This is a genomic window from Streptomyces sp. NPDC094143, assembly GCF_040303825.1.
In the GTDB taxonomy this organism is placed as follows: domain Bacteria; phylum Actinomycetota; class Actinomycetes; order Streptomycetales; family Streptomycetaceae; genus Streptomyces.
This window is the reverse complement of record NZ_JBEOTZ010000006.1, coordinates 53059-104266: the sequence shown is the minus strand read 5'-3', so window position 1 is coordinate 104266 and position 51208 is coordinate 53059. Positions and strand designations below refer to the sequence as shown.

General features: G+C 70.1%; 76 protein-coding genes and 1 tRNA gene (2 of these 77 running past the window's edge). 65 read left to right on the top strand and 12 right to left on the bottom strand.

Annotated features, from left to right (window positions below):
• Both ABTZ58_RS10345 and ABTZ58_RS10340 read left to right on the top strand, forming a co-directional pair.
• Nucleotides 1-1368 carry the 3' portion of an MFS transporter gene (locus tag ABTZ58_RS10345; protein ID WP_351353168.1) on the top strand. Its footprint begins 252 nt before the window's first position, so the window shows 1368 of its 1620 coding nt (coding positions 253-1620); its start codon lies beyond the left edge, outside the window; it ends in the stop codon at nt 1366-1368.
• Nucleotides 1369-1608: 240 nt separating this feature from the next.
• Nucleotides 1609-1920 carry a small hydrophobic protein gene (locus tag ABTZ58_RS10340; protein ID WP_351353165.1) on the top strand — a complete coding sequence of 104 codons (312 nt, stop codon included), beginning with the start codon at nt 1609-1611 and terminating at the stop codon, nt 1918-1920.
• 67 nt (nt 1921-1987) lie between these two features.
• Here ABTZ58_RS10340 and ABTZ58_RS10335 read toward each other — a convergent pair whose 3' ends face one another.
• Entirely contained in the window at nt 1988-2722 is a 735-nt protein-coding gene (locus ABTZ58_RS10335) for a potassium channel family protein (protein WP_351353162.1), read from the bottom strand.
• Between the two features lie 83 nt (nt 2723-2805).
• Nucleotides 2806-5553 carry a pyruvate dehydrogenase (acetyl-transferring), homodimeric type gene (aceE, locus tag ABTZ58_RS10330; protein WP_351353159.1) on the bottom strand — a complete coding sequence of 916 codons (2748 nt, stop codon included), beginning with the start codon at nt 5551-5553 and terminating at the stop codon, nt 2806-2808.
• Nucleotides 5554-5972: 419 nt separating this feature from the next.
• Here aceE and ABTZ58_RS10325 point away from each other — a divergent pair, with 419 nt between their 5' ends.
• The 6 genes from ABTZ58_RS10325 to ABTZ58_RS10300 all read left to right on the top strand — a co-directional run bounded on the left by ABTZ58_RS10325 (nt 5973) and on the right by ABTZ58_RS10300 (nt 10560).
• Nucleotides 5973-6410, top strand: coding sequence for a DUF3052 domain-containing protein (locus ABTZ58_RS10325; protein ID WP_010048512.1), 438 nt, complete (start codon nt 5973-5975; stop codon nt 6408-6410).
• A 110-nt stretch (nt 6411-6520) separates the two neighbouring features.
• Nucleotides 6521-6979 carry a peroxiredoxin gene (locus tag ABTZ58_RS10320; protein WP_351353155.1) on the top strand — a complete coding sequence of 153 codons (459 nt, stop codon included), beginning with the start codon at nt 6521-6523 and terminating at the stop codon, nt 6977-6979.
• A gap of 147 nt (nt 6980-7126) precedes the next feature.
• Nucleotides 7127-7702: a calcium homeostasis/redox stress adaptation protein gene (locus tag ABTZ58_RS10315; RefSeq protein ID WP_309094107.1), complete on the top strand. Its 576-nt coding sequence runs from the start codon at nt 7127-7129 to the stop codon at nt 7700-7702.
• Nucleotides 7703-7822: 120 nt separating this feature from the next.
• Nucleotides 7823-8398, top strand: coding sequence for a TerD family protein (locus ABTZ58_RS10310; protein ID WP_309094106.1), 576 nt, complete (start codon nt 7823-7825; stop codon nt 8396-8398).
• Between the two features lie 151 nt (nt 8399-8549).
• Entirely contained in the window at nt 8550-9695 is a 1146-nt protein-coding gene (locus ABTZ58_RS10305) for a DUF475 domain-containing protein (protein ID WP_351353151.1), read from the top strand.
• Nucleotides 9696-9825: 130 nt separating this feature from the next.
• A complete protein-coding gene (locus ABTZ58_RS10300) occupies nt 9826-10560 on the top strand; it encodes a TerD family protein (protein WP_351353148.1) in 735 nt (244 codons plus the stop codon).
• A 48-nt stretch (nt 10561-10608) separates the two neighbouring features.
• Here the strand turns inward: ABTZ58_RS10300 and ABTZ58_RS10295 are convergent, their stop codons facing one another.
• On the bottom strand, nt 10609-11508 hold the full coding sequence (locus ABTZ58_RS10295) for a TerD family protein (RefSeq protein ID WP_351353145.1): 900 nt from the start codon (nt 11506-11508) through the stop codon (nt 10609-10611).
• Between the two features lie 230 nt (nt 11509-11738).
• Here ABTZ58_RS10295 and ABTZ58_RS10290 point away from each other — a divergent pair, with 230 nt between their 5' ends.
• The 3 genes from ABTZ58_RS10290 to ABTZ58_RS10280 are packed head-to-tail and all read left to right on the top strand — an operon-like array spanning nt 11739 to nt 16316.
• A complete protein-coding gene (locus ABTZ58_RS10290; RefSeq protein WP_351353142.1) occupies nt 11739-12905 on the top strand; it encodes an HpcH/HpaI aldolase/citrate lyase family protein in 1167 nt (388 codons plus the stop codon).
• 43 nt (nt 12906-12948) lie between these two features.
• Nucleotides 12949-15507 carry a phosphoribosyltransferase gene (locus ABTZ58_RS10285; RefSeq protein ID WP_351353139.1) on the top strand — a complete coding sequence of 853 codons (2559 nt, stop codon included), beginning with the start codon at nt 12949-12951 and terminating at the stop codon, nt 15505-15507.
• Complete coding sequence (locus tag ABTZ58_RS10280) at nt 15507-16316, top strand: HAD family hydrolase (RefSeq protein WP_351353136.1); 810 nt, start codon at nt 15507-15509, stop codon at nt 16314-16316. The genes ABTZ58_RS10285 and ABTZ58_RS10280 overlap by 1 nt, the downstream gene beginning before the upstream one ends.
• Here the strand turns inward: ABTZ58_RS10280 and ABTZ58_RS10275 are convergent.
• From ABTZ58_RS10275 to ABTZ58_RS10260, 4 genes are all read right to left on the bottom strand, one after another.
• Nucleotides 16237-17004 (bottom strand): DedA family protein, encoded by a 768-nt coding sequence (locus ABTZ58_RS10275; RefSeq protein WP_351353133.1) that lies wholly within the window; start codon nt 17002-17004, stop codon nt 16237-16239. The two genes, ABTZ58_RS10280 and ABTZ58_RS10275, sit on opposite strands and share 80 nt — an antisense overlap.
• Before the next feature lie 79 nt (nt 17005-17083).
• A complete protein-coding gene (locus ABTZ58_RS10270) occupies nt 17084-17302 on the bottom strand; it encodes an FmdB family zinc ribbon protein (RefSeq protein ID WP_351353130.1) in 219 nt (72 codons plus the stop codon).
• A gap of 22 nt (nt 17303-17324) precedes the next feature.
• Nucleotides 17325-18728, bottom strand: coding sequence for a hypothetical protein (locus tag ABTZ58_RS10265; protein ID WP_351353127.1), 1404 nt, complete (start codon nt 18726-18728; stop codon nt 17325-17327).
• Nucleotides 18729-18802: 74 nt separating this feature from the next.
• A complete protein-coding gene (locus ABTZ58_RS10260; protein WP_351353124.1) occupies nt 18803-19714 on the bottom strand; it encodes a DUF4097 family beta strand repeat-containing protein in 912 nt (303 codons plus the stop codon).
• Between the two features lie 199 nt (nt 19715-19913).
• On the opposite strand from ABTZ58_RS10260, the gene ABTZ58_RS10255 reads away from it, so the two are divergent.
• Nucleotides 19914-19985 (top strand) — tRNA-Val (locus ABTZ58_RS10255).
• 85 nt (nt 19986-20070) lie between these two features.
• Here the strand turns inward: ABTZ58_RS10255 and ABTZ58_RS10250 are convergent.
• The 3 genes from ABTZ58_RS10250 to ABTZ58_RS10240 all read right to left on the bottom strand — a co-directional run bounded on the left by ABTZ58_RS10250 (nt 20071) and on the right by ABTZ58_RS10240 (nt 22462).
• Entirely contained in the window at nt 20071-21414 is a 1344-nt protein-coding gene (locus tag ABTZ58_RS10250; RefSeq protein ID WP_351353121.1) for a site-specific integrase, read from the bottom strand.
• A 19-nt stretch (nt 21415-21433) separates the two neighbouring features.
• Nucleotides 21434-21835 carry a hypothetical protein gene (locus ABTZ58_RS10245; protein WP_351353118.1) on the bottom strand — a complete coding sequence of 134 codons (402 nt, stop codon included), beginning with the start codon at nt 21833-21835 and terminating at the stop codon, nt 21434-21436.
• A gap of 108 nt (nt 21836-21943) precedes the next feature.
• Nucleotides 21944-22462 carry a helix-turn-helix domain-containing protein gene (locus ABTZ58_RS10240; RefSeq protein WP_351353115.1) on the bottom strand — a complete coding sequence of 173 codons (519 nt, stop codon included), beginning with the start codon at nt 22460-22462 and terminating at the stop codon, nt 21944-21946.
• Nucleotides 22463-22678: 216 nt separating this feature from the next.
• On the opposite strand from ABTZ58_RS10240, the gene ABTZ58_RS10235 reads away from it, so the two are divergent.
• The 32 genes from ABTZ58_RS10235 (at nt 22679) to ABTZ58_RS10080 (ending at nt 38465) form a co-directional block, all read left to right on the top strand.
• Nucleotides 22679-22897 (top strand): helix-turn-helix domain-containing protein, encoded by a 219-nt coding sequence (locus tag ABTZ58_RS10235; RefSeq protein ID WP_351353112.1) that lies wholly within the window; start codon nt 22679-22681, stop codon nt 22895-22897.
• Nucleotides 22894-23178, top strand: coding sequence for a hypothetical protein (locus ABTZ58_RS10230; protein ID WP_351353109.1), 285 nt, complete (start codon nt 22894-22896; stop codon nt 23176-23178). Before ABTZ58_RS10235 ends, ABTZ58_RS10230 begins: the two co-directional genes overlap by 4 nt.
• A gap of 138 nt (nt 23179-23316) precedes the next feature.
• On the top strand, nt 23317-23664 hold the full coding sequence (locus ABTZ58_RS10225; RefSeq protein WP_351353106.1) for a hypothetical protein: 348 nt from the start codon (nt 23317-23319) through the stop codon (nt 23662-23664).
• Nucleotides 23661-23930 carry a hypothetical protein gene (locus tag ABTZ58_RS10220; protein ID WP_351353104.1) on the top strand — a complete coding sequence of 90 codons (270 nt, stop codon included), beginning with the start codon at nt 23661-23663 and terminating at the stop codon, nt 23928-23930. Before ABTZ58_RS10225 ends, ABTZ58_RS10220 begins: the two co-directional genes overlap by 4 nt.
• On the top strand, nt 23927-24658 hold the full coding sequence (locus tag ABTZ58_RS10215) for a hypothetical protein (protein WP_351353101.1): 732 nt from the start codon (nt 23927-23929) through the stop codon (nt 24656-24658). The genes ABTZ58_RS10220 and ABTZ58_RS10215 overlap by 4 nt, the downstream gene beginning before the upstream one ends.
• A 130-nt stretch (nt 24659-24788) precedes the next feature.
• Entirely contained in the window at nt 24789-25031 is a 243-nt protein-coding gene (locus tag ABTZ58_RS10210; RefSeq protein ID WP_351353098.1) for a phiSA1p31-related protein, read from the top strand.
• Nucleotides 25028-25231 carry a hypothetical protein gene (locus ABTZ58_RS10205; protein ID WP_351353095.1) on the top strand — a complete coding sequence of 68 codons (204 nt, stop codon included), beginning with the start codon at nt 25028-25030 and terminating at the stop codon, nt 25229-25231. The genes ABTZ58_RS10210 and ABTZ58_RS10205 overlap by 4 nt, the downstream gene beginning before the upstream one ends.
• A gap of 3 nt (nt 25232-25234) precedes the next feature.
• Nucleotides 25235-25522: a hypothetical protein gene (locus ABTZ58_RS10200; protein WP_351353092.1), complete on the top strand. Its 288-nt coding sequence runs from the start codon at nt 25235-25237 to the stop codon at nt 25520-25522.
• A complete protein-coding gene (locus ABTZ58_RS10195; protein WP_351353090.1) occupies nt 25519-25959 on the top strand; it encodes a hypothetical protein in 441 nt (146 codons plus the stop codon). The genes ABTZ58_RS10200 and ABTZ58_RS10195 overlap by 4 nt, the downstream gene beginning before the upstream one ends.
• Nucleotides 25960-26085: 126 nt before the next feature.
• Nucleotides 26086-26364, top strand: a complete 279-nt coding sequence (locus ABTZ58_RS10190) for a hypothetical protein (protein WP_351353087.1) — start codon at nt 26086-26088, stop codon at nt 26362-26364.
• On the top strand, nt 26364-27254 hold the full coding sequence (locus ABTZ58_RS10185; protein WP_351353084.1) for a YqaJ viral recombinase family nuclease: 891 nt from the start codon (nt 26364-26366) through the stop codon (nt 27252-27254). Before ABTZ58_RS10190 ends, ABTZ58_RS10185 begins: the two co-directional genes overlap by 1 nt.
• Nucleotides 27254-27430 (top strand): hypothetical protein, encoded by a 177-nt coding sequence (locus tag ABTZ58_RS10180; protein ID WP_351353081.1) that lies wholly within the window; start codon nt 27254-27256, stop codon nt 27428-27430. The genes ABTZ58_RS10185 and ABTZ58_RS10180 overlap by 1 nt, the downstream gene beginning before the upstream one ends.
• Nucleotides 27427-28200 carry a recombinase RecT gene (locus ABTZ58_RS10175; RefSeq protein ID WP_351353078.1) on the top strand — a complete coding sequence of 258 codons (774 nt, stop codon included), beginning with the start codon at nt 27427-27429 and terminating at the stop codon, nt 28198-28200. The genes ABTZ58_RS10180 and ABTZ58_RS10175 overlap by 4 nt, the downstream gene beginning before the upstream one ends.
• A gap of 65 nt (nt 28201-28265) precedes the next feature.
• Nucleotides 28266-28637: a hypothetical protein gene (locus tag ABTZ58_RS10170; RefSeq protein WP_351353075.1), complete on the top strand. Its 372-nt coding sequence runs from the start codon at nt 28266-28268 to the stop codon at nt 28635-28637.
• On the top strand, nt 28634-28825 hold the full coding sequence (locus ABTZ58_RS10165; protein WP_351353072.1) for a hypothetical protein: 192 nt from the start codon (nt 28634-28636) through the stop codon (nt 28823-28825). Before ABTZ58_RS10170 ends, ABTZ58_RS10165 begins: the two co-directional genes overlap by 4 nt.
• Complete coding sequence (locus tag ABTZ58_RS10160) at nt 28822-29208, top strand: WhiB family transcriptional regulator (protein ID WP_351353069.1); 387 nt, start codon at nt 28822-28824, stop codon at nt 29206-29208. Before ABTZ58_RS10165 ends, ABTZ58_RS10160 begins: the two co-directional genes overlap by 4 nt.
• Nucleotides 29205-30911: a DNA cytosine methyltransferase gene (locus ABTZ58_RS10155; RefSeq protein WP_351353066.1), complete on the top strand. Its 1707-nt coding sequence runs from the start codon at nt 29205-29207 to the stop codon at nt 30909-30911. The genes ABTZ58_RS10160 and ABTZ58_RS10155 overlap by 4 nt, the downstream gene beginning before the upstream one ends.
• Before the next feature lie 86 nt (nt 30912-30997).
• A complete protein-coding gene (locus tag ABTZ58_RS10150; protein ID WP_351353063.1) occupies nt 30998-31843 on the top strand; it encodes a hypothetical protein in 846 nt (281 codons plus the stop codon).
• Nucleotide 31844: 1 nt separating this feature from the next.
• A complete protein-coding gene (locus tag ABTZ58_RS10145) occupies nt 31845-32555 on the top strand; it encodes an ATP-binding protein (RefSeq protein ID WP_351353060.1) in 711 nt (236 codons plus the stop codon).
• Entirely contained in the window at nt 32552-33937 is a 1386-nt protein-coding gene (locus tag ABTZ58_RS10140; protein WP_351353057.1) for a replicative DNA helicase, read from the top strand. The genes ABTZ58_RS10145 and ABTZ58_RS10140 overlap by 4 nt, the downstream gene beginning before the upstream one ends.
• Complete coding sequence (locus tag ABTZ58_RS10135) at nt 33934-34218, top strand: hypothetical protein (protein ID WP_351353054.1); 285 nt, start codon at nt 33934-33936, stop codon at nt 34216-34218. The genes ABTZ58_RS10140 and ABTZ58_RS10135 overlap by 4 nt, the downstream gene beginning before the upstream one ends.
• Before the next feature lie 19 nt (nt 34219-34237).
• Complete coding sequence (locus ABTZ58_RS10130; RefSeq protein WP_351353051.1) at nt 34238-34513, top strand: hypothetical protein; 276 nt, start codon at nt 34238-34240, stop codon at nt 34511-34513.
• A 50-nt stretch (nt 34514-34563) separates the two neighbouring features.
• A complete protein-coding gene (locus ABTZ58_RS10125; protein ID WP_351353048.1) occupies nt 34564-34869 on the top strand; it encodes a hypothetical protein in 306 nt (101 codons plus the stop codon).
• Between the two features lie 74 nt (nt 34870-34943).
• Nucleotides 34944-35162 carry a hypothetical protein gene (locus ABTZ58_RS10120; RefSeq protein WP_351353045.1) on the top strand — a complete coding sequence of 73 codons (219 nt, stop codon included), beginning with the start codon at nt 34944-34946 and terminating at the stop codon, nt 35160-35162.
• A gap of 53 nt (nt 35163-35215) precedes the next feature.
• Nucleotides 35216-35434: a hypothetical protein gene (locus ABTZ58_RS10115; RefSeq protein WP_351353042.1), complete on the top strand. Its 219-nt coding sequence runs from the start codon at nt 35216-35218 to the stop codon at nt 35432-35434.
• Nucleotides 35431-35670 (top strand): helix-turn-helix domain-containing protein, encoded by a 240-nt coding sequence (locus ABTZ58_RS10110; protein ID WP_351353039.1) that lies wholly within the window; start codon nt 35431-35433, stop codon nt 35668-35670. Before ABTZ58_RS10115 ends, ABTZ58_RS10110 begins: the two co-directional genes overlap by 4 nt.
• Nucleotides 35667-35888 (top strand): hypothetical protein, encoded by a 222-nt coding sequence (locus tag ABTZ58_RS10105; protein ID WP_351353036.1) that lies wholly within the window; start codon nt 35667-35669, stop codon nt 35886-35888. The genes ABTZ58_RS10110 and ABTZ58_RS10105 overlap by 4 nt, the downstream gene beginning before the upstream one ends.
• Nucleotides 35885-36430, top strand: a complete 546-nt coding sequence (locus ABTZ58_RS10100; RefSeq protein ID WP_351353034.1) for a hypothetical protein — start codon at nt 35885-35887, stop codon at nt 36428-36430. Before ABTZ58_RS10105 ends, ABTZ58_RS10100 begins: the two co-directional genes overlap by 4 nt.
• Before the next feature lie 49 nt (nt 36431-36479).
• A complete protein-coding gene (locus ABTZ58_RS10095) occupies nt 36480-36605 on the top strand; it encodes a hypothetical protein (RefSeq protein ID WP_351353031.1) in 126 nt (41 codons plus the stop codon).
• Nucleotides 36602-37003 carry a hypothetical protein gene (locus ABTZ58_RS10090; protein ID WP_351353028.1) on the top strand — a complete coding sequence of 134 codons (402 nt, stop codon included), beginning with the start codon at nt 36602-36604 and terminating at the stop codon, nt 37001-37003. The genes ABTZ58_RS10095 and ABTZ58_RS10090 overlap by 4 nt, the downstream gene beginning before the upstream one ends.
• Before the next feature lie 55 nt (nt 37004-37058).
• Nucleotides 37059-37691: a hypothetical protein gene (locus ABTZ58_RS10085; RefSeq protein ID WP_351353025.1), complete on the top strand. Its 633-nt coding sequence runs from the start codon at nt 37059-37061 to the stop codon at nt 37689-37691.
• Between the two features lie 210 nt (nt 37692-37901).
• Nucleotides 37902-38465: an HNH endonuclease signature motif containing protein gene (locus tag ABTZ58_RS10080; protein WP_351353022.1), complete on the top strand. Its 564-nt coding sequence runs from the start codon at nt 37902-37904 to the stop codon at nt 38463-38465.
• Nucleotides 38466-38527: 62 nt separating this feature from the next.
• On the opposite strand, the gene ABTZ58_RS10075 is transcribed toward ABTZ58_RS10080, so the two are convergent.
• Both ABTZ58_RS10075 and ABTZ58_RS10070 read right to left on the bottom strand, forming a co-directional pair.
• Nucleotides 38528-39289: a helix-turn-helix domain-containing protein gene (locus ABTZ58_RS10075; RefSeq protein WP_351353019.1), complete on the bottom strand. Its 762-nt coding sequence runs from the start codon at nt 39287-39289 to the stop codon at nt 38528-38530.
• A gap of 90 nt (nt 39290-39379) precedes the next feature.
• The gene (locus ABTZ58_RS10070) at nt 39380-39550 is read right to left on the bottom strand and encodes a hypothetical protein (protein ID WP_351353017.1); all 171 of its coding nucleotides are present in this window, start codon (nt 39548-39550) and stop codon (nt 39380-39382) included.
• 249 nt (nt 39551-39799) lie between these two features.
• Here ABTZ58_RS10070 and ABTZ58_RS10065 point away from each other — a divergent pair, with 249 nt between their 5' ends.
• The 21 genes from ABTZ58_RS10065 to ABTZ58_RS09965 form a co-directional block, all read left to right on the top strand.
• Nucleotides 39800-40276 (top strand): DUF6907 domain-containing protein, encoded by a 477-nt coding sequence (locus tag ABTZ58_RS10065; protein WP_351353014.1) that lies wholly within the window; start codon nt 39800-39802, stop codon nt 40274-40276.
• Entirely contained in the window at nt 40273-40533 is a 261-nt protein-coding gene (locus tag ABTZ58_RS10060; protein ID WP_351353011.1) for a hypothetical protein, read from the top strand. Before ABTZ58_RS10065 ends, ABTZ58_RS10060 begins: the two co-directional genes overlap by 4 nt.
• Nucleotides 40530-40694: a DUF8839 family protein gene (locus ABTZ58_RS10055; RefSeq protein ID WP_351353008.1), complete on the top strand. Its 165-nt coding sequence runs from the start codon at nt 40530-40532 to the stop codon at nt 40692-40694. The genes ABTZ58_RS10060 and ABTZ58_RS10055 overlap by 4 nt, the downstream gene beginning before the upstream one ends.
• Before the next feature lie 220 nt (nt 40695-40914).
• Entirely contained in the window at nt 40915-41145 is a 231-nt protein-coding gene (locus ABTZ58_RS10050; protein ID WP_351353005.1) for a hypothetical protein, read from the top strand.
• 34 nt (nt 41146-41179) lie between these two features.
• Nucleotides 41180-41692, top strand: coding sequence for a hypothetical protein (locus ABTZ58_RS10045; RefSeq protein ID WP_351353002.1), 513 nt, complete (start codon nt 41180-41182; stop codon nt 41690-41692).
• A gap of 94 nt (nt 41693-41786) precedes the next feature.
• Nucleotides 41787-41963, top strand: coding sequence for a hypothetical protein (locus ABTZ58_RS10040; protein ID WP_351352999.1), 177 nt, complete (start codon nt 41787-41789; stop codon nt 41961-41963).
• On the top strand, nt 41963-42151 hold the full coding sequence (locus tag ABTZ58_RS10035) for a hypothetical protein (protein WP_351352996.1): 189 nt from the start codon (nt 41963-41965) through the stop codon (nt 42149-42151). The genes ABTZ58_RS10040 and ABTZ58_RS10035 overlap by 1 nt, the downstream gene beginning before the upstream one ends.
• A gap of 138 nt (nt 42152-42289) precedes the next feature.
• Entirely contained in the window at nt 42290-42469 is a 180-nt protein-coding gene (locus tag ABTZ58_RS10030; protein WP_351352993.1) for a hypothetical protein, read from the top strand.
• Nucleotides 42470-42554: 85 nt separating this feature from the next.
• Nucleotides 42555-42722 carry a hypothetical protein gene (locus tag ABTZ58_RS10025; protein WP_351352990.1) on the top strand — a complete coding sequence of 56 codons (168 nt, stop codon included), beginning with the start codon at nt 42555-42557 and terminating at the stop codon, nt 42720-42722.
• 93 nt (nt 42723-42815) lie between these two features.
• The gene (locus ABTZ58_RS10020; protein WP_351352987.1) at nt 42816-43016 is read left to right on the top strand and encodes a hypothetical protein; all 201 of its coding nucleotides are present in this window, start codon (nt 42816-42818) and stop codon (nt 43014-43016) included.
• A complete protein-coding gene (locus tag ABTZ58_RS10015) occupies nt 43016-43204 on the top strand; it encodes a hypothetical protein (protein ID WP_351352984.1) in 189 nt (62 codons plus the stop codon). The genes ABTZ58_RS10020 and ABTZ58_RS10015 overlap by 1 nt, the downstream gene beginning before the upstream one ends.
• A gap of 21 nt (nt 43205-43225) precedes the next feature.
• The gene (locus ABTZ58_RS10010; RefSeq protein ID WP_351352981.1) at nt 43226-44473 is read left to right on the top strand and encodes a hypothetical protein; all 1248 of its coding nucleotides are present in this window, start codon (nt 43226-43228) and stop codon (nt 44471-44473) included.
• Nucleotides 44470-46590, top strand: a complete 2121-nt coding sequence (locus ABTZ58_RS10005; protein ID WP_351352978.1) for an FtsK/SpoIIIE domain-containing protein — start codon at nt 44470-44472, stop codon at nt 46588-46590. Before ABTZ58_RS10010 ends, ABTZ58_RS10005 begins: the two co-directional genes overlap by 4 nt.
• 173 nt (nt 46591-46763) lie before the next feature.
• Entirely contained in the window at nt 46764-47429 is a 666-nt protein-coding gene (locus ABTZ58_RS10000; protein WP_351352975.1) for a GIY-YIG nuclease family protein, read from the top strand.
• A gap of 15 nt (nt 47430-47444) precedes the next feature.
• Nucleotides 47445-47927, top strand: coding sequence for a hypothetical protein (locus ABTZ58_RS09995; protein WP_351352972.1), 483 nt, complete (start codon nt 47445-47447; stop codon nt 47925-47927).
• Nucleotides 47928-47938: 11 nt separating this feature from the next.
• The gene (locus ABTZ58_RS09990; protein ID WP_351352969.1) at nt 47939-48127 is read left to right on the top strand and encodes a hypothetical protein; all 189 of its coding nucleotides are present in this window, start codon (nt 47939-47941) and stop codon (nt 48125-48127) included.
• 19 nt (nt 48128-48146) lie between these two features.
• Entirely contained in the window at nt 48147-48404 is a 258-nt protein-coding gene (locus ABTZ58_RS09985; protein ID WP_351352966.1) for a hypothetical protein, read from the top strand.
• 128 nt (nt 48405-48532) lie between these two features.
• Entirely contained in the window at nt 48533-48757 is a 225-nt protein-coding gene (locus ABTZ58_RS09980; protein ID WP_351352963.1) for a MerR family transcriptional regulator, read from the top strand.
• Between the two features lie 81 nt (nt 48758-48838).
• Complete coding sequence (locus tag ABTZ58_RS09975; RefSeq protein ID WP_351352960.1) at nt 48839-49219, top strand: phage tail fiber protein; 381 nt, start codon at nt 48839-48841, stop codon at nt 49217-49219.
• A 13-nt stretch (nt 49220-49232) separates the two neighbouring features.
• Nucleotides 49233-50348: a hypothetical protein gene (locus tag ABTZ58_RS09970; RefSeq protein ID WP_351352957.1), complete on the top strand. Its 1116-nt coding sequence runs from the start codon at nt 49233-49235 to the stop codon at nt 50346-50348.
• On the top strand, nt 50345-51208 hold the 5' portion of the coding sequence (locus tag ABTZ58_RS09965) for a hypothetical protein (protein WP_351352954.1). Its footprint extends 474 nt past the window's final position; only the first 864 of its 1338 coding nucleotides appear in the window; its start codon is at nt 50345-50347; its stop codon lies off the right edge, out of view. Before ABTZ58_RS09970 ends, ABTZ58_RS09965 begins: the two co-directional genes overlap by 4 nt.

Sequence of the window (51208 nt, the reverse complement as noted above, 5' to 3'; positions counted from 1 at the left end):
GTCTCCCTGATCACCGCGGGCAAGCTCGGTGACCGGTTCGGTCACCGCCAGACGTTCCTCATCGGCGTGGCGGGCTTCGCCGCCTCCTCGGCCGCCATCGGACTGTCCAAGGGCATCACCGCGGTCATCGTCTTCCGCGTCTTCCAGGGGCTCTTCGGCGCGTTGCTGATGCCGGCCGCGCTCGGCCTGCTGCGGGCCACCTTCCCGGCCGAGAAGCTGAACATGGCGATCGGCATCTGGGGCATGGTCATCGGCGCCTCCACGGCCGGCGGCCCGATCCTCGGCGGCGTGCTCGTCGAGCACGTCAACTGGCAGTCGGTGTTCTTCATCAACGTGCCGGTCGGTGTCCTCGCCGTCGTCCTCGGCGTCTGGATCCTGCTCGACCACCGCGCCGAGAACGCCCCGCGCTCCTTCGACCTGCTCGGCATCGTCCTGCTGTCGGCCGCGATGTTCTGCCTCGTCTGGGCTCTGATCAAGGCCCCGGAGTGGGGCTGGGGCGATCTGAAGACCTGGTCGTTCATCGTCGCGTCGGTCGTCGGCTTCGGGCTCTTCGCCCTGTGGGAGACGAAGGTGAAGGAGCCGCTGATCCCGCTGGCGCTGTTCCGTTCCGTCCCGCTGTCGGCGGGTGTCGTCCTCATGGTCCTGATGGCCATCGCGTTCATGGGGGGCCTGTTCTTCGTGACGTTCTACCTGCAGAACGTGCACGGGATGAGCCCGATCGACGCCGGTCTGCACCTGCTGCCGCTCACCGGCATGATGATCGTCGGCTCGCCGCTCGCCGGCGTGCTGATCACCAAGTTCGGACCGCGCATCCCGCTGGCCGGCGGCATGGCCTTCACCGCGATCGCCATGTACGGCATGTCCACGCTGGACGCGGAGACGGGCAGCGGTGTCATGTCCGTCTGGTTCGCCCTGCTCGGCCTCGGCCTCGCGCCCGTCATGGTCGGCGCCACGGAGGTCATCGTCGGCAACGCGCCGATGGAGCTCTCCGGTGTCGCCGGCGGTCTCCAGCAGGCCGCCATGCAGATCGGCGGCAGCCTGGGCACGGCCGTGCTGGGCGCGGTCATGGCCTCCAAGGTCGACAACGACCTGGCCGGCAACTGGGCGAAGGCGGGACTGCCCCCGCTCACCCCGGCCCAGACCGAACAGGCCGCGCTGGCCGTCCAGCAGGGCAGCGCCCCGGTGCCCCCGGGCACGCCCGAGCAGATCGCCGCGAAGATCGCCGATGTCGCGCACACCACGTTCATCGACGGCATGAGCCTGGCCTCGCTGACCGCTGCGGGCGTGGCCGCCGTCGCCGTGTTCGTCGCGTTCCTCACCAAGCGCGGGGAGAACGCCGAGGCCGGCGCGGGCGTCGGGCACATCTGACGGAGTGCCGCGGATCCCGGCCGAGTTCGCCTATCAGGGTGAACGAGGCCGTGATCCCTCCCCTCCCGCCCCCACCGCAGGTCACAGTGGGTCAAGTCCTCCGCAGGGCATGGGGGACGGACGCTGCGGCGCGCTGCCGGAGGGGGGTGGCGCGCAGGCAGCGGGATTGAAGGCCGCATCCGGGGTACTCGCCATGTCGTACCCGCATCGACCCAACCGACCGAGGGTTTACGGGAGTTGATGATGGCGAGCTTCGGGCACGGCACGCGCAGGCACCCCCGCTCACGTGGCCGGACGTGGTCACGTACCGGGCCGGATCGCGCGACGCTCGGAATCATCGGAGTCATCTGCGCGGTCGCCGGTTTCTTCGTGCTGGGGATCGTCCTCGGCCCCGTGGCGATGGTCTGCGGCTGGCTCGCGATGGGCCGTAGCCGGGCGGGCTCCCGGCCGGTCACGGCCGTGGTGGCCTTCGTCCTGGGCGCCATCGACACGCTCCTGGCCGTCATCTGGCTGGCCGGAGCGGCGACTCCGGGAAACGGCATGCTGTTCTGACCTGCCGTCCCCCGCGGGAAAGTGAGGGAAGGGCCTCCGGCGACAGCGCCGGAGGCCCTCCTTCCTGTCATTTCACCGGGGTCCCCTTCAGCGCCGCGAGTTCGTCGCGCAGCGCCCGGACCTCCTGCGTCAGCTCCCGTATCGCCTCGGTCTGCCGCCGCTCCTCCACGTCGTCCTTCTCGAACCGGGCGATGAACCAGGCGGCGATGTTCGCGGTCACCACACCCAGCAGGGCGATCCCGGACAGCATCAGCCCGACCGCGAGCATCCGCCCCAGCCCGGTCGTCGGGGCGTGGTCCCCGTAGCCCACGGTCGTCATCGTCGTGAAGGACCACCACACGGCGTCACCCAGCGTCCGGATGTTCCCGTCCGGCGAGTCCCGCTCCACGGACAGCACGGCCAGCGAGCCGAACATCAGCAGCCCGACCACCGAGCCGGCCACGTACGTGGTGAGCCGGATCTGCGAGGCCATCCGCGCCCGCTGCCCGACCAGCAGCAGCGTGGACACCAGGCGCAGCAGGCGCAGCGGCTGCAGCAGCGGCAGCAGCACCGCCGCGAGGTCGAGCCAGTGCGCCCGGACGAACGACAGCCGCCGCTCGGCCAGGGCGAGCCGGACGAGGTAGTCGAGGGCGAACGCCCCCCACACCACCCACTCCACCGCCGTGCAGACCTCCACCACCTCCCGGCCCGCGTCCGGCCGGACGATCGGCACGGCGTAGGCGACGGCGAAGGCCAGGGCCAGGCCGAACAGGGGGCGCTGTGTGTGCTGTTCCCAACGGAGCTGGGCCGGCTGCTGCTGCATGGCCGCATCGTAGGAAAGGTGAAGGGGTGGTGCGCCCACGGTGTACCCGTGAGACTCACCACCCCTTGACAGGGTCCGCTGTGCTATGCGTCGCCGCCCGCGGCTCCCGGGTCCGCCGCCGACACGTCGAGCAGCTGGTACCGGTCGATGGCCTGCTTCAGCACCGACCGGTCGACCTTGCCCGCACGGGCCAGCTCGGTGAGGACCGCGACCACGATCGACTGCGCGTCGATGTGGAAGAAGCGCCGCGCCGCACCGCGCGTGTCCGCGAAGCCGAAGCCGTCCGCGCCGAGCGACTGGTACGGCTGCGGCACCCAGCGCGAGATCTGGTCCGGGACCGCCCGCATCCAGTCGGACACCGCCACGACCGGGCCTTGCGCGTCCGCCAGCTTGCGCGTCACGTACGGCACCCGCTGCTCCTCCTCCGGGTGCAGCAGGTTGTGCTCCTCGCAGGCCACGGCGTCGCGCCGCAGTTCATTCCAGGAGGTCGCCGACCAGACGTCCGCCTTGACGTTCCAGTCGTCGGCCAGGATCTTCTGCGCCTCGATCGCCCAGGGCAGCGCGACACCGGACGCCAGGATCTGCGCCGGGGTCTGGCCGGCCGTGCCCTCGCTGAAGCGGTACAGGCCCTTGAGGATGCCCTCGACGTCCACGTTCTCGGGCTCGGCCGGGTGCTGGATGGGCTCGTTGTAGACGGTCAGGTAGTAGAAGACGTCCTCGCCGTGCGGGTGCTCCGGCGAGCTGCCGTACATCCTCCGCAGCCCGTCCTTGACGATGTGCGCGATCTCGAAGCCGAACGCCGGGTCGTACGCCACGCAGCCCGGGTTGGTCGAGGCCAGCAGCTGCGAGTGGCCGTCGGCGTGCTGGAGCCCCTCACCGGTCAGGGTCGTACGGCCCGCGGTCGCGCCCAGGACGAAACCGCGCGCCAGCTGGTCGGCCATCTGCCAGAACTGGTCGCCGGTGCGCTGGAAGCCGAACATCGAGTAGAAGACGTAGACCGGGATCAGCGGCTCGCCGTGCGTGGCGTAGGCCGAGCCCGCGGCGATCAGCGAGGCCGTGCACCCCGCCTCGGAGATGCCGTCGTGCAGCATCTGGCCGTTCGGCGACTCCTTGTAGGCGAGCAGCAGCTCACGGTCGACCGACTCGTACTGCTGGCCGAGCGGGTTGTAGATCTTCGCGCTCGGGAAGAACGAGTCCATGCCGAACGTGCGGTACTCGTCCGGCGCGATCAGCACGAACCGCCTGCCGATCTCCTTGTCCCGCATGAGGTCCTTGAGGAGCCGTACGAACGCCATCGTCGTCGCGATGGACTGGTGCCCCGAGCCCTTCTTCACGGTCGCGTACGTCTTGTCCTCGGGCAGCGGCAGCGGCTTGGAGCGGACGACGCGGGTGGGCACGTAACCGCCGAGCGACCTGCGGCGGTCGTGCATGTACTGGATCTCCTCCGAGTCCCGGCCCGGGTGGTAGTACGGCGGCACGCCGGACTCCAGCTCCTTGTCCGGGATCGGCAGGTGCAGCCGGTCGCGGAAGCGCTTGAGGTCGTCGACCGTCAGCTTCTTCATCTGGTGCGTGGCGTTGCGGCCCTCGAAGTTCGGGCCCAGCGTCCAGCCCTTGATCGTCTTGGCGAGGATGACCGTCGGCTGGCCCTTGTGCTCCACGGCCGCCTTGTACGCCGCGAAGATCTTGCGGTGGTCGTGACCGCCGCGCCCCAGGTGCAGGATCTGGTCGTCGGTCATGTTCTCGACCATCGCGCGCAGCCGGTGGTCGTCACCGAAGAAGTGGTCGCGGATGTACACGCCGGTCTCCGTGGCGTACGTCTGGAACTGCCCGTCCGGCGTGGTGTTCATCTTGTTGACCAGCACGCCGTCGCGGTCCTGGGCGAGCAGCGGGTCCCAGGTGCGGTCCCAGACCAGCTTGATCACGTTCCAGCCGGCGCCCCGGAAGATCGACTCCAGCTCCTGGATGATCTTGCCGTTGCCGCGCACCGGGCCGTCGAGGCGCTGCAGGTTGCAGTTGACGACGAACGTGAGGTTGTCCAGGCCCTCGCGGGCGGCGATGGACAGCTGGCCCAGCGACTCCGGCTCGTCCATCTCGCCGTCGCCCAGGAACGCCCAGACGTGCGACTTGGAGGTGTCGGCGATCCCGCGCGCCTCCATGTAGCGGTTCATGCGCGCCTGGTAGATCGCGCCGATCGGGCCGAGGCCCATCGACACCGTCGGGAACTCCCAGAAGTCCGGCATCGACCGCGGATGCGGGTACGACGACAGCGCGTACGGCGCCTTCGACTTCTCCTGGCGGAAGCCGTCCAGGTGCTGTTCGCTCAGCCGGTCCAGCAGGAAGGCGCGGGCGTAGATGCCGGGGGAGGCGTGGCCCTGGAAGAAGACCTGGTCGCCGCCGTCGCCCTCGTCCTTGCCGCGGAAGAAGTGGTTGAAGCCCACGTCGTAGAGGGACGCGGAGGAGGCGAACGTGGCGATGTGGCCGCCGACGCCGATGCCCGGGCGCTGGGCGCGGGAGACCATCACGGCCGCGTTCCAGCGGGTGGCGTTGAGGATCTTGCGCTCGATCTCCTCGTTGCCCGGGAAGAACGGCTCGCTCTTGGTGGGGATGGTGTTGACGTAGTCCGTGCTGCGCATCTCCGGCACGGCCACGCGCTTCTCGCGGGCCCGCTCGATCAGCCGCAGCATCAGGTAGCGGGCGCGTTCCCGGCCGCGCTCGTCGACGGCGGCGTCGAGGGAGTCGAGCCACTCCTGCGTCTCTTCGGGATCGAAGTCAGGAACCTGACTCGGAAGGCCGCCAATGATGATCGGGTTGCGATCGGATGCGGAAGCCACGCTGTTCCTTACCTGTCAGAGGGCCGTGCGAGGGCCGCTGTTTCGCTGTCGTCGCTGGGCGTCGTCGCTGGGGGCCGCGCCGCTCCCCATGGTCCACCCCGGGGCCGTGAAACGTCATCTCTACCGAGCGGTAACCCGTGCGTGAGATCGACTCCGTGACGTATGGGGCGAATACCTTCGAGTCTCGTACCCGCAGACGATTCCCAAACGCCCAAACGGGGCAGAAAGGTGTGGTGTGTGTCACCTGGGACCATGATGGTGTGCCTGGAGTTGCGGTGACACGGCCAGGATCGTCACCGTTTCGGCGGTCCGAACGGCCGGGTACTTGCGCGATCCGTCCCGCCCGTGTGGACTACGGCCAATGCTTCGCGCACGCGCGTGGCTGAGATATTTCCCAAAACATGATCAGGAGGCAACCCGTGAGCGCGACCGCGGACCACGCGGAGGAGCGGACGAACCCTGCCGCCAGGCTGGGGTTCCAGCCCGGGCAGGTGGTCCAGGAGATCGGCTACGACGACGACGTGGACCAGGAACTCCGCGAGGCCATCGAGGGCATCGTCGAGGGCGACCTGGTGGACGAGGACTACGACGACGTGGCCGACGCCGTTGTGCTGTGGTTCCGTGACGACGACGGCGACCTGACGGATGCGCTGGTCGATGCCACCACGTACATCGAAGAGGGCGGTGCCATCCTGCTCCTCACGCCGAAGACCGGCCGTTCGGGCTATGTGGAGCCGAGTGACATCTCGGAAGCCGCCACGACCGCCGGCCTGACGGCGTCCAAGAGCGTCAGCGTCGGCAAGGACTGGAGCGGGAGCCGCCTGGCGACGCCCAAAGCAGCCAAGTCCAAGCGCTAGCCCTACGCAGCGGGCGGGCCGGCGCCGCCGGCCCGCCCGCAGGCCTGTGCGGGTCCCTGCGTAGGGTGGTCGTCCCACCGGAACAGGCCCAGGAAGGGACACCCGCGGCGATGGCGATCCAGGTCGGTGAGAAGGCCCCCGGCTTCGAGCTCAGGGACAACCACGGCAGGACCGTGCGGCTGTCCGACTTCCGCGGCCGGCAGAACGTGGTGCTGCTCTTCTACCCCTTCGCCTTCACCGGTGTGTGCACCGGCGAGCTGGGCGAGCTGCGCGACAGCCTGCCCCGGTTCACCGACCGCGACACCGCGCTGCTCGCCGTCTCCAACGACTCCATCCACACCCTGCGCGTCTTCGCCGAGCAGGAGGGCCTGGAGTACCCGCTGCTGTCCGACTTCTGGCCGCACGGCAACGTCTCGCGGGCCTACGGCGTCTTCGACGAGGGCAAGGGCTGCGCGGTGCGCGGCACCTTCGTCATCGACAAGGAGGGCGTCGTGCGGTGGACCGTCGTCAACGGCCTGCCGGACGCGCGCGACCCGAACGACTACCTCAAGGCGCTCGACTCCCTGTGACGCCGGTCGGGCGTCATGCGCTCGACACCCGCTGATTTGTCGGCTCCAGGGCCTGCGAGGGGCGGGAACCCGTCACTAGGATCGACTCGTTGATCCGACATCCGAGCACAACGGGGCACCCCGCCCCCGGACACCAATGGAGGACTCGTGGGAGTCAGCCTCAGCAAGGGCGGCAACGTATCGCTGACCAAGGAGGCGCCGGGCCTGACCGCGGTCATCATCGGTCTGGGGTGGGACGTCCGCACCACGACCGGCACCGACTTCGACCTGGACGCCAGCGCGCTGCTGCTGAACAGCTCCGGCAAGGTCGCCAGCGACGCGCACTTCATCTTCTTCAACAACCTCAAGAGCCCGGACGGCTCCGTCGAGCACACCGGTGACAACACCACCGGTGAGGGCGAGGGCGACGACGAGCAGATCAAGGTCAACCTGGCCGGCGTCCCGGCCGACGTCGAGAAGATCGTCTTCCCGGTCTCCATCTACGACGCCGAGACCCGCCAGCAGTCCTTCGGCCAGGTGCGCAACGCGTTCATCCGCGTCGTCAACCAGGCCGGCGGTGCCGAGATCGCCCGGTACGACCTGTCGGAGGACGCCTCCACCGAGACCGCCATGGTCTTCGGCGAGCTCTACCGGCACGGCGCGGAGTGGAAGTTCCGCGCCATCGGCCAGGGCTACGCCTCCGGCCTGCGCGGCATCGCGCAGGACTTCGGCGTGAACGTCTGAGCCACCTGACGGGCCCCGGCGACGGGGCTTTCGGGTCTTTCTGTCCGGCGCCGCACGGTTTACGTGCGGCGCCGGACGTGCAAGACCACCTCAGTAACACCACCCGGGGAGGGACATCAGATGGGCGTCACGCTTGCCAAAGGGGGGAACGTCTCCCTGTCCAAGGCCGCACCGAATCTCACTCAGGTGCTGATCGGGCTCGGCTGGGACGCGCGCTCCACCACCGGAGCCCCGTTCGACCTCGACGCCAGCGCGCTGATGTGCAGCGGCGGGCGGGTGCTCGGGGACGAGTGGTTCGTCTTCTACAACCAGCTCAAGAGCCCCGACGGTTCGGTCGAGCACACGGGTGACAACCTCACCGGCGAGGGCGACGGCGACGACGAGTCGCTGCTGATCGACCTCTCCAAGGTGCCGCCGCAGTGCGACAAGATCGTGTTCCCCGTCTCCATCCACATGGCCGACGAACGCGGCCAGACCTTCGGCCAGGTCAGCAACGCGTTCATCCGCGTCGTGAACCAGGCCGACGGCCAGGAACTGGCCCGCTACGACCTCAGCGAGGACGCCTCCACGGAGACCGCGATGATCTTCGGTGAGGTCTACCGCTACCAGGGCGAGTGGAAGTTCAGGGCCGTGGGTCAGGGGTACGCGTCCGGTCTGCGGGGCATCGCCCTGGACTTCGGGGTCAACGTGTCATAACGCGATATGAGCAAAACGCGGGCCCCCCCGGGGCGCGGAGGGGGCCCGACTAGACTTCGGCTTCAAAAGTTCGTAAAGCCGGGTACGGCGGGGGGGAACCCCTCCCTCAGATTCCGTCTGGGGGGACCCCCAACACACGATTGGGTAGCCAGTGGTTCTGAAAACCTTCGGGTGGTCGTTCGCGGTCACCGCGCTCGGCCTGGTCGCAGCGGTCTTCTACGGAGGGTGGACCGCGTTCGGTGTCGTAGCGATCCTGTCCATCCTCGAGATCTCGCTGTCCTTCGACAACGCGGTGGTCAACGCCGGGATCCTGAAGAAGATGAATGCCTTCTGGCAGAAGATCTTCCTCACCATCGGCATTCTGATCGCCGTCTTCGGCATGCGACTGGTCTTCCCCGTCGTGATCGTCGCCGTCAGCGCCCAGCTGGGCCCGATCGAGGCCGTCGACCTCGCGCTCACCGACAAGGACCGCTACCAGGAGCTGGTGACCGACGCGCACCCGTCGATCGCGGCCTTCGGCGGTATGTTCCTGCTGATGATCTTCCTGGACTTCATCTTCGAGGACCGGGACATCAAGTGGCTCGGCTGGCTGGAGCGGCCGCTGGCCAAGCTCGGCAAGGTCGACATGCTGTCGGTCTGCATCGCCCTGATCGTGCTGCTGATCTCCGCGATCACCTTCGGCGCCCACGCCCACCAGCACGGCGGCACCCACGCCGACAAGGCGGAGACGGTCCTGCTCTCCGGCATCGCCGGTCTGATCACGTACATGATCGTCGGCGGTCTCTCCGGCTACTTCGAGGACAAGCTCGAAGAGGGGGAGGAGCGCGAGCACGAGGCCGAGGAACAGGCCGAACGCGAGGGCAAGCCCAAGTCCGCGGTGAGGCTGGCCGGCAAGGCCGCGTTCTTCATGTTCCTCTACCTGGAGGTCCTGGACGCGTCCTTCTCCTTCGACGGTGTCATCGGCGCCTTCGCCATCACCAACGACATCGTCCTGATGGCCCTCGGCCTGGGCATCGGTGCCATGTACGTCCGGTCGCTCACGGTGTACCTGGTCCGCCAGGGCACCCTCGACGACTACGTCTACCTGGAGCACGGCGCGCACTACGCCATCGGCGCGCTCGCCATGATCCTGCTCGTCACCATCCAGTACGAGATCAACGAGATCATCACCGGCCTCATCGGCGTCGTCCTCATCGGCGCCTCCTTCTGGTCCTCCGTCCGCCGCAACCGCGCCATCGCGGCGGCCGAGGGAAAGGCCGGCTCGGACGACAAGACTGAGGTCTCGTCCGGGGTGTGACACCCCTCCGGGTGAGGAACGCTCTCGACGGGGCGGCCACCGAGGCGACTCCTCGGCGGCCGCCCCGCCGGTCGTCAAGGGCCGCGGGCAGGGCGACGTCCCGCGGTCTCCAAGTGAACGTGGGGGCGGAATGGGCCTGTTCGACGGACTCAGGCGCGGCACCGTGCAGTTCGACTCGGGCGACGCGTCGACCAACGCGATCGAACTGACCAAGCGGCGCGCACAGATATCACTCACCAAGCAGGACGCGGCCACCGGCCACCTGCGGGTCAACCTCAGCTGGCGGATGCGCACCTCCGACATCGGCGGCTCCCGGCGCGAGAGCCTGCTGCGGCACCCCCTCCGGGCCCTGAAGCCACCGGAGGTCATCGGCCACAGCCAGAGCATGGTCAACGTCGACCTCGACCTGGGCTGCCTCTACGAGCTCCAGGACGGCACCAAGGGCGTCGTCCAGCCGCTCGGCGGCTACTTCGGCGACGTCAACGCCCCGCCGTACGTCAAGCTCAGCGGTGACGACCGCTTCGGCTCGGGGTCCGGCGAGACGATGTACATCAACCTCGACCACCGCGACAGCATCAAGCGGCTCCTGGTCTTCGTCTACATCTACGACCAGACGCCCGCCTTCGACCGTGCCCAGGCCATCGTGACGCTCTACCCGAGCAACGGCCCCCGCATCGAGATCCACCTCGACGAACGCCAGCCGCAGGCCCGCTCCTGCGCCGTCGTCATGATCGAGAAGGTCAAGAACGAGATCGTCGTCCGCCGCGAGGCCAAGTTCGTCTACGGCTTCCAGGCGGAACTGGACCGGCTGTACGGGTGGGGGCTGCAGTGGGGGCGGGGCTACAAGACGAAGGTCGGCCGCTGAGCCCGGCGAGGCCGCCGAAGGCGCTGGGCCCGCCGCGGCCGGGGCGCCTCAGCGGCCGATGAACTGCGGGCCCTGCGGGGGCAGCCGGAAGTCCGGGTCGGGGGCGGCGGTGACCGGCTGCGGGTAGCCGTAGCCGGACTGCGCGCCCGCCGTCGCCGGAGCCGGCGGGTAGCCGTACGCGGGCCGGCCGGCGGGCTGCGGGTAGCCGTACGCCGGCTGCGTCGCCGGGGGCTGCTGGGGCGGGTAACCGTACCCGGACTGCGCGGGCACCGCGGTCGGCTGCTCCGGCGGCAGGGGCCGGGACACCTCGGCGGAGGACTGCGACGAGGCCGCGGGCTGCTGCGGGGCGGAACCGGCCGTCGTGGGCGGCGCGGGCACGGTCGTGGTCGGCTCCTGTGCCGCCTCCGACTCGTCCACGGAGATGCCGAAGTCGGTCGCGAGCCCCTTCAGCCCGTTCGAATAGCCCTCGCCCAGCGCCCGGAACTTCCAGCCCTCGCCGCGCCGGTACAGCTCGCCGCAGATCAGCGCGGTCTCCTCGCCCGTCTCCGGCTTGACGTCGAAGTACGCCAGCGCCTCCGCGCCGGCGTCCGCCGCGTCGTACAGCAGGATGCGCAGCTCCCGCACGCGGTCGAAGGTCACGCCGTCCGCCGAAGCGACCAGCAGAATCCGGCCCACTTCCGGCTCGACACCGGTGAGCTCTGTCTGGATCGTGTCGGTCAGGCCCTCGGCGACCCGCTTCTTGCCGAGCCGCCACACCTTCCCGGACGGGTGCCGGGGCTGGTTGTAGAAGACGAAGTCCTCGTCGGAGCGCACACGTCCGTCGGGGCCGAGGAGCAGCGCGGAGGCGTCGACGTCCGGAACCCCCTGCCCGGGTGTCCAGCGCAGCACGGCCCGTACCGTGGTGGCTTCCAGCGGGACGTTCGACCCCTTCAGCATCGCGTGCGTCATGCGGTCATCCTGCCTTCTCGGTCCTGCTCACGACAACGCGGGGGGCCGGGTGCCACGAGCGGCGCGGACGGCCGCCTGGGACTACCGTCGTCATGGCCGGGTACTGGCTGTGATTGCCCGCGTTACCTGAAATTCATGCCCGACGGGAACCTCCGACATGGACTTCTACGTACTATTACCGGCCACCTTTCATCGATTCGCAGGTCGCATCGCCACCACGGGGGAGTTCCATGCGTCATTTCGGGCACATCGCCCCTGAGGTGCGGAAGCGTCTCTTCCACCGGGAGCCGTGCGTGTTCACCGCGGACTCCCCGGCCCGGCTGCTCTCGGCGGCCCTGGGCGCCACGCTCTACAGCCCGGCCACGCGGCCCCGGCTCGCCGACGACATCCTCAAGCAGGGCGGGCGCGGAGTGGTCTCGATGGTGCTCTGCCTGGAGGACTCCATCGACGACGCGGACGTGGGCCCCGGCGAGGAGAACCTGGTCCGTCAGTTCACCGCGCTCGCCGGCCTCCCGGACCCGGACCTGCCACTGCTGTTCATCCGCGTCCGCACCCCCGGGCAGATACCCGACCTGGTGCGGCGCCTCGGCCCCGCGGTGCGCCTGCTGTCGGGGTTCGTCCTGCCGAAGTTCACCGCGGAGCGCGGCATTCCGTTCCTGGAGGCCCTGGCGACCGCCGAGGCCGAAAGCGGCCGTCGCCTTTTCGCCATGCCGGTGCTGGAGTCCCCCGAGCTGCTCTACCGCGAGTCGCGGGTCGAGACCCTGGAGGGCATCTCCCGCGCGATCGACAAGTACCGCGACCGCGTCCTCGCCGTGCGCCTCGGCGTGACGGACTTCTGCTCCTCCTACGGGCTGCGCAGGGGCCCCGACGTGACCGCCTACGACGTCCAGATCGTCGCCTCCGTGATCGCCGACGTGGTGAACATGCTGGGCCGCGCCGACGGCACCGGCTTCACCGTGACCGGGCCGGTGTGGGAGTACTTCCGGGTCCAGGAGCGCATGTTCAAGCCGCTGCTGCGGCAGAGCCCCTTCCTGGAGGTGCAGGCCGCCGAGCTGCGCGAGAAGCTGATCGAACACGCCATGGACGGGCTGCTCAGGGAGATCACCCTGGACCAGGCCAACGGCCTGCTGGGCAAGACCTGCATCCACCCCTCCCACGTGCTGCCGGTGCACGCCCTGTCGGTCGTCAGCCACGAGGAGTTCTCGGACGCCCAGGACATCCTGCGCCCCGAGCGCGGCGGCGGGGGTGTGCTGAGATCGGCGTACACGAACAAGATGAACGAGGTGAAGCCGCACCGCGCCTGGGCCGAGCGGACGCTTCTGCGCGCCGAGGTTTTCGGTGTGGCCAACGAGGACATCGGCTTCGTGGAACTGCTCGCGGCGGGCTTGCCGAGCTGAGTCCTCGAACCAGGTACACCGGTGAACGCGACGCAGACAATCCATGGAGAAGGCAGTGAACGAGGGGCCGCACCACGAGGTGCGCGACGGGGTCTGGTCCGGCAGCTGGGTCGCCGAGCGGCTCGGCGTCGAACTCGCCGGTGACGACCGGCTGACCGATCTGCTGGGACTGGCGCTGCGCCGCAACCCCAAGCGGGCCCACCTGCTGGTGTCGAACGTGCTGGGCAAGCACGTGCCGCAGTCGCCGTCCGTGGTCTACGGACAGGGTGTGGCGCTCGGCCGCCGGGTGCGGGAGCTGCTGGGCGACGACGAGGCCCGCCGCGCGGTCGTCCTCGGCTACGCGGAGACCGCGACCGGCCTGGGGCACAGTGTCGCCGACGGCCTCGGCCTCGCTCCGTACCTGCACTCCACCCGCCGCCCGGTGGCCGGGCTGGCCCCGGCCGGCGGCTTCGAGGAGGCCCACTCGCACGCGACGTCGCACCTGCTGCTGCCCGAGGATCCCGCGCTGCTCGCCGGCGACGGGCCGCTGGTCCTGGTCGACGACGAGTTCTCCACCGGGAACACCGTGCTGAACACCGTCCGGGACCTGCACGAGCGGTATCCGCGGCGGCGGTACGTCGTGGTGGCGCTGGTCGACATGCGCTCGGCGGCGGACTCCGGCCGGCTGGAGGACTTCGCCCGCGAGATCGGCGCGCGCGTGGATCTCGTGGCAGCGGCCTCGGGGACGGTGCGGCTGCCCGAGGGGGTGCTGAAGAAGGGGCGCGAGCTGGTGGCGCGGTACGAGGAGAGTGCGGCGACGGGACGTGTGTCGTCCGCCGCGCCGGGGCCGGTCGCCCCAGGGGCGCGGGGCACCGCGCGACCGGCCCCCACCGGCCCGCACCCGGACCACGGAGGCACCGGCCCCCACGCCACCCGCGTGGACCTGCGCTGGCCCTCCGGCCTGCCGGACGGCGGGCGGCACGGGTTCACCCCCGCCCACCGGGAGCGCCTGGAGGCCGCCCTGCCCGCCATGGCGGCCCGGATCGCCGAGGCACTGCCCGCCGGGGCCCGGCGCGTGCACGTCCTCGGCTTCGAGGAGCTCATGTACGCCCCGCTGCGGCTCGCCGAATCCCTGGAGCGCATCACGGACGCCGAGGTGCGCTACTCCACCACCACCCGTTCGCCCGTCCTCGCCGTGGACGACCCCGGCTACGCGATACGCACCCGCCTGGCCTTCCCCGCCCACGACGACCCCGCCGACGGCCCCGGGGAGCGGTACGCCTACAACGTCGCCGGTGCCGGCTTCGACGCGGTCGTCGCCGTCGTCGACTCCGTAGCGGACACCCCCGCGCTGCACGCCCCCGACGGGCTGCTGGCCGGGCTCGCCGCGCACACCCCCCGGGTCCTCCTCGCCGTCGTACCGTCGTACGTCCCCGAGCCTCCGCGCGCCCCCGAAAGGCCCTCCATGCTGCCCGAGCCCCTCCGCGGCCCCGCCTTCTCCTCGTACGCGTTCGAGGAGGTCGGCTGGCTGCTCCAGGACCTCTCGGACGTGACGCTGGAGGCGCCGACCGAGGAGCGCGAGGAGGCGATCCAGAGCGGCGGCGCGCACTACGCCGAGTCGCTGCCCGTGGAGTACCAGCCGACCGAGCAGTACCAGGAGCTGTTCCACGCCGCGCTGCAGGAGTCGGCGGCCCGTATCGCCCGGGCGGTCGGTGTCGTCACCGAGACGGTCCTCGCCGAGCGGTCCCCGCGCCCGGTCCTGGTCTCCCTGGCCCGGGCGGGCACCCCCGTCGGCATCCTCATGCGCCGCTGGGCGCAGCACCGGCACGGCCTCGACCTGCCGCACTACGCCGTGTCGATCGTCCGCGGCCGCGGCATCGACGCCAACGCGCTGCGCTGGCTCGCCGCACACCACGACCCCCGGGACGTCGTCTTCGTCGACGGCTGGACCGGCAAGGGCGCCATCACCCGCGAACTCGCCCAGGCGCTGACGGAGTTCGAGACGTCCGACGGCATCACCGGCTTCGACCCGGAGATCGCCGTCCTGGCCGACCCCGGCTCCTGCGTACGGACCTACGGCACCCGCGAGGACTTCCTCATCCCCTCCGCCTGCCTCAACTCGACCGTCTCCGGCCTGATCTCACGGACCGTGCTGCGCGCGGACCTGGTCGGCCCGCACGACTTCCACGGCGCGAAGTTCTACCGCGAACTCGCCGCCACCGACGTCTCGGTGGCGTTCCTGGACGCCGTCTCCGCCCGCTTCCCCGAGGTCACGGACGCGGCCTGCGCCCAGGCCAAGGAACTGCTCGCCACCGACCGCACGCCCACCTGGGAGGGCTGGAGCGCGGTCGAGCGCATCAGTGAGGAGTACGGCATCCACGACGTCAACCTCGTCAAGCCCGGCGTCGGCGAGACCACCCGCGTGATGCTGCGCCGCGTGCCCTGGAAGGTACTGGCACGCGCCGGGGCGGGCAGCGACCTCGACCACGTCCGCCTGCTCGCCGAGCAGCGCGGCGTGCCCGTCGAGGAGGTGGCCGACCTGCCCTACACCTGCGTCGGCCTGATCCACCCCCAGTACACCCGGGGCGCGACCGGCGCCGACGGCAAGGCGGTGACGCTCTGATGTCCGTGATCGTCGCGAGCGACCTCGACCGCACCCTGATCTACTCGGCCGCGGCCCTGGCGCTGACCATGCCGGACGCGCGGGCACCCCGGCTGCTGTGCGTGGAGGTGCACGAGAGCAAGCCGCTGTCGTACATGACCGAGACGGCGGCGGAGCTGCTGGCCGGACTGGGCGACGCGGCCGTGTTCGTGCCGACGACGACCCGGACGCGCAAGCAGTACCAGCGCATCAACCTGCCCGGCCCCGCGCCCACGTACGCGATCTGCGCGAACGGCGGCCACCTCCTGGTCGACGGCGTGTCCGACCCCGACTGGCACGCGCAGGTGACCGCACGGCTGGCCGACCAGTGCGCGCCCCTGGACGAGGTGCAGGAGCACCTGCTCAGGACCGCCGACCCGGTGTGGGTACGCAAGCACCGCGTCGCCGACGACCTGTTCGCCTACCTCGTCGTCGAGCGCGAACTGCTGCACGAGGACTGGGTGAAGGAACTCGCGGTGTGGGCGGAGAACCGCGGCTGGACCGTGTCCCTCCAGGGCCGCAAGATCTACGCGGTGCCCAAGCCGCTCACCAAGAGCGCGGCCATGCGGGAGGTCGCCCGGCGGACCGGCGCTGGTCTCACGCTCGCCGCCGGGGACTCCCTGCTCGACACCGACCTGCTCCTCGCGGCGGACCACGGCTGGCGGCCCGGCCACGGGGAGCTGGCCGACACGGGCTTCACGGCTCCCTCGATCAGGGTGCTTCCCGAGCGTGGCGTGCTCGCCGGGGAGCGGATTCTGCGGGAGTTTCTGAGGGCGGTGCAGGGCGCCTGAGAACTCGGGTGTCCTGGTCGTCGTGCGGGTGCGGCGCCGTCGTGGCCGTTCGCGCAGTTCCCCGCGCCCCTTCGGGGCGCCGTCGCAGGCGTACCGCGACGAACACCACCACCGCCAGGACCACGACGGCCAGGACCACCTTGGAGTAGGTGGAGACGATGTCGGACACGGTGTGCCAGCTCGCGCCGAGGAAGTAGCCCGCGAGCACGAACACCGTGTTCCAGATCGCGCTGCCCAGGGTGGTCAGCCCCAGGAACACCGGCAGGCGCATGCGCTCCACACCCGCCGGCACGGAGATCAGACTGCGGAAGATCGGGATCATCCGGCCGAAGAACACGGCCTTGGTGCCGTGCTTGAGGAACCACGCCTCGGTCTTCTCGATGTCCGAGACCTTCACCAGCGGCAGCCGCTCCGCGATCGCCACCGTCCGGTCCCGGCCGAGCAGCGCGCCCACCCCGTACAGCGCGAGGGCGCCGATCACCGAGCCGGCCGTCGTCCACAGCAGCACGGCGAGCAGGCTCATCCGCCCGCTGCTGGCGGCGAACCCGGCCATGGGCAGGATCACCTCGCTGGGCAGCGGCGGAAACAGGTTCTCCAGGGCGATGGCGAGACCGGCACCCGGCGCGCCCAGCGCGTCCATGAGGTCGTTGACCCACTGCGGTCCGGCTTCCGCGGCGATGGCTGTCATGCCGCCACGCTAGGAAACCGGACCTGAAGGGAACCTGAGGAACCTGGAGCGACAGCGGGAAAGGGACCCCGGGGGATCGTCAGCCGCAGCAGCCGCCGCCGCAGCAACCGCCCCCGCCGCCCGCGCGGGGGGCCGGGGCCGGGGCGGCGGTGGAGCCGCCCACCGCGACGGTGGACAGGAGCTTCACCGTGTCGTCGTGTCCGGAGGGGCAGGCCGCTGGGGCGGAGGACTCCGCCATGGGACGGCTGAGTTCGAAGGTGTCGCCGCAGGTACGGCAGCGGTACTCGTAGCGAGGCATGGGCACAGGGTAACCGGCCCGGTCAGTGGCCCGCCGCTCCCCGTTCCTCGCGGATCAGGGCGACCACGTGGGCCACGGCCCGGCGTACCGCCTCCGTCTCCGTGAGGAAGTGCCAGTAGTCGGGGTGGCGGCCCTCCAGCGTGGCGACGGCGCGGTCCAGGCGGGCCACCGCGTCGTCCAGGGGGCGGGCGTGGCGCGGGTCGGGGGTGTTGCGGCCGGCCATCGCGAGGCGCTGGGCGTCGCGGATGGCGAAGCGGGTGCGCTCGATCTCCTGCTCGGGGTCCTTCTGCACGGCGTTCAGCCGGTGCAGGCGGTCGCCGGCGGCCGAGACGGCCTCGTCGGTGGTGTTCAGCAGGGCCCGTACGGTCGACAGGAGGGCGGTCGCGTCGGCCCAGCGCTGTTCGTCGCGGGCGGTGCGGGCCTCGGCGAGTTTCGTCTCGGCCCGGCGGACGTTCTCGGCGGCCGTGTCGGGGACGCTCTGCAGGTCCTGCCAGCAGGCGGCGGTGAAGCGGCGGCGCAGCTCGCTGAGGATCGGGTCGACCTGCTCGGAGCGGGTGGTGAGGGCCTGGGCGCGGGTGCGCAGGGAGACGAGCCGGTGGTCGATCTCGGCGGCGCGCTCCGGCAGCCGCTCGGCCTCGACCCGGACCGCCTCGGCCTCACGGGTGACCCGCTCGGCCCGCTCCAGGGTCTGCGGCACGCCGTGCCTCCCGGCGCCCTGGTTCAGCTTGGTGAGCTCGGGGGAGAGCGCGGCGAGACGGGCGGCGAGGTCGTCCGCCTTCAGGCCGGTGGCGCGCACCGAGTCGAGGGCGGTGGCGGCGGCGAGCAGGGCCTGGCGGGCGCGCTCGACCGCGGGGGCCAGGCGGGCCAGCTGCGTCTCGGCCTTGCCGAGCAGGGGGCCGAGGCCGTCGGCGAACCGGTCCAGCTCCTGCTTGACGCGGCCGAGCTCCTCCTTGGCCGCCGTCAGCTCGCCGCGGGCGCGGGCGGCGGCCGAGGCCTCCAGGTCGTCGCGGTCGAGGTCATGGGCGTCGACGGCCTCGATGTAGCGGTGGCTGGCCTCGTCGATGCGCCGGCCTAGGGCGTCGAAGTCGCCGACGGCGCGCCGGGCGGCCGGGGAGTCGTCGACGGCGGTGATCGTCTCGATGGAGATGCGCAGGTCGCGCTGGGCGGTGTCGAGTTCGTAGAAGGCGGCCGCGGCGGCGTCCTTCGCGGCCTGTGCCTCGGCCCGCTGGTTCTCGGCCCGGCCGCCGAACCAGCGGCGGGTGCCGCCGCCCGCGAAGGCGGCGGGCAGGACCAGCGCCGCCAGCAGCGGCAGGGTGACCAGGGCGAGCGTGTCGCCGAGCGGTCCGGGTCCGCGGGTGGGGCGGTGGCGCGGACGGCGTGCGCGCGACACCGACGGCGAGTACGGCTGCGCTGGTGTCGCCGTCACATCCCTCTCCCGTGCTGTCGTCCACCCTGCCCGGTGTCATTCTCCCACCGGTTAAGGACGAACACACGGGCCGGTTAGTTCGCCGTTCGGACCGTCACTTTGCCGTCGCCGGTGCGGGCGGACACCACATGCGCGCTGCTCTCGTCGCGGGGCACGGACACATCGACGCCGCCGTCACCGGTCTCGGTGGTCACGCGGTAGGTGGCGCGGGGCAGGTCGATGGTCACGGAGCCGTCCCCGCTGCGGGAGTCCACGCGGTCGGGCACGACGCCGAGTTCGAGGCGGACGGAGCCGTCGCCGGTGTGGGTGCGCACGTCGCGGGAGGAGACCTCCGCCCGGATGGAACCGTCGCCGGTGCGCATCCGCAGCGGGCCGGTGGCGCCGGAAACGCGGATCGACCCGTCGCCGGTGCGCAGCTCCACGGGGCCGGTGCTGTCGCTGACGCGGACGGAGCCGTCGCCCGTGCGGATGTCCAGCGGGTCGCGGAAGCCGCGGGCACGGACGCTGCCGTCGCCGTCCCGGACGTTCACGGTGATGCCGCGGGGCACCTCGATGCGGTGCCTGGCGGAACAGTCGGCGACGAAGCCGGAGCACTCCAGCCGCAGGACCAGCCGGTCGTCCTTCATGGTCCAGGTGACGTCGGGATCCTTGCCGAGGACGACCGAGCCCTGGAACCAGCGGGTGACCTCGATCTTCCCCCGCGGGTGGCCGTCCGCGGCGACGATCTCCAGGGCCGAGTCGTCGGAGTCGACGGTGAGGGTGCGGCCCTGGAGCGCGAAGGACTTGCGTTCGGGTTCCTTGTCGTCCCCGGCGGAGGCACCGCAGGCGCTGAGCCCGGCGACGAGGACGACGACGGCAGCGCCGAGGGTGGCTGTGCGGGCGAGGGGGGTGCGGCTGGTGCGGGTGGTGCGAGTGGCGCTGCTGGTGGTGGTGCCGGTGGTGCCGGTGGTGCCGGTGGTGCCGGTGGTACGTGTGGCGCGGGCCATGATGGTCTCCCCCTGGACGGACGACGGGCGCTCTCGGGCGCTCTACGACCGTATGGATCCAGGGCCCGCCGGGGGATCCGGGCGGCTCCCGGATCCGGGGTGGGGATAACCCCCGGCGGGACCCGCGACACGGGTTTGCGGGACCGTGCCCCGGGCCATGTAGGCTGTCGACTCGTCCTGGGCGCATGACCCGGGAGCCGGGTGCGTAGCTCAGGGGTAGAGCGCCTGCCTTACAAGCAGGATGTCGGCGGTTCGAAACCGTCCGCGCCCACGCAGGTCAGAGGCCCCTTACCCATCCGGTAAGGGGCCTCTCGTAGATCATTTAGGAGATTCTTAGGGGGCGGCCCCCGGCAGCGTCATCCGGAGTGCTTCGCGGCCACGCGCATCCCACGCTCCCACCGCGCCTCAAGCTGCCGCAGCCGATGCCTGCGCATCTCGGGCGTCACATGCTCGTAGGTCCCCTCAATGTCCTTCGGGACCCACCCCATCGTCAAGAACCGCAGCGCCCGATCCACCCCGTCGTCCTTCATCCACGTGTCGTGCGTGTGCCGGGCCCCACGCATCGTGAACCCCGGCAGGATCGGCGCCCACGCCTCCCGGCCGGCGAAGCCACGCTTCCTCTCGATCGCCGGCCGCCCGTCCGCCGCGGGCCGCAGCTGCGCGCGGGTGAAGTTCCCCCGCCGCCAGAACTGCCCGCCGGGCGTCGAGAACGGATGCTGGTGCGGCCAGGCCTCGATGTGCTCCGCGAGCAGCCGCACCAGGAACTCCGGCACATCCACCTCCCGCGCGCTGTACTTGTTCTTCGGCGGCCCCAGGTACAGCTTCACCACGTTCCTCGGCGGCTTGCGCCGGTTCGCCTTCCACCCCTTGGCCCGGTACTCCTCCAGGCGTGCATCCTCCGCGCGGTGCCACTCCTCAAGGCCCTCGGCGTCCAGCTCGAAGGTGTCCTCGTGCAGGGAGCCGACCTTGGCGTCGACACGGACGACGTGCCGCACGAACGGCTTGCCGTCGATGCGGTCCTCCCGCTTGAGCAGGCAGTTGTCCCGGTGCAGGCCGGCCAGCTCACCCCACCGCAGACCCAGGTAGCAGTCGGCCAGCGGCATCAGGGCGTGCACGCCGTCCAGCCGCCGGTGGATGCGGTAGATCTCGTCCGGCTGCGCCCACACCTCCTCTTCCTCCTCGTGGTGATCGGAGCCCACGATGATGCGCCGCCCGTACAGCTTGTTCGCCGGGATGTAGCCGGCGTCCTCCGCTCCGGACAGGATCGTGGAGAGCAGGCTGCGGGCCTGGGCGACGGTGTCCGGATCGTGCTTGCCGTGCGGCTTGGCGGCCCGGGTGGCCCAGGACTGCACCGCGAAGACGTTGTTCACCTCGCTGAGCGGGGTGTACTCCCACTCGGGCAGCAGCAGCTTGTCCAGCAGGTAGGCGCGGCTCGACTGGGTGCGGGGGCGCTTCTTGTTCGCCGTCTTCCAGATCTTGACCCACTCGCCGAACGGCGTCTGCAGCTTCTCCGGGGCGATCCACATGCCGGACCGGATCGCCGCCTCCTGCTGCTCGCCCCACTCCTCGGCCAGCTTCTTGGTCGGGAACCCCGGCTCACTGCCCCACGTGCCGTCGGGCTTCTTGTACCGGCAGCGCCACGTGAACTGCTTCGTCTGCTTGCCGTTTCTGACCTTGTAGACCTTCTCGGCGTAGGCCATCGCGTCCCCTCGTGCTCAGCTACTCGGCGTCTCGCTCGCCGTCGTGGTAGCCCTCGGGTACACGCTGCCAGTACGGAGATCGCTCCGTGTCGAGTCGGCTGAGATAGTCCGCGGCCCGCTGGCTGATCAGGTCGACGTGGCACTCGTAGATGATGCCGCGCGGGTTGTCCACGACACCGATGGCGAACCGGTCGAGTTGGTCAGCCGATCGCTTCCACAGGACGGGGATGACGGGACCGGGGGGTGATCCAGGCGGGCGGGGCGCCCAGCGCTGCGCCTGGTCAGTGAGGAGATCGGCCAGGTACTTCGGCCCGTCCTCGTGGATGTCACTCTCGTGCAGCCTAAACAGGCAGCCGCTGCCGTCTTCGAGATCGATGATCTCGGGTTCTATGTACTCACCCTCGACGCGCTCAACGTGCATGACCCACATACACACTTCCCCGATCCGAGCAGTGCCCCCCCTCGGTGACGGTGTGTCGATCGAAGCACACTTTTCAGTCACAGTCGACCATGTGAGGCCGAAACTGTGTCATGCCTCTTGCGGGGTGTCTGATTCGCCAGGGATTGCCTGGAGTTGGCGCCTCGTCTTGCGCCACTTGCTCCACAGGTCGTCCAGCTCATCCTCGCTCAGGCCATCTGCACCCTTCAGAACCACGATGATCCGCGTGTCGTCCTCCTCAGGTCCCAGGTGGACGACTGTGCTGTCGAGTGTGCGGCCGGAGCGCAACTCGTGGTCGATGGCCGGCGGGAGATCCGACTTCGGCAGCTGAGGTGCGCTCGCCGGATCGGGCACGGCTGTAGGTTCGCCGCCTTCGAGGATGGCGACGGGTGAAGTCTCGGTCCAGCCGACGAGGCGCGCGTAAGCGCGCATGGTCGCAGTCACCTTCGTGAAGGTGCTTCCACTCGGTAGGGCGCCCCGTTCGATGGCCTGGATCGTGGTGCGGCTGACCTCAAGCCGCTTGGCCACGTCTTCCTGTGTCAAGCCGCTGGCTTTGCGAGCCGCGGCGTAGAAGCCGCCGAGCTTTTCCCAGTCTCGCTCACGCGTCATGACCCTCATCATGCACTACTTGCAGTCAACCCCCTAGCCGACCGTCAGCCATTTGACCTGCAGTTGAGCTTTGAAACAGAGCTTTTGGGTTGCATGAGGCGCACAGGGCTTACCGGGCAGTACGGGGCGCACGCCCCGTTTCCGACGCTTGCGAGGCGAGCATTGGCGCGACACTGAGGCTTGCCTACCGCTCAACTAGCGGCTAGCTTCTAAAGCGTGAGACCGCACGCCTACGCCATAAGAGCGGCTCGCAAGGCATGCAATTTGAGCCTTGATCGAGTCCAAGAGCTGACCGGAATCGACAAGGGCCAGCTGTCCAAGGTCGAGAACGGCAAAGCCGGTCTGAGCGACCTCAACATCCACAAGCTCGCGGAGGTGTACGGCGTGCCCCACACCGCCATCACCCATGACGATCACCCCCAGGAGAAGCCGTGACCGCCCCCAGGGCCACCAAGACGCGGACCCCGAAGATCCGCGAGAACCTCCCCGCCCCGCAGACCGACGAGGGCCTCTACTTCCACTACACGCCCTACGAAGCGGCCCGCTGGGCACCGTTCTCGGGCCGCACCATCGCCGACATGATCGCCCGCCGCGAGATCGACTACGTCTTCAACGGCCGCGATAACTACCTCACCGGCGCCCAAATCCTCGCGCTCGTCGAGCGCTACACGGTCAAGCCGTTCGCCAAGACGGCCCGCGCGACCGTCGCCGCCTGAGCCGGCCCGCGCCGCCGCCTGAGCGGCAAAGAGGCCGCCCCCGAACGGCCAAGCACGGGGAACGGCCTTGATCCACCCCTGACGAACCTCACGAAACGAAAGGGGCTTCACGTGAAGCCATCATCCCAGACCCGAAGCGTGCAGCCCGACAGTGATGCTGCCGCCCTCCGCCGCTTCGCCAATCTCATGGATGAAGACGACGCCCGAACCAGCAGGGTGGGGATCCCCGTCTCCCACGGCCACTACCTGCTCAGCCAGGCTGTCAGCGGATCCAGCGACGAATGGGACGCCGAGTGGATTCGGCTCACGAAGACCGACTCCCGGCAGGCCGCGATCGAGTGGGCTCAGAGGGAGGAGTCGCAGCTTCAGCGGCTGATTCAGCTGGTCTACCCCGGCGGCGCGACGGCCTGCCCCAAGTCGGCTGCAGAGGTTCGCTCCATGGCCGACGCCATCGCAGAGGCCGCATCGACTGGCGGTGCGTCGTGAACGACCTGACCCCGTTCGACGCCATCACCGCGAAGCTCCCGCAGCTGTCCCCCTTCCAGGCCGCCTGGAACGAGGCGGAGGAGCTGCTCCGCGAGACGCACCCGGAGGGCTTCGAGGTCGAGGAGATCGGCCGTATCGCCTTCGACTGCCTGCCGGAGGAGGAGAAGCCGGCCGCACTGGACGCCCTCTTCTACTGCTGGTGGACCGCCCTGCAGTCCGACCGCGAGCGCCGCGCCGCCTTCGAGGCCATGGAGGGCCAGCGATGACCGACTACCCCGAGATCGCCCGCCACTTCGCCCGCGACTTCGCCGGGGCGACCCTCAAGACGCAGCGCGAGGACGGCCTCTTCCGGCACATCGAGTTCACCGCCCCGAAGTCGATGAACCGTCTCGTGCTGGTGACGTGGCCGTACAACCTGCTGGTGGCCGGCTCGCACGGCTCGTACCACTTCGAGCGGTACGGCCAGGACACCGAGGACATGTTCTGCTGGCTGCGCCGCCTGCGGGTCGACGCGGACTCGTGGGCGTCGAAGCTGGTCAACGGCCACGCCTCGGTGCGCGAGTACGACCGCGACCGGCTCGTGCGTCAGGTGAAGGAGCGTGTCGCTGAGGCCATCCGCGACGGATGGGCGCCGCGCGGCCTTCGCGCCGCCGTCCGCGAGGAGATCCTCGACAGCCACCTCCTCGACAACGAGGGCACCGCGCTGCAGCTGATCAGCGAGTTCGAGCACGGCGTGAAGTACCGCTCCGAATGCTCCTGCGGCAAGGGCGAGGACCACGACTCGTACAGCTCGGCCGTCTGTTGGAACGCCCTCACACACAAGGGCAAGGGCGACGCCCACAAGGTGAAGATCCGCCGAACCGAAGGCTTCGACTTCGACGACTTCACCGAGTGGTCCATCCACAAGCTCAGCTACCACTTCGTCTACCAGTGCCACGCCGCCGTCTGGGGCATCGCCCAGTACGACGCCGCCCGGAAGCAGGTGGCCGCGTGAGCGAGCAGCAGAAGAAGCAGCCCTCGGCTCCGACGGATCCGCGTGTGGGCCTGAACCCGACGGGCCGCCCGCGCCGGTCATCGGCCCGCAGCCGCAGGAAGCACGCCCGCCGCCAGGGAGGTTCCGCGTCGTGACCACGGACCTCAACGGCACGGTCATCGACCTGGACCGCGTGCAGGTCGCCCTGGACGGCTCCCGCTGGCTGTGGACCTGCGACATCTCCGACGCCGGCGACCCGCTCATGCAGCGCCTCAACGGGCCCATCTCCACCGTGCTGCCGCTGCCGACCGTGCTCGCCGCCCACGGGCCCGTGCTCGCCGAGCAGCAGCCGACTACCTCCGCCATGTACCGGCAAGTCCTGGAGGCGGCGTGACCGCCCCGGCGCACCTGTCGCCGACGGCCGGAATGTTCAACGCCCTGCTGCGCCTGTACATCCGCCGCGCCCGCCCGATCATCGCCGCCCAGCAAACGGCCGTCGACGAGGCGCGCAACCTCAACCACCGACTCACCACCGCCCGCGACTTCGCCGACACGGCAGCCGCCGGCTACATCGACCGCACCGGACTGGAGTAGACCGTGAGCACCTACCGGATCGAGTTCGGCCCGGCGTGGCCCGTCCCGCCGATCACCGTCGACTACAGCAACCGCAACCAGGCGGCTCGCACCGTTGCGGCCCACGCAATCCCGCACCTGAAGCCGAAGCTCACCGAGATGGGCCGTCCCGAGTTGGCGGACTGCTTCTTCCAGACCGACCGGGCTCTGACCGTCGGCCAGTTCATGTGGCTCAGCCTCGCGGGCGAGAAGGCCGCCGCATTCTGCCCGGCCCGCCTCACGCCGGTCACTGATGGCGGAGTCAAGTCGTGACCCTCAACGACCTGATACCCACCCTGAAGGGCCACGGCCGGCGCCGCGCCATCGACGAGGTGGAGCGGCTGCGGGAGCGCGAGCAGCAGCTGGAGACGGCGCTCGGCGCGGCGGGCGACGAGGTGGCGCTGCTGCGGTGGGACCTCACCGTCGCCCACCACCAGCTCGGTGAGGCGCAGGAGATCGTCGTCCAGCAGCAGGCCACCGTCGACTCCCTCACTGAGGAGCGCGACTACTGGCGCGACGAAGCCCTCGCCCTGAAGGCCCGCTTCGGCCCGCACCTCGCGGCCGAAGCCAACGCCAACCGGATCGACGTGCCGCCCATGATCCGCCCGATCGACGGGCCCGAAGACCAGGCCACCGGGCCCATCGACGTCCGGCCGCTCTGGGACGCCGTCGGTATCCGGCCCGTCACCGACCCCGGCCGCACCGCCTGAGCCACAACCGAAGACGGCCGCGTCGAGCAACCCCAGTGCTCCGCGGCAACCAGGGCCCGCCGCCAAGCGGCACCCCCCCTCCGCAGGCGGCGGGCCCATCCATCAGCACACCCTCAGGAGAGGCACATGAGCACAGAAACCACCACAATCCCGGCCGAGGTTGCCGCACACGTCCTGTCGCACTTCGGCCGCGGCGGCTACCCGGCCGGCGACTGGTCCGAATCCCTCATCACCCTCATCGACCGCGCCGACATGATCAACCGGGCCAAGCTCCTCGCCACGTTCCCCGACTACGGACGCGCCGTCCTGCTCGCCAAGTACGACGAGGAAGGCATCGCCACCCTCCAGCGGATCGCCCAGGGCGAGACGGTGGCCGTCGACTCCAACCCGAACGTCCCGTGGTGATGGCCACCGCGACCGCCCCCGAGGGCATCCTGCTCGGTTCCTTCACGCCCGGCACACCGGAGTGGAACGCGGCCCGTAAGGGTCTGTGCATCACGGCCACCGAGATCGCCGCCGTAGTCGGTCTATCGCCCTGGACGTCGAAGTTCACGCTGTGGCACAAGAAGGCCGGCCTGCCGTCCGCGCCGTTCGAACCGTCGCCGGAGATGAAGTGGGGCGTCCGCTTCGAGGACGACGTGGCCGAGGAGTTCGCCGAACGCCACCCCGAGCACCCGCTGCTGCACACCGGCACCTGGAAGCACCGGCAGCGTGAGTGGCAGCGCGCCACCCCGGACCGGCTGCACGGCGACAGCATCGTCGAGATCAAGACCGCCGCCTCCCCCGAGGGCTGGGGGCCGGACGGCAGCGACGAGTTCCCGGTGCACTACCGCTGCCAGGTGTTGTGGCAGCAGGACACGCTCGGGCTTCATCGGCCGGCTCGACTCGCCGTCCTGATCCTCCCCTACGACTACCGCGAGTACGTCGTCGAGTACGACGAGGCCGAGGCGAAGATCCTCCGCGACGCGGCCGAGCGGTTCCTCGACGACGTCCGCCGCGGTAACCGGCCGCCGATCGACGGCGCCACCGACACCTACCAGACGATCCGCGTCCAGCCGGACGGGATCGAGGACCGCGACGTCGAGATCCCCGCCGAGCTCGTCGCCCGCTGGGACCACGCCTACAGCGCGCTGGCCGCCGCCTCCGCCGACCTCACCCAGGTCCGCGGCGAAGTCCTCGACCTTATCGGCAACGGCCGACGGGCCGTCTGCGGCGACCGTCGCATCGCCTACCGCACCGTCCGCGACGGCGCGACCTACTCCCTCCACCCCTACCAGCAGAAGGAAGCCGCCTGATGCCCGACCGTCCCGACGAGGTGCGGCAAGTCGTCGTCCACCCCGCCGTGTGGCCCCACCTCGAAACGTGGCTCGTCGGTCGCGGCATCGAACTGGCGCTGCTGTCGCCCGCCGGTGAAGACCTCGCCACCTACGTCATGACGCCCATCAACATCACCGCCGGAGAAACCGCATGAGCCAGATCGGCAACGCCATCGAGAAGCGCGACCAGGGCCCGGCCGCCGTCATCGAGCAGTACAAGCCCGAACTCGCCCTCGTCGCCGCCAGCCACGTCAAGGTCGACACCTTCGCCCGCCTGGCTGTCGGCGTGCTCCGCCAGAACGAGAAGCTCGCCACCGCCGCCAGCAGCAGCCCCGGCAGCCTCATGAGCGCCCTCATGACCGCCGCCCGCCTCGGCCTGGAGCCCGGCACCGAGCAGTTCTACCTGCGCCCCATCAAGCGCAAGGGCGTCTGGGAAGTCCAGGGCATCGTCGGCTACCAGGGCATCGTCGAGCTGATCTACAACGCGGGCGCCGCCGATTCCGTCGTCGTTGAGGTCGTCAAGCGCAACGACCGCTTCGAGTACGTGCCCGGCCGGCACGACCGGCCCATCCACGAAGTCGACTGGTTCGGCGACCGCGGGCCCCTCGTCGGCGCCTACGCCTACGCCGTGATGCGCGGCGGCGCCGTCTCCAAGGTCGTCGTCCTCAACCGCAACGACATCGACCGGGCTAAGGCCAAGGCCGACGGTGCGAACACCGAGTACTCGCCGTGGCGCACCGACGAAGAGGCTATGTGGCTCAAGACCGCGGTCCGTCGCCTCGGTAAGTGGGTGCCCACCTCCGCCGAGAAGCTCGCCCTGCCGACGGCCGCAGCGTCCGACCGGCCGGCCCTCCCCGCGGCGCCCGTCATCGACGACACCGACCCCGACGACGAGGGCCCCATCGAGGGCGAGCTCGTCGACTGACCCTACCCGCCGGGGCGCTGGCCGCGCCCGAATCGCGGCCAGCCCCGCTACCCCAAGGACACCAGATGACGAAGCGTTTGTCTGTTGCCGAGCGGCTCGCGTCCACCGAGAAGGACGCCCTCCTCGACGACATCGCCCGCCACTCCGATTGGGACCGGTTCCTCGTCGAGCAGGCCGTGCTCCACTTCGGGGAGCGCTACATCACCTTCAGCTGCAACCAGATCCGCGAGCAGCTGCCGGAGCTGGGAAGCGGCTTCCTCGGCGCCGCCATCAACTCGCTGCGCACCGCCGGGATCATCGCCCACACCGGCCAGATGGTGCCGTCCACACAGGAGAACACCCACGGGCACCGCATAGCGGTCTGGACGCTCACCGCGAAGGGCCGACTGATCGCCGCCCGCCGCCGCGCCGCACGCACCCGGAGGACGGCCGCATGAACCTCGCCTGGCTCGTGCCCGCCGTCCTGATCCCCGGCTTCGTGATGGCCATCGTCACCATCCGGCGCGAGCGCCGCCACCTCCCCGCCGCCGCCGACAACCAGCCGCCCACCGACACCACCGACCTGTGGACCTGCCGCCGCATCAGCGCACTGCCCACCGCACACCGAAAGGAGACCAAGCCGTGAGCCGCTACGACTGGATGGAAGACGCCCTCTGCGCCCAAGTCGATCCCGCCCTGTTCCACGTCGACAGTGGTGGCAGCTACCAGGACGCCAAGAAGATCTGCGGCCAGTGCCCCGTCCAGCAGCAGTGCAGCAGCTTCGCCCAGGCCGTCGAGCAGGACGCCGCCCACAACTGGCGCTTTGGAGTGTGGGGCGGACAAGCCCCCCGCGCCCGAGCCGCCAGCCGCCGCAACGCCCGCCGCAGGGACACCCACGAGACGATCCTCCGCCTCACCGCCCGCGGCGGGATGGACGCCTACCAGATCGCCGACCACGTCGGCGTCGATGTCCGCACCGTCTGGCGCGTCACCGCCGCCAACCGCAAGCAGATGGGGAAAGCCGCATGAGCTACCGCCACGACAACGACGCGCTCACCGTCATGGACTGGTTTTGCGGCGCCGGCGGCTCCAGCCAGGGCGTGCACGCCGTACCCGGGGTTCGAGTCGAGCGGGCCGCGAACCACTGGAAGCTTGCCATCGAGTCACACGCCACGAACTTCCCCACCACCAGCCACTACCAGGGTGACATCCGGAAGGCCCCCGTCTGGGACTGGCCGGTGACCGACATCTTCTGGGCGTCCCCCGAGTGCACCAACTGGTCCGTGGCGAAGGGCAAGAAGCGGGACTTCGTCGGCGCCATGCAGGGCAGCCTCCTCGACCTCCTGGCCGCGACCGACGAGGACGACGAGCCGTCCGCCGAGGAAGAATCCCGCGCGCTGATGGAGGAGGTGCCGCTGTACCTGCGCGGCGTGCAGGAGCGCGGCGGCCTGGTAAAGGCCGGCATCGTCGAGAACGTCACCGACGTCCGCGCCTGGGACCAGTGGGACCGCTGGATCGGCGAGATCCACAAGCTCGGCTACCGGACGCGGATCATCGCGCTGAACTCGATGCACGCCAACCCGCGGTCCGTGCACGCGGCGCCCCAGTCCCGCGACCGCCTGTACGTGGGCTACTGGCACGAGTCCCTGGGCCGCGACCCGGACTGGGACAAGTGGCTGCGCCCGCGCGCCTGGTGCTCCGGCTGCGACACCTACGTCCAGGCCATGCAGGTGTTCAAGGACCCGAAGCGGGACATGGGCCGCTACCGGCAGCAGTACGTCTACCGCTGCCCGAACATCAGCTGCCGCAACCAGATCGTCGAGCCCGACGCCCTCCCGGCCGCCGCGGCGATCGACTGGTCCATCCCGGGGCAGCGGATCGGCGACCGGGCCAAGCCGCTCGCGGAGAAGACCATCAAGCGCATCGAGGCGGGCCTGCGGAAGTTCGCCCGGCCCGTGCCGATGATGGTCCCGGCCGGCGGCACATGGCGGGACGCGGCGGTCTCGGTGGGGGAGCCGATGCCCGCTCGCACCACCCGCGAGAACGACGCATTGATGGTGCCGCCGCTGATGATTCCCGTCGAAGGGCGGGACGGGAAGAGCGCCGCGTCCGCGCACGCCCCGCTGCGCGCCATGACGACCCGCAACGAGACCGGGCTGGCGTGGCTGCCGTTCATCGCCGAGCTCCGCGGCGGCGGATCCGTCGCCCGCCCGGTCACCGAGTCCCTCGCCACCGTCACCGCCTCCGGCAATCACCACGGTCTCGTCGCCCCGGCCATGCCCGCGATGGTGATGCGGAACAACGGCAGCAAGGGCGACGGCGGCGAGCACTGCACCTCGTCGGCCGAGCCATTTCGCACGATGACGACGGCCAGACACCAGTCGCTGCTCACGTGGGAGCACATGCTCGTGCCCTACTACGGCAACGGCGCGCCGCGGTCCGTGCACGAGCCGATCGGTGCCCTCACCACCCGCGACCGCTACGCCCTGGTGCGCGGCGAAGTCGACATCAACGACGTGCTTTTCCGGATGCTCGAACCGCACGAGATCGGCCGGGCCATGAGCTTCGCCGACGAGTACGTCGTCCTCGGCAACAAGCGGGAGAAGGTCCGACAGTACGGCAACGCCGTCACCCCCAATGCCGCCGAAGTCCTCGTCTGCGCCCTCGTCGAAGCCATCACCGGCCAGGAACTGGACCGGCACACCTCACCCGAGACGGCGCTGGCCGCGTGACCGCGGTCCGCCGGCCGCGCGCCGGACCCTGACCCGCCAGCACCGACAAGCCAACCGTCGCCAGCTCACCGAGAAGAGAGAACCCCATGGGCTACGAGCTCCGCCGCCAACTGCGCGAGGCGCTTGGGCCGGACATCACCGGCCTCCAGCGCGCGGTCGCGCTGGAGATCGCCGACGACGCCAACGAGCGCACGCGTGAGAGTTACGCCCTTCTTGAGGATCTGGCTCGCTGGACCGCGGCGAAGGACACGAACGTCGTCCGCAACGCCCTCAAGCGGTTGGCGGCGTCCGGCTGGGAGCTGAGGGTTCCTATCGGCAAGGGGCGGGACGGACGGGCGCTGTACGCGGTGCCTGGCCGGCGAATGACGTTCCGCATCCCCCGGATCGAAGGGGTAGCCACCGCTACCCCTAAGGAGGAGCGGGGGCTACCCCATGGGGTAGCCACGGCTACCCCTTACAGCCCCGAAGGGGTAGCCGTGGCTTCTTCAGGGGTAGCAGGGGCTCCTTCTGAAGGAGCCGGGGCTACCCCCTTCTCCTCAGACTCCTCAGACCCCTCAAGAAAGCTAGCTAGCGGGAAAGGGGGAGCGAGGGCTCCTAAGCCGTCGCCAGCCATCCCCGAATTCGCCCGCCCGCTCGTCGACCGGATCACCCACGCCGACGTACTCGTCCGCTGGGGTCTCAGCGAAAGCGAGTGGTTCCAGATCCACTCGCTGATCAAGAAGAGCGGCGTCGAAGCCATGGCCGCATTCGCCGTCAAGGTAGCCGGTCGCACCCCGGTCGAATCCGCACGCTACTTCCTCCCCGGCTGGCGCGACCTCCCGCCCCAGCCCGAACCCGACGCCAACGGCCGACCGCCTCTCCGCGCCGTCTCCGGCGGCTACCAGCCGTACCGCAACCCCACCGACCAATCCGTCTACGACGAGGAGCTCTGACATGCAGTACATCCCGCCGAACAACCTGCGAGGCGCCAACCTCGCCCCCCTGCTCGCCGCCCGCGGCCTCGACCCGGACTGGATCCAGCTGCACGACTTCGACCCCCACAGCCCGCAGAACGTCGCCCGCTACACCTACGCCGAAGCCGCCGGCCTGGTCCCGTTCCACTACCGCGCCGCGCTCACCTCGCTGCCCGAACTGCGCGCCTGGATCGACACGCTCGTCGGCACCGCCAAGCAGGAGCAGGACGAGCGGAACTCGCCGATCGCCTCCGTCATCCACGGCCCGTCGCTGCTGCTCCTTGGCCAGACCGGCGTCGGCAAGACCCACGAGGCCTACGGCGCAATGCGCGAGCTCGCCGTCACCGGCGTGTACGCCCAGTGGCAGGTGACCACCGCCGCCGACCTGTACGCCGCGCTCCGCCCCCGGCACGGCATCGACTCGGAGGCCGAGTTCCGCCACTACCGGGACGCCCGGCTGCTCCTCGTCGACGACCTCGGCGCCGAGCGCAAGCCCACCGAGTTCACGGAGGAGGTCAACTTCCGGTTGATCAACTACCGGTACGAGCGGCACCTTCCGACCCTGTTCACCTCCAACGCCGACGCCGGCACCCTGCGCGACCGCCTCGGCGACCGGGTCACCTCCCGGCTGCGGGAGATGTGCCAGCGCGTCGCCATCAAGGGCAACGACCGCCGGAGGACCGCCGCGTGACCACCGACACCGAGATGTGGGCCCCCGACGACCTCGCCCCCGCCGCGGCGCCCGCCATGCCCGAGCGGCCCCGCGACGTCGAAGCCGAACGCGTCCTCGTCGCCACCGCCATGCAGCAGCCCAACGTCGTCGACGAGCTCGGCGCCGAAGGCTTCGACCCCGCCGACATCACCACCGACGCCTACCGGTGGGTGTGGTGGGCCGTCGAAGAACTCCAGACCCAGTTCAAGGCCGGCGAACTCCGCCACCTCGCCGTCCACCGCCTCCTTGAGACGTGGCACGCCGACGGCCGCATGGCCACCCGGCCGCCCACCGCCGAGCAGCTCCTCGACCTGTACGGCCAGGCCCACCCCGGGGCCGCCTCCTGGTACGCCCGCCGCGTCACCAAGAAGGCCGTCGCCGCCCGGGTCGTCGCCCTCGGCTACGACGCCATCCTCAAGGGCGCCTCCCCGGCGTTCGACGAGGACCAGGACGTCGCCGCCATCCAGGCCGACCTCGACGGCGTCGTCCGCGCCCCCGACGACGCCGACATGGCCCCGATCGGCGACCTCCTCCTCGACAGCATCGAACGCGCCACCACCCCGCCCACCAACGAGCAGCGCATCCCCACCGGATTCATGGACCTCGACAGCCTCCTCAGCGGCGGCTGGGCCCCCGGCCAGCTGGTTGTCATCGGCGCCCGGCCCGCCATGGGCAAGTCGACGCTCGCCGCCGACTTCGCCCGCGGCGCCGCCATCCGCTACAAGATCCCCACCCTGTTCGAGTCGCTGGAGATGGGTAAGGACGAACTCTCCGACCGGATCCTGTCCGCCGAAGCCCGCATCGCCCTGCACCACCTGAAGAACGGCATCTGCACCGACGACGACATGCAGCGGGCCGCCCGCCGCACACCCGACATCGCCGCCGCACCCCTGTGGATCAACGACGGGGCCCTGCTGTCCCTGCCCGTCCTCCGCGGCAGGATCCGCAACCTCGTCCGCACCCACGGGCTCCGGCTCGTCATCGTCGACTACCTGCAGCTCATGCAAGCGCCGAAGGCCGAGAACAGGCAGCAGGCCGTCGCCGAGATCTCCCGCAACCTCAAGCTCATCGCCAAGGACTTCGGGATCACCGTCATCGTCCTCTGCCAACTCAACCGCGGCCCCGAGCAGCGGCAGGAGAAGAAGCCGATGGTGTCCGACCTGCGCGAGTCCGGGGCGATCGAGCAGGACGCCGACATCGTCATCCTGCTGCACCGCGAAGACGCCTACGACCGGGAGAGTCCCCGAGCCGGCGAAGCGGACCTGATCGTCGGCAAGCACCGCGGCGGTCCCACCGCGACGATCACCACCGCGTTCCAAGGCCACTACAGCCGCTTCATCGACATGGCGCAGACCTCATGAACCAGCCGAGCATCGAAGACATCGCCGCCATGCGCGCCGACGGCAGCCTCCGCGACTACTTCAAGTACCTCGCGAGTCAGGCCGCCAAGCCGGCGCCAAAGCCCGAGCCGCCCCTGACCGCGGTCCCCGACCCGGGCTACCGGATCACCCACGCCGGCGGCTGGCCCCTCGGCACCGCAGCCACCGGCCCCACCCCGCCACCCGACCAGTGCACGTGCGCCAAGTGCGGCGGCAACCCCGCCAGCCGCGCCACCCACCAGCCCCAGCGCCCCGCCGCCTAACACCCATCGAGGAGAACCCATGACCGCGATCCACGACCACGCCCGCCCCCTCCCGAAGACCACCACGCCACAGCACCGGCCCGTGACCATCGAGGTCGCCTACCAGGAGTGCTGGGAGCACGAGTGCGACGAGTTCTACACCGACGACGGCGACGAGATCCCCGGCAAGGAGACCTGCTCGCACTTCCACGAGATGGAGATTTGCGAGGCCTGCTCCGAGCCGCGGAAGGCCGAAGCGGACTCGTATCCGCCGGTCGTCGCGTGGGCCGACTGCCAGCACAAGCCCGCCGCCTGATGCCCGCCGCGCGTTGACGCCCGCCTGGCCACCCACACAAGGAGACACCGATGAGCACCGCCGAAGAACTCCGCGCCGCAGCCGAGACGCTGCGCCCGCTCGCCGAGGCCGCCCAGCATGAGCTGGAGACCGGCGACTACTGGAAGCCCTACAACCCGACCACCGCGTGGCGCGACGGCCTCACCAACGGCATGGGCGGCGCCTCAGGCGACCTCGCCGGTGCGCTTCCGCCCGCCGCCGTGATCGAACTGGCCCGCTGGCTGCAGTCGGCCGCCCGGGACGCCGTCGAGATCGGCCCCGATCCGCACGCCGTCGCCGTGGCCCGCGCGATCAACGCCGCCACCCCTGCCCCGTGACCGCAGACGGCCCGGCGGTGGAGCTAGCACCGCCGGGCCTGGTGACCACCGTACCCACACCCGGAAGGAACCCGATGACGTACCCGCCCGCCGACGACCGCCTCCGCCACCTGCTCGCCCAGCGGATCAACTGCCACGTCGACACGTGGAAGCTCGCGTTCTTCATCGCAGGGGCCATCGTCGACGACCCCGCCATCCGCGCCGAACTGCAGCGAGTTGCGGCGGCTCACGCTGCGGGCCAGCCGTGCGGGGACCGGAACTGCCGCTCGTGCTTCACCGCCGCCACCGCCTGACCACCCGCCCTGGCCGGCCGTCTCGCTCGGCCGGCCCCACCCCTGGAGGACCAGTGACCGACCAGACCGCCCCGCCTTCACGTCGCCCCCTGCTGCGGGTGACGACCCGAACCGCCGAGATCATCCGCCGCTGCTACCCCGGCCAGCGCCCCGAGGACGTCATGGACCGCGCCATGCGCATGCTCGCCACCGCCGACGGCAAGCTCACCCCCGACGGGCGCATCAAACGCGGCACCGGCGGACGGGTGCCGCGGCAGGGGAGGCGGCCGTGAAGCTGACCGCGCGCCGCCGACAGATCCTCACCCTCGTCGCGAACGGCCACACGAACGCCTCCATCGGCAGCCTGCTCGGCATCCACCCCGTGACCGTGAACCGGCACCTCGCCGACATCTACCGGCTGCTGGGCGCCCGCGACCGCGCCAACGCCGTCGCCATCGCGCTGGCCGTCGGCGAGATCGGCCCCGCCCAGATCCTCGTCCCCGACGCCCCGAGGGGGGCCGCCGCATGAGCATCCACGACTTCGCGCCCGGCCCGCGCTGCCGCAAGGGCCGCCCGTCGATGACGCCGGAGCAGCAGGCGCTCACCGACGAACTGTCCCGTCGGGCCGCCCAGATGTGGGCCGAAGCCGACGGCGAACTGTCCATCGCCGAGGCCGTCGAGCTCGCAGCCTTCCGCATGGGCACCGAATCGCCCCAAACCATCACAGATCCACGGAGTGAGTCGTGACCGTAGATTCCCACCCCAACGAACAGGCCCCAGGGACGGCCTCAGAGGCCCCTGAGAGCGCCTCAACCCCCGAAGTCGGTGTCTCGGGAGGCTCCGACCCCCTCAACGGGCCGCAGACGGGCACTGAGAGCCTCGACGGCGACCCACAGCCCCGCGGCGCCATCTACTGGGCCCGCAAACAAGCCGCCGAACGCGAAGCCCAGCGCGCCGCCGGCCGCCCCACCGCCGCAACGATCACCCAACAGCAACTCGACGCCCTCTACAACCAACTCGACCAGCTCCGTGAAGACCTCGCCGAGGAGAAGAACACCAGCGCCCGCCGGAAGCGCATCCTCGACCGCCGCCGCCCCGAACTGCAGGACGCCGAAGCCGCCGTCGAGCGCATGCGCGAGGCGGCCCAATGGCTCCGCCGCAACTATCCGGGCCTCACGCAGCTCCACAGCCGGCTCGACGCCGCACTCGACGCCGGCCCCAGCGTCGCCGAATGCGCCCAGGTCGACCGCGCCCACTGGACCGCCAAGTACGCCGGGGAGGGGCAGTGAGCGACCTCCACGCCCTTCGCCTCATCGACGAAGCCGACCAGGAGCCGACGTGACCTGGCCCGTGCTCGCCGCCGCGTTCGCCGCAGCCCTCACCGCCTGGCCACTCCTCGCCCGGCACGACCGGCAGGTGCGGAAACGGCGGCGAGCAGCACGCAACCGACAGGAGACGCCGTGATCCGCGAGACCAAGTTCCTCATCAGCCGCAAGCCCTACGCCGTCGACCTCGCCTCCTTCCGCCGAACGGAACGCCAACCCGGCAAAACTTGGGCCTGGTACACGGTCAACGCCGTCTGGTTCCGCGGCCGCAAGACCGAGCCCGTCGCCTGCATCGGAGACCTGCACACGCTCATCGACGATCCCGAGCCGACCGACGCCCGCCAGTTCCTGGAGCGCTACACCGACGGCCGATACGGCGGCGACTGCCACGGCCGATGGGACGGCACCTCGTACTGGGGCAACGTCACGCTTGAGCAGCAGGAACAGCACCTCGCGATCCTGCGGCCGATGCTCGCCAACTACCCGGCCCTGCCCGACGGCTACGACGGCTGGTGGACATTCCAGCCTCCCCGGTAACCCGCCGCACCCAGCCCCGCCGATAGCCCGCACCGCCCGCACCAAGGAGCCCGCCATGCTCGACGCCCCGTCGCCCCGTTGCGTGATCTGCCCGCGCCAGCTGCTCGACCACGAAACCGGCAGGTTCATTTGCCTGCCGTGCGAGCACCGCATCGACCAGGACCTGCGGAAGCTGGCCGGGCCCGCCGGGCTGTACGCCCGGCTCTGCCTGCGCATCCAGCCCGGCCGCGGCAGCGACGGGCCCGCCGTCTCGGGAACCCCCGGCCGCGCCATGCCCTGCAACGAAGCTGTGCTCACGATGACCGCCAACGGGGGCCTGGTGTCCACACTGGAGACGTGGGTCGAGGACTGGGCCACCTACGGGCTCGCCCGCCGCGGGGCCGGCGGCCGGCTCCAGCACCGCGTCGACACCGCCATCGCCACACTCCGCCTCAACCTCACCCGGGCCGCATCCCGTCATCCGGCGCTCAAGGATTTCAACCAAGAGATCGGGTCCGCCGTAAGGGCAGCTGAGCGCCTGATAACCGGAGAGCGCGCACCAAGGAGAGTTCCTGTTGTGTGTGGGTGCGGTTACGTTCTGAAGGTCACTCTCGATACCGACGACTGCAGTTGTCCCGGTTGCTCCACGGAGTATCGGCACGCCGAACTGATGAGTCTGCCAATCGCTGAAAGGAGTGCGGCGGCCTAGCTGAAGTAGCCCAATCGGCTGGCAACTCCTGGCAAAATAGAAACCCCGGATGCGGCGGCTACCGCACCGGGGCGAGCCGACTGTGAAGGAGTCGACATGGAACAGACTACCTGCACCATATGCGGGGGCCCGCACTACGGGCGCGGATGGTGTAAGAGCCACTACAACCGTTGGTGGCGGTACGGGAACCCGCGGCACGTTCCCAGGCGCATGAGCGACGAGGAACGCTTCTGGAGCAAGGTTGAGAAGACTGACGGTTGCTGGCTCTGGCAAGGGCAGTCACGAAACGGCTACGGGCTCTTCTTCTGGGGGAGCGGAAAGAACCAGCGATCAACTGGAGCTCATCGGTACGCCTATCGACTCACCTGCGGGGAGATTCCTGAAGGGCTCGTGCTCGACCACCTCTGCCGCGTACCTCTGTGCGTGAATCCCCAGCACCTTGAGCCCGTTACGCGTCGTGAGAACGTCCTTCGCGGGATTGGCGCGCCAGCAGTAAACCGAGTCAAAACCCATTGCGACAACGGTCACGAGTTCACCCCGGAGAACACCTATCTGACAAAGGGCGGTGCGCGTAACTGCCGCGCCTGCGGCCGTGACCGTGCCAACAGGAGGTTCTGGGAGAAGGGGTACCGGCCGGCAAGCGGGGCCGCGAAGAAGCGGGTGCAGGAAGCGATGTCCCGTCACCCGGAGCTGAGTACGGCGCAGCTTGCGGTGAAGCTTGGCTGGAGCCATGGGTACGTGCAGCGCATCAAGAGGGAGCTTCGCGAAGTGTGAAGCAACTGCTTACAACGAAGGCGCCCCGGCCGATCGGCCGGGGCGCCTTCGTGCGTCTGCTCTCACTCGGGCACCCGGCTGTACTTGGCGATCGTCTTCTGGCTCGTTGAGTGGTCTTGGAGTCGCAGCTCCCACGGCCCGGTGTTCATGTCGAAGTCCTTGCCGAACCCGACCCACTTGCCGGCCATGCGTCGGCCGGTCGGCTCGATGAGCATCTGGATCGCTCCGTGGTAGCGGGCGCCCCGGTAGTAGCCGTCGGTGGCGGTCTGCTCGACCCAGGTGCCGGTGACAACGCCCCCGTCCACCGTGAGGTCCATGGTGAGTGGCGAGTTGGGGTTCGATGAGGCTTCCGGCAGCGACCGGACGGTGAGGCGGTTGCCGTGCTGGAGTACGACCACGTAGTGCATGCCAACGAAGCTGGAGTCCCGGCCGCTGGAGAAGTACTCGTACTTCGAGAGCCAGACGCCGGAGTAGTTGGCGCGTGGCGAGGCCTGCGGCGTGGGGGCGGAACTCGGTGCGGCGACTCCCTCGGGGGAGGGGTGCACGTCGTGGCCGCCGGCTCCGTCGTCGGCTACGCGGGCCATGGCGGGAGAGGCGAAGCCGAGGGTGTCGATCGGCATGCCGGTGACGGCCTCAAGGGCGCGGGCGTAGCGAGGGCTGGGGACGGCGATGGCCCCAGATTCCCATCGCTGGATGAGGCGCTTGCTGGCGTCGAGTGGATACCCAGCCCGTTCGCCAGCCTCTCGGAGGGCTGTAGCGAAGTCGTCCTGGCTGAGCATCATCGAGATGCGCACGGCCCGGAGCGTGGTGTTTGGGGTCGTCATGCATCCACGGTAGCGGGATGACGCCGAGATGTCGCCTTAGATGTCGTCGCGGAGCGTGCCGGACGGCTGCCACCTTGTAGGCATGGCAGATCACCCATCTCCACGCGGATTACCGCCGCCGACTTCCGGCTTCGGCGGGCGCGGCGGCAGCTCGTCCGTGTCGTGCACCAGCCACTTCAGAAACGCGTTGATGTATGCGTTCATGGTCGCGTCCTTGCCGTCGCCCAGCGCTTCGACGGCCGCCTTCGCGCGGTCGTACACGTCTGGGTCAGGTCGGTATGTGCGTGCTCTCTTGAGGTGGACTCCGGCTGGCATGGCGAAATCTTCCCACAGTGGATTGCCACGGTCTAGGGAAGGCGCTACGTTAGTGGAGTGCCACTCGGGCCGCTCCACCGGTCCGGATGGGACATCCGTGCTGCTCCACCAGCACACACAAAACGAAACGGGCCGACACCGCGACTCCACTCGCAGGCCGGCCCTCACCACGAGGAATCTCTGAAGGGTCCCCTCATGGCTAAGCAGGAGTCTACCCAGGCACCCCTGGGTACCATCACGCCCTTCCCGGCCGTTGCGCCGGGTCACCACCTCGCCCCGGTGGGCATCGGCGCCCCCGGCCCCGAGCAGAAGATCGTGTTCGTGTCCGAGCCCGACTGGTGCACCACGAACCACCTCACGGAGTGGGTCCACTTCCTGGAGGACCTCGACCACACCGGCGAGGAGCTCGCCGTCCACGTTCCCTCGTTCTTCAACGGCGACAAGCCCGTCTACACGCTGTCCACGTCGATCGGTTGCGACCCGATGTCGAAGGACGAGCAGATGCGGGCCGCGCACGTCATCGTCGGTGACGCGGGCAGTGTGGACGCCTACCTGACGCCGGACATGGCGGACGAGACCGCCGCCGGCCTGGAGCGGCTGGCCGCGAAGCTCCGCGAGAACGCCCGCACCGCCCGTCTGCACAACCAGCACGCGGCGGAGGTGGCGGCATGAGCGCCCCCACCGCCCCGCTGTCGCCGGCTGCCGTTGAGGCGCAGGCCCGTGTCGAGTCGCACTTCCCGCTGATCCAGGCGGTCACCCAGTACGAGACGGCTGCCGTGCACGTGGTGCAGCTGGCGGCGCTGGCGGAGGCAGACAGGCTGTCCGACCTGGACGCGGACTCCCTGGCGCACGCCGAGGATCTGATGGCCGCCGCCCGGAAGACGCTCGCCGACGCCGGCCGCCTGGATCTGATCGGTGGTGTGGCGTGAGCGCCCGCGAGGTCTTCGACCGCATCCCGGCCGGCAATCCGCGCGGCTCGTGGCCGGCGGAGGAGAAGGCCGCCGAGCTGACCGCGGCTGGCACTCCGGCGACGGTCGTCATGGACCTGGACGCCGACACGTTCCTGGTTGTGCCGAAGGCCTCGTCGTGAGCCCCGCCGAGCAGGGCGCCGCCGCGAAGGCGCTCGCCGAGCAGGCCCGCCGGAGTATCGAGGCGGCGAAGCAGGCCGCCGCGGCTGCCGAGGCCGCTCGACGGGCTCGGCAGCGCTAACCCCTTGATCCGCCGCGGGCGGCGGCCGGACACCCCCTTTCCCCGCCGCCCGCGGTGCCCACCCCCTTTCCGCCCCACCTGACCAGTGAGGATCCACCGCCATGTCTCCGTACCTGTTCTCCGCCGACCACGCCCACACCGACCTCGGCCAGTACGTCCGTGCGACGACGCCGGTGTCCGCGCTGCAGATGCTCAGCATCTCCGACCTGTTCGCCGACTATGCCGCCGCCGTCGCCCGGCGTGACCGGGCTCGTGTCGCGGAGATCCGTTTGGCCGCGGACCCGGACCTGCTCGACCAGTTGGACGGCTTCAACGAGCCGGCCGCCGCCTGACCCCCTGACTGCCACCTTCGAGAGGAACCCCCCCATGAGCAACACCCTGATCCGCAACCCGTTCACCGCCGCCCGTGTCACCGAAGCGGCCTTGAAGAGGGCCCAGGCCAGGAACATCTGGGTCGGCTACAGCGGCGAGTCCGTCACCGGCGCCGAGGCCGCCGATGCGCTCGCCGCCATCCGGGCCGTCATCGGCAAGCGTGGCCTGAAGACAGCCGCCACCAAGGACCCCGACACCACCCTGCCCGACGTCGACGACTCCATGAAGCTCAAGGACATCGTCCTCGCCATGTGGCGGGAAATCCGCGCGTCAGTGTGGGACGACCACCACGGCCCGATCAGCCTCCATTGCGCCCTGTACGAGGTGAAGGACGCCGACGCCCGCAACGCCGCCAACAAGGTGCTGGACGCCCTCGTGCTCGGCTACACCGGTGCGGATTTCGCGCTCGCCACCTCTTGGGCGGAACGGCCGGCCCGCACGTGGGACGAGGTGCGAGACCTGCTGGACGCCGGCGTCGACTTCGCCCGCACGCACGGGCCCGCCTGATGCCTGCCCGCGTCTGCTGGTTCTGCGGCTGGGGCAATCCGCCGGGCCGAACGATCTGCGGGTTCTGCAACCACCGGCTCGACGAGGCCGACTGATGACGAAGGTTCTCGACTCCCACTTCCACTGCCCGGCCTGTGGGCCGCTGGTGTTCGGGCAGACCCGGGCGATCTGCGGCCGGATCATCCCACCGCCGGTCGTCGGTAACGGGCCGGAGCGTAAGTGCCCCGACTGCAAGGCCAACCGCCGTACCCACAAGAAGGAGCGTCACTGATGGGCCTGTTCCGCCGCACTCCCGAGCCGAAGGGCTACCGGCCCACCGAGGCTGAGGTGCAGTCCGCCGCCGACCAGTTGAACGCCGGCAGCCACCACGCGGCCTACGACCTGGCCGCCCACTCCGGCGACTACCAGCAGGAGACGGCGATGCGGATCCTCGGCCACTGCGCCGAGCCCCCGTCCTGACCCCCTGATTCGCCGGGCGGCGGTACCACCCCCTGCCGCCGCCCGGCACCCAGCCCCGGTTCAGCCGTGATGGTGCCCGATCGACTCGGGCCCGGGGCGCGCACCACCACTCCATCCACCGATCCGAGAGGACTCACTATGCCGAAGTTCAAGATCAAGACGGACGCGGTCGAGGTGCGCACCGACGCCAAGAAGACCGTCACCGGCACGGTCGCCGCCCAGAACGAGCGCGGCGCCCGCGGCGAGGTCTACCGCGACCTGGCCAAGCACGGCTACCGGGTCGACGGCCACGTCGAGGTCGAGCGCGACAACAGCTGACCTGCTGCCCGCCGGGTCCGTCTCGCACGGGCCCGGTCGAGGGGAGCGACTCAGCGTTCCGCCACCCGACCGAGGAGACGAACCGATGTTCAACCGCAAGAGCAACGACGAGGCCGCCTACCGCAGCGGCAAGGACCGTGCCGACCGAGCCGTCCGTGAGGGCAAGGTCGCGGAGCACGAGCAGCTGCTGACCGAACTCAACGCTCACCCGCAGACGCTTCGCGGCTTCCGCGACCGCATCTCCGGCCGCTGACCGGTAGCCCTTGGTGCCCGTCTCGCACGGGCGCCTTGGACATCTGGCCAGCACCACCCCCACCCGTTTCCTCCGACCCCCGAAGAGGTCGCCATGTTCCGTCGTGCCCTGCTGTGGTCGCTGCTCGCGGCCTACCTGATCGTTGTTGCCCTGTGGCCGGCTGCCGCCACCCCGGTCGACCTGGCGTTCACCGGCCTGGACTCGGTGATCTCCGCGGTCCCCGGCCCCGTGCTGCTGCTCGCAGCCTGGATCGCCTGGCTGAGGCACCGGCCCGCCCCGGTGAGGGCCGCCTGATGGCCTGGCGCAACGAGGCCGACAGCGGTGCGGGTCGCACCGACGACAGCCGCGGCCCCAAGCCCGCCAGGGCCTGGCAGCCCACCGCGCCCGGCGAGAACCACTTCAACGGGCTCACCCCCCAGCCGTCCGCCCGCCAGGGCGAATCCACCCGCCTGTACCGACGCGCCCGCGTCACCGCCAGCTGAGACCCGGAAGGACTGATACCCGTGACCGCCACGTCGATCGAGAGGCTGAACAGCCACGACCGCGGCTTCGACCCGGTCGCCCTGGCCGAGGCGGAGGCGATCCGGACCCGCGCCGCCGCCGAAGCCGAAGCCGCCCGCATCGAAGCCGAGGGCAAGGCCGAAGCCGAGAAGATCAAGGCCGCCGAGGAAGCCCGCAAGCAGAAGATCGCCAACGACAAGGCTGAGGACCGAGCCCGCGAGGAGCAGGCTGCCCGCGCGGCCCGCATCGCCAAGCTCAACCGCGAGCGGGAGGAGCAGGAGCGCGCAGCGCGCGAGGCGGAGGAGAAGGCCGCCGAGCAGGAGAGGGCCGAGGCTGCGAAGGCCGCTGAGGTCGCTGCCGCCGAGGAGCAGTGGCGCCAGTACGCGCTCAGGTTCTACGCCGTCTGCTCCATCGTCGCCCTGCCCGTGCAGATCGCCGCGTTCTACAACCCCAACGCCCTGTGGCTGATGGCCGCGCCGCTCATGCTCGAAGGTGGTGCGTGGGTCGTCCTCAAGGGCGCCCGCGCCGCCGCAGCCGACCACCGGCCCCACTGGCACTACCGGCTCATCGCCTGGGTGCTCGCCTTCATCGCCGCCTCCATCAACCTGTGGCACGGGCTGCACGCCTTCGACCCAGCCACCGCCATCGGCACCGCCTTCGCCTCCATCGCCGGACCCGGCGTGTACGACCTCCACGAGCACGGCCAGATCCGCAAGCGCGACGGCAAGCTGACGCGCCGCCAGCGCAAGGCTGCGGAGAAGGCGGCCCGGGAGGAGGCCCGTCGGCAGGCCGCGGAGGAGAAGCGCCGCGCCGCCGAGAAGGAGGCCGCCGAGCGTGCCGCGGCCGAGGCTGCGGAGAAGCTCGCGCAGGCCCGCGCCAAGGAGTTCCCGAAGGTGTGGCAGCACGCGCTGCGGCTCGCCGCGGCACTCGGCGAGACGACCGTCACCGAGGCCGTGTGGAAGCGCGCGCACCGCGATGTCGAGGGCGCCGACCCGTCCGAGTCCGCGGAGATTATCCGACTGCGCAACGCTGCCGAGGCGAGGGTCGAAGCCGCCCGGCAGAAGCGCCCCGTGAACCGATCATCACAGCAGGTCGCATCGCAAGTGCCCGCCGCGAAGAAGCCCCGCGTCTACAACCCGCCCGCGCGCCGCGGCAGGCGCACCAAGGGGGACGTGAAGTACAGCCCGGCCGCCCGTCGCGCGGCCTCTCTCACCGCCAAGCAGACCGCCGCGAAGAAGGAGTCGCAGTGAGTATCGAGACGACCCCGAGCAGCAGCCCGGATCCGGAGTGGGAGCGCATCGTCGGCGGCTACCTGAACGGTCCCGGCGAGACGCCCGTCGAGAAGCCGGCCACGTCCGTCGACCTGATGGGCGACACCCCCCTCACCCCCGCGTGGACGAAGACCCGCACCGGGTGGAAGAGCCGGGCCGAGGTCGGCCGCATCAACACCGTCCGCGGCTTCCGCAAGTGGCTGCGCCGGCAGGCCACCGAGCACGGGCACGCCTCCCAGATCGGCCGCGGCATCCGGCGCGTAGCGCTGTGGATGCAGGGCACCGAGGGCGCCCAGGTGACCGCGGCCCGGCACGAGCTGCAGCAGACGCAGCGCGACTACAAGGCCGCGAAGTGGGCGCACGACCGGCGGCTCATGCCCGGCAAGGAGAAGGAGAAGCGGCGCCGGGAGATGGAGAGCGCGTTCGCCGACTCGGCGTCCGCGATGAGCAAGTACAGGTCGGCGCAGCGCGACGCCCGCATGCGACGTGCCGTGCGCGGTGTTGCGGCCATCGCCCCGATCGCCGGGGTGGAGGGCGCCGGGCTGCACCTGCTCGGCACCCCCGGTGGCCTGGCCGCCACGGCTGCGACCCTGGCGACGTTCGCGCTGATCGGCCGACGCACCACTGCGGGGGAGCTGTACACCGACCGTGACGCCAAGATCGGTGATGGGGACCGCATGACCGACAGCATGGTCAACCGCGTGTACCGCAGCGCCAAGGTCATCGGCCCCGAGGACGTCGTCAAGCTGCTGTCGCCGTGCACGCTCACCGCCGACGGCTCCGCCTGGGAGGTCCGGCTGGAGCTGCCCGACGGCATCCCCGCCTCCAAGGCCCTCGGCGCGACCGCGCAGCTGGCGAACGGGTTCGGCGTCAGCGTGCAGCAGGTGTCGCAGACCAAGGGGGAGCGGGAAGACTGGCTCACCCTGCGCGTCACCCTCAAGGTGCCCTTCACCGGAAAGCCCCACCGGGGGCCGCTGCTCACCGCGGAGAAGGTCAACCTGTGGGAGCCGGTGCCGTTGGCGGTGTCGGAGCGCGGCGACGTCGTGGCCGTGGAGTGGTTCGAGAAGACGGCCCTCTACGGCGGCGAGCCCGGCTCCGGCAAGTCGGCCGCCGCGAACAACCCGCTGCTGTCCGCCGCGATGGACGTGACCGCCGACTTCTATCTTGCCGACGGCAAGGGCGGATTCGACCTGTCGCCGTTCGAACCGATCGCCCAGATGATCGACACCGACGGCGACCCTGAGAAGCTCCTCGCCATCCTGCGGCACGTGTGGGAGGAAGTCCTGCCCGGGCTGAAGCAGACCGTCAAGGACCACCGGGTCCGCAAGTTCTCCGAGGCGCTGGCCGCGCAGGACGAGCGGGTGCGGTTCACGATCCTGTACATCGACGAGTGGGCCTCCTACATGGCCGCGGCCAGCCAGGAGCAGCAGAGGGAACTCGACCGACTCCTCAGGCTGATCACCCAGCAGGGCCGCGCCTACGCGGTGATCGTCATCTGCGCTACGCAGAAGCCCGACTCCAACGCCGTACCTACCGGCATCCGCGACATCCTGTCCACGCGCTGGGCCGGCCGCTGTATGACCCCGGAGGCGTCCGACACGATCCTCGGCAAGGGCCGGGCGTCCGCCGGCTACAACGCGCAGCGGATCCTCAAGTCGCAGCGAGGCGTGGGCTACCTGCAGACCGGTGAGACCTCTGAGCCCGTGCTCACCCAGTCATACTTCTACACCGACGAGGAAGTCGAGCTGATCCTGCGGCGGGCCTACGAGCTGCGGAAGGCGGCCGGCGTGCTGCCGGTCGCCGTTGAGCCCGAGGTGACGATCCTCGACCACATGATCAAGGCGGCCACGGCCACAGGTCAGGGCAACGTCACTCGGGCCGAAGCCTTCGCATATCTCGCCACCGTGGACGCGGAGTTCGTCCAGGGCGAGGGCGAGACGGATACCGCGTATGCCACCCGCGCGGGGACAGCCATCAAGGCCCGGCTCGACGCGTTGGGTGTCGACGTGCCCGTCGCGACGATGCAGCGCGGCACTCAGAGGCCCCGCGGGTGGCGACTGGACGACCTGATCACCGCCAGCAGCAGCGTCCGATAGATCCTGCTTTGGTGGGTGCATGCAGGGTGCACACCGTCCTGTAAGCACAGGTCAGAGGGTGCATGGGCGGCTGCGTGCGGCGATAGAACCCTGCTCGCCGCGCGCAGCCTCAGCGCCCGGCATGCACCCCCTGCGCAGCCAGAGAACTACGTCAAACCACCCCAAAGGACGCCATGGAAGCCACCGAGCGCTACATCTACCTGATCGGTTCGCCACTGATCCGCCTAGTCAAGATCGGACTCTCGGACGCGCCGACTCGGCGAGCAACTGCGCTTCAGACCGGATCACCGGTTCAGCTGCTGGTGATCCTCGCGATCCCGGGCGGCCCTGTCCTCGAACGGATGTTGCACGACTACTTCAGGGCGTACCGAACCCACGGTGAATGGTTCGACTTTGGTGATGAGAACCCGGTGACCCTGGTCGTCTCAGCAGCAACCCTCATGGGATACCCCGTCCACCCGAAGCGCGTTGCGCCAGAAGACCGACCCCGCGTGACCGACATTCCCGATGAGAGTCCCGAAACTCCCCGCTTCCGCGTCATAGACCACCTTGTGCGAGCTGCGCGAGCGTCGGGCCGCGACTTCATAGCCAGGCGCGAGGTCTTCGCCTACCTGGCAACGATCGACCCCGCCTACATGCAGGCGGAGACCGAAACCGAACCGCAGTATCTGGCCCGAGTCGGCCAGCGCCTTGCTGCCGCCCTTAAGGCGGAGGGGTCCATCACACGGCCAGTGCAGCGCCGGACGATCGGCGCCAGCCGAGCGTGGGGCTACAGCACCGATGACCTCATTGCGGTTGCACGGAGCCGCAGCCAGAAGAAGCCGAAGCGCGCCAACTAACCCATCGTCCGCCACTTGGAGATCACCATGCACGCCGAGACCGACCCGATCCACACCGCGATGACCGAGCAGGAGGCCGCCGCCGAGGCGGACCGGATCATCACCGACTTCGTCACCAGCTACCGCGACAAGACGCTCCCCAACGCCCCCACGATCGGCGACACGCCAGTCGTCGCCCAGCCGGACAGTCGTCGCGTACCCGCCTGGGCGACCGGCATCGCTGTGGCCTCCATCGGTGTCGGAGCTGGCGCTACCGGCATCGGATGCGCCGTCTGGCTCGCCATGAAGGGACTCTCTATGGCCACGCTGAACGGCGTCCTCATGATCGCCGCCCCGTTCGCCGGAGTCGCCGTCATCGCCCTCGCCGTCGGCGGCCTGCTCCGCTCCCTCTGTGGCGTGCACACCGAGACCCACCACCACTACTCGGGCCACGTCGACCAGCGCACCGTCCAGACGAAGACCACTGGCCTGTGGGCCCGGACCAACAACCAGCAGTAGGAGAGTCCTCGATGGAGCGCTACCACCACCTCTTCTGGATCGTCACGATCCTCGGCCCGCTGATCCTGGGCCTGATCGCCCTCGCTCTGGTCGTCTTGCCGGGCGAGCCGAACACCGGCCGCATGCTTATCGGGCTGGCCGTCTACCTCGTCATCGCCATCGTCGGCGGGATCGTCATCACCCGCCGCTTCGACCGCTGATAGGAGGGACACTGGACGCATGAAGCCGCGCAAGGGTAAGCCGATGGTCTCCCGCCCCTACGTGCCCGACAGCGTCCGGGAGCCGACAGCGAGCCAGCACGCGATTGTGCGCCGCCTGGGACCGGGCGGGCTCTGGAACCCGGCGCTGCAGGAGATCCTGAAGGCCGCCGACGAGGTGGCCGCCGAGCTTGGCAAGAAGCCCGACGAGCTCACCGACGCGGAAGCCGACCGGGCCATCGAACTCGGCAAGCAGCGGCACACCGAGGCGGGTGACTAGCACCTACTTGCTAGTTGATCGCTGAATCTGTAATCTCCGAAGTCGATGGTGGAACACCCGTCGCAAGAGCACCCAGAACCCCCGCCGTGAAGCATTCGGCGGGGGTTCTCGCGTTCCGGGGAGGTGTCATGCCGACCTTCCCCAACCCTGAGCTGTACGAGCTGTATCAGCGCGACCTCGGCGACATCTGGGAGGCCGCGCGGGTCGCCGGCGTGAAGCCCGGCACGATCCGCGTGTGGGAATCCCGGGGCAAGATCGAACGGGTTCCGCTCGACGGCGACCAGCCGCTCTATCACCTGCCGACCATCGAAGCCGCAGCTCAAGTGAAGCCGGGGCGCCCCAAGGCCGCCTGATCGTCCCGTCGTTCGTGCCGGTCCCGCGGACGGCGGGGCTTCCGCTTAGCGCCGCGCGGCGCCTATCCGTGAGGAGGCCGCGTGGCCAATCTGACGCTCACCGCTTCGAATCAGGCGCTGGCCTGGCTGTTCGGCCTGTCCGCCACGGCCCCGTCGGGCACGCTGCGGGTGGCCTTGGTGACTGCGGCCGGCACCGCGTCGGCCGCGGGCACGGAGGTCACGGGCGGAACCTACGCCCGGCAGTCCCTCACCGTCGCCGCACCCACCAGTGGGGCTACCAGTAACGCGGCGGAGATCGTGTTCGAGGGGATGCCGGCCTGCACGGTGGTCGGCGTCGAGGTGTGGGACTCGGCGGGCAGCCCGGTGCGGTTCTGGTTCGGCGCCCTCGACACGCCGCGCACGGTCCTCGCTGGTGACGATGTCCGCTTCGCCGCGGGCGAGCTCGACTTCTCGCTGAGCTGACGGAGGGGGCGAGATGCCGCTCCTGTCCACGCTCGTCGACTCGTTCAACGACGGCGTTCTTGGCCCCGAGTGGGGCAACTCCTACGGTGGCACCACCGAGACCGGTGGCCGGGCTCGGGTGCCGTGCACGACCGGCTATGCGGGCTGCCAGACCGGTTACGCGTGGACGCTGGCCGGCGCCTCGTTCTTCGTACAGGTGCCCACAACCCCGGATCCGACCGGCGCGACCGCGGAGGCCTACGCCGCGATCACTGTGCAGGGCACGGTGGAGGGCACCCGCGTCGGGTTCATCATCAACAAGGTCAGTGGCATGCTGCGCTGCGTGTCGGAGACCGGCTACTGGGACGACAACGCCGTCGAGATCGCCTACGACCCGGTCGCGCATCTGTTTCTGCGGCTCGCCGAGGACGGCACCAACCTGACCTGGGCAACGTCGCCGGACGGCACCACGTGGACGACACGGCGTACCCTCGCCACCCCGGCCTGGATTCCGGCCGACGCCGAGCTGTGCGCGCTGGATATGAGCGCCCACCGCGACGGCGGGACCGCGGATGTTGCCGAGTTCGACTACTTCAACACCCTGTCCGACGCCGGGGTGTGGGATGTGTCCGCCACCCTCACCGCCACCGCGGCCCTTGATGCCGGGGCGCCCACCGTGTCCGCGCGCACCTCCGCCGCACTGACCGGTACGGCCGAGCTCGACGCGGCGGCCAGGCTTTCCGTGCAGCTGTCGGCGACGCTCGCGGCCGAGTCCATGCTCACCGCCCATGCGGGCGCCGCACCCATTCCGGAGGTGGCCGAGTTGTCCGCCGGAGAGTGGGACCTGTACATCGAGCAGGGTGCGACGTTCCTGCAGACCTACACCGTCGACGACGATCCCGCGTTCACGTGGGACGGCTGGACTGCGCGGGCGCAGATCCGCTCCGAGGCCTCCGAGAACGGCGAGCTGCTGCTCGACCTGGAGCCGTATCTGACCGTCACCGGCCCGTCGATTCGGCTCGCCATCCCCGCTTCGGTGACGGAGACGCTCACCCGCAACGGGCGCTGGGACCTGGAGGTCGTCAACGGCTCGACGGTGGTGCGACTGCTGAACGGGCGGGCGATCGTGTCGCCGGAGGTGACCCGGTGAGGCTCATCGTCAGCGGCGAACGACCCGCCGACTCGATCACCGTGAACGGCGGTCAGCAGTCCCGCATCGTCACCGTCAACGCCGGGCTCGTGTCCAGCGTCAACGGGCAGACCGGCGGCGTCACCCTCACCGCGGAGCTCATCGGCGCCGACCCGGCCGGCAGTGCCGCGGCCGTGCAGACGGTCGCCCTGCAGGCGGCGGCTGACGCGGAGACCGCAGCGATCAGCGCCGCAGCTGCGGACGCCACGGCGAAGGTCAACGCGCACGTCGCGGCATCGGACCCGCACGGCGACCGTGCTTGGGCGTCCGGCCAGTTCCTGCCGAAGGCGGGCGGGACGCTCTCCGGGGCGCTCACCGCTAACGCCGGTCTGGACGTCAACGGCGGCATCACCGCCGACGACACCGTCCGGGCCGCGTTCCTGAAGACCACGTCGCCGACGCAGCATGCGGTCACCATCTACCAGGCGTCCACGACCGGCGTCGACGTGGCCGCCGCGCTCAACCTGATCTCCGACAACCGGGAGACCAGCGCGGTCTACATCTCGGGCCACGAGACGCTGCCCCGCGGCACGCTGAAGGTGACGCACACCAACGGCGGCTCGGGCGCCACGGACGACACCAGCGCCTCCGCCCTGTCCATCGACCTCAAGCGCGGCAGCGCGGCGGGCACTGCGGCGCAGGGGATTTTCGTCACGTCGACCGACGGCGGCACCACGGGTCGGCTGCTGACCCTGCGCAATGGCGGGGCGAATCTCGTCACCGTCCCGGCCGCCGGGTCGATCTACACGGCGACCGGGGCGTTCGGGGAGCAGCTGCCCGTCAATCACGGGTTCAGCGGCTGGACCTACGATCCGGTCATC

Bases quoted from the DNA above. Each gene is read 5' to 3' on its own strand.
- ABTZ58_RS10340 (WP_351353165.1), top strand. From the start codon at position 1,609: ATGATGGCGAGCTTCGGGCACGGCACGCGCAGGCACCCCCGCTCACGT.
- ABTZ58_RS10335 (WP_351353162.1), bottom strand. From the start codon at position 2,722: ATGCAGCAGCAGCCGGCCCAGCTCCGTTGGGAACAGCACACACAGCGC.
- ABTZ58_RS10320 (WP_351353155.1), top strand. From the start codon at position 6,521: ATGGCGATCCAGGTCGGTGAGAAGGCCCCCGGCTTCGAGCTCAGGGAC.
- ABTZ58_RS10310 (WP_309094106.1), top strand. From the start codon at position 7,823: ATGGGCGTCACGCTTGCCAAAGGGGGGAACGTCTCCCTGTCCAAGGCC.
- ABTZ58_RS10300 (WP_351353148.1), top strand. From the start codon at position 9,826: ATGGGCCTGTTCGACGGACTCAGGCGCGGCACCGTGCAGTTCGACTCG.
- ABTZ58_RS10295 (WP_351353145.1), bottom strand. From the start codon at position 11,508: ATGACGCACGCGATGCTGAAGGGGTCGAACGTCCCGCTGGAAGCCACC.
- ABTZ58_RS10290 (WP_351353142.1), top strand. From the start codon at position 11,739: ATGCGTCATTTCGGGCACATCGCCCCTGAGGTGCGGAAGCGTCTCTTC.
- ABTZ58_RS10285 (WP_351353139.1), top strand. From the start codon at position 12,949: ATGGAGAAGGCAGTGAACGAGGGGCCGCACCACGAGGTGCGCGACGGG.
- ABTZ58_RS10280 (WP_351353136.1), top strand. From the start codon at position 15,507: ATGTCCGTGATCGTCGCGAGCGACCTCGACCGCACCCTGATCTACTCG.
- ABTZ58_RS10275 (WP_351353133.1), bottom strand. From the start codon at position 17,004: ATGACAGCCATCGCCGCGGAAGCCGGACCGCAGTGGGTCAACGACCTC.
- ABTZ58_RS10270 (WP_351353130.1), bottom strand. From the start codon at position 17,302: ATGCCTCGCTACGAGTACCGCTGCCGTACCTGCGGCGACACCTTCGAA.
- ABTZ58_RS10260 (WP_351353124.1), bottom strand. From the start codon at position 19,714: ATGGCCCGCGCCACACGTACCACCGGCACCACCGGCACCACCGGCACC.
- ABTZ58_RS10250 (WP_351353121.1), bottom strand. From the start codon at position 21,414: ATGGCCTACGCCGAGAAGGTCTACAAGGTCAGAAACGGCAAGCAGACG.
- ABTZ58_RS10245 (WP_351353118.1), bottom strand. From the start codon at position 21,835: ATGCACGTTGAGCGCGTCGAGGGTGAGTACATAGAACCCGAGATCATC.
- ABTZ58_RS10240 (WP_351353115.1), bottom strand. From the start codon at position 22,462: ATGACGCGTGAGCGAGACTGGGAAAAGCTCGGCGGCTTCTACGCCGCG.
- ABTZ58_RS10215 (WP_351353101.1), top strand. From the start codon at position 23,927: ATGACCGACTACCCCGAGATCGCCCGCCACTTCGCCCGCGACTTCGCC.
- ABTZ58_RS10190 (WP_351353087.1), top strand. From the start codon at position 26,086: ATGAGCACAGAAACCACCACAATCCCGGCCGAGGTTGCCGCACACGTC.
- ABTZ58_RS10185 (WP_351353084.1), top strand. From the start codon at position 26,364: ATGGCCACCGCGACCGCCCCCGAGGGCATCCTGCTCGGTTCCTTCACG.
- ABTZ58_RS10180 (WP_351353081.1), top strand. From the start codon at position 27,254: ATGCCCGACCGTCCCGACGAGGTGCGGCAAGTCGTCGTCCACCCCGCC.
- ABTZ58_RS10175 (WP_351353078.1), top strand. From the start codon at position 27,427: ATGAGCCAGATCGGCAACGCCATCGAGAAGCGCGACCAGGGCCCGGCC.
- ABTZ58_RS10170 (WP_351353075.1), top strand. From the start codon at position 28,266: ATGACGAAGCGTTTGTCTGTTGCCGAGCGGCTCGCGTCCACCGAGAAG.
- ABTZ58_RS10165 (WP_351353072.1), top strand. From the start codon at position 28,634: ATGAACCTCGCCTGGCTCGTGCCCGCCGTCCTGATCCCCGGCTTCGTG.
- ABTZ58_RS10155 (WP_351353066.1), top strand. From the start codon at position 29,205: ATGAGCTACCGCCACGACAACGACGCGCTCACCGTCATGGACTGGTTT.
- ABTZ58_RS10150 (WP_351353063.1), top strand. From the start codon at position 30,998: ATGGGCTACGAGCTCCGCCGCCAACTGCGCGAGGCGCTTGGGCCGGAC.
- ABTZ58_RS10145 (WP_351353060.1), top strand. From the start codon at position 31,845: ATGCAGTACATCCCGCCGAACAACCTGCGAGGCGCCAACCTCGCCCCC.
- ABTZ58_RS10135 (WP_351353054.1), top strand. From the start codon at position 33,934: ATGAACCAGCCGAGCATCGAAGACATCGCCGCCATGCGCGCCGACGGC.
- ABTZ58_RS10130 (WP_351353051.1), top strand. From the start codon at position 34,238: ATGACCGCGATCCACGACCACGCCCGCCCCCTCCCGAAGACCACCACG.
- ABTZ58_RS10125 (WP_351353048.1), top strand. From the start codon at position 34,564: ATGAGCACCGCCGAAGAACTCCGCGCCGCAGCCGAGACGCTGCGCCCG.
- ABTZ58_RS10120 (WP_351353045.1), top strand. From the start codon at position 34,944: ATGACGTACCCGCCCGCCGACGACCGCCTCCGCCACCTGCTCGCCCAG.
- ABTZ58_RS10105 (WP_351353036.1), top strand. From the start codon at position 35,667: ATGAGCATCCACGACTTCGCGCCCGGCCCGCGCTGCCGCAAGGGCCGC.
- ABTZ58_RS10085 (WP_351353025.1), top strand. From the start codon at position 37,059: ATGCTCGACGCCCCGTCGCCCCGTTGCGTGATCTGCCCGCGCCAGCTG.
- ABTZ58_RS10080 (WP_351353022.1), top strand. From the start codon at position 37,902: ATGAGCGACGAGGAACGCTTCTGGAGCAAGGTTGAGAAGACTGACGGT.
- ABTZ58_RS10075 (WP_351353019.1), bottom strand. From the start codon at position 39,289: ATGACGACCCCAAACACCACGCTCCGGGCCGTGCGCATCTCGATGATG.
- ABTZ58_RS10065 (WP_351353014.1), top strand. From the start codon at position 39,800: ATGGCTAAGCAGGAGTCTACCCAGGCACCCCTGGGTACCATCACGCCC.
- ABTZ58_RS10060 (WP_351353011.1), top strand. From the start codon at position 40,273: ATGAGCGCCCCCACCGCCCCGCTGTCGCCGGCTGCCGTTGAGGCGCAG.
- ABTZ58_RS10050 (WP_351353005.1), top strand. From the start codon at position 40,915: ATGTCTCCGTACCTGTTCTCCGCCGACCACGCCCACACCGACCTCGGC.
- ABTZ58_RS10045 (WP_351353002.1), top strand. From the start codon at position 41,180: ATGAGCAACACCCTGATCCGCAACCCGTTCACCGCCGCCCGTGTCACC.
- ABTZ58_RS10040 (WP_351352999.1), top strand. From the start codon at position 41,787: ATGACGAAGGTTCTCGACTCCCACTTCCACTGCCCGGCCTGTGGGCCG.
- ABTZ58_RS10035 (WP_351352996.1), top strand. From the start codon at position 41,963: ATGGGCCTGTTCCGCCGCACTCCCGAGCCGAAGGGCTACCGGCCCACC.
- ABTZ58_RS10030 (WP_351352993.1), top strand. From the start codon at position 42,290: ATGCCGAAGTTCAAGATCAAGACGGACGCGGTCGAGGTGCGCACCGAC.
- ABTZ58_RS10025 (WP_351352990.1), top strand. From the start codon at position 42,555: ATGTTCAACCGCAAGAGCAACGACGAGGCCGCCTACCGCAGCGGCAAG.
- ABTZ58_RS10020 (WP_351352987.1), top strand. From the start codon at position 42,816: ATGTTCCGTCGTGCCCTGCTGTGGTCGCTGCTCGCGGCCTACCTGATC.
- ABTZ58_RS10015 (WP_351352984.1), top strand. From the start codon at position 43,016: ATGGCCTGGCGCAACGAGGCCGACAGCGGTGCGGGTCGCACCGACGAC.
- ABTZ58_RS10000 (WP_351352975.1), top strand. From the start codon at position 46,764: ATGGAAGCCACCGAGCGCTACATCTACCTGATCGGTTCGCCACTGATC.
- ABTZ58_RS09990 (WP_351352969.1), top strand. From the start codon at position 47,939: ATGGAGCGCTACCACCACCTCTTCTGGATCGTCACGATCCTCGGCCCG.
- ABTZ58_RS09985 (WP_351352966.1), top strand. From the start codon at position 48,147: ATGAAGCCGCGCAAGGGTAAGCCGATGGTCTCCCGCCCCTACGTGCCC.
- ABTZ58_RS09980 (WP_351352963.1), top strand. From the start codon at position 48,533: ATGCCGACCTTCCCCAACCCTGAGCTGTACGAGCTGTATCAGCGCGAC.
- ABTZ58_RS09970 (WP_351352957.1), top strand. From the start codon at position 49,233: ATGCCGCTCCTGTCCACGCTCGTCGACTCGTTCAACGACGGCGTTCTT.